The 57,671-nt window shown below is 58.5% G+C and carries 48 protein-coding genes, 1 tRNA gene, 2 rRNA genes, 5 pseudogenes and 3 riboswitches (2 of these 59 running past the window's edge); of the genes and pseudogenes, 32 read left to right on the forward strand and 24 right to left on the reverse strand.

The annotated features are described in order from the left end of the window. The 4 genes from S101446_RS15320 to S101446_RS15335 all read left to right on the forward strand — a co-directional run. A 23S ribosomal RNA gene (locus S101446_RS15320) occupies positions 1-1,433 on the forward strand (it extends 1,306 nt beyond the left edge of the window). A gap of 114 nt (positions 1,434-1,547) precedes the next feature. Beyond that, positions 1,548-1,663: ribosomal RNA gene (rrf, locus tag S101446_RS15325) — 5S ribosomal RNA — on the forward strand. Between the two features lie 21 nt (positions 1,664-1,684). Then, positions 1,685-1,761, forward strand: a tRNA-Met gene (locus S101446_RS15330). A 607-nt stretch (positions 1,762-2,368) separates the two neighbouring features. Continuing rightward, positions 2,369-3,262: an alpha/beta fold hydrolase gene (locus tag S101446_RS15335; protein WP_087608719.1), complete on the forward strand. Its 894-nt coding sequence runs from the start codon at positions 2,369-2,371 to the stop codon at positions 3,260-3,262. A 159-nt stretch (positions 3,263-3,421) separates the two neighbouring features. Here the strand turns inward: S101446_RS15335 and S101446_RS15340 are convergent, their stop codons facing one another. After that, positions 3,422-4,027: a TetR/AcrR family transcriptional regulator gene (locus S101446_RS15340; protein WP_087608720.1), complete on the reverse strand. Its 606-nt coding sequence runs from the start codon at positions 4,025-4,027 to the stop codon at positions 3,422-3,424. 116 nt (positions 4,028-4,143) lie between these two features. Between S101446_RS15340 and S101446_RS15345 the strand changes: the two genes are divergently transcribed. Both S101446_RS15345 and S101446_RS15350 read left to right on the forward strand, forming a co-directional pair. Continuing rightward, a complete protein-coding gene (locus S101446_RS15345; protein WP_087608721.1) occupies positions 4,144-4,713 on the forward strand; it encodes a hydrolase in 570 nt (189 codons plus the stop codon). A gap of 9 nt (positions 4,714-4,722) precedes the next feature. After that, the gene (locus S101446_RS15350) at positions 4,723-5,805 is read left to right on the forward strand and encodes an AbrB family transcriptional regulator (RefSeq protein WP_087608898.1); all 1,083 of its coding nucleotides are present in this window, start codon (positions 4,723-4,725) and stop codon (positions 5,803-5,805) included. A 206-nt stretch (positions 5,806-6,011) separates the two neighbouring features. Here the strand turns inward: S101446_RS15350 and S101446_RS15355 are convergent. Continuing rightward, positions 6,012-6,350, reverse strand: a pseudogene (locus S101446_RS15355) (helix-turn-helix domain-containing protein); the annotation flags it as partial. Positions 6,351-6,490: 140 nt separating this feature from the next. Beyond that, positions 6,491-7,369, reverse strand: coding sequence for an NmrA/HSCARG family protein (locus S101446_RS15360; RefSeq protein WP_087608723.1), 879 nt, complete (start codon positions 7,367-7,369; stop codon positions 6,491-6,493). A 108-nt stretch (positions 7,370-7,477) separates the two neighbouring features. On the opposite strand from S101446_RS15360, the pseudogene S101446_RS18490 reads away from it, so the two are divergent. Beyond that, positions 7,478-7,600 (forward strand): annotated as a pseudogene (locus tag S101446_RS18490) (LysR family transcriptional regulator); the annotation flags it as partial. Between the two features lie 170 nt (positions 7,601-7,770). After that, on the forward strand, positions 7,771-8,373 hold the full coding sequence (locus S101446_RS15365) for a LysR substrate-binding domain-containing protein (RefSeq protein ID WP_244184296.1): 603 nt from the start codon (positions 7,771-7,773) through the stop codon (positions 8,371-8,373). 105 nt (positions 8,374-8,478) lie between these two features. Here the strand turns inward: S101446_RS15365 and S101446_RS15370 are convergent, their stop codons facing one another. Continuing rightward, on the reverse strand, positions 8,479-8,709 hold the full coding sequence (locus S101446_RS15370; protein ID WP_244184298.1) for a DNA -binding domain-containing protein: 231 nt from the start codon (positions 8,707-8,709) through the stop codon (positions 8,479-8,481). Here S101446_RS15370 and S101446_RS17795 point away from each other — a divergent pair. The 5 genes and pseudogenes from S101446_RS17795 to S101446_RS18495 all read left to right on the forward strand — a co-directional run bounded on the left by S101446_RS17795 (position 8,635) and on the right by S101446_RS18495 (position 11,321). Further along, entirely contained in the window at positions 8,635-8,838 is a 204-nt protein-coding gene (locus tag S101446_RS17795; protein WP_053323792.1) for a lysozyme family protein, read from the forward strand. The two genes, S101446_RS15370 and S101446_RS17795, sit on opposite strands and share 75 nt — an antisense overlap. A 134-nt stretch (positions 8,839-8,972) precedes the next feature. After that, positions 8,973-9,508: pseudogene (locus tag S101446_RS15375) on the forward strand (transposase); the annotation flags it as partial. Between the two features lie 170 nt (positions 9,509-9,678). After that, positions 9,679-9,742, forward strand: a riboswitch (Fluoride riboswitch). 29 nt (positions 9,743-9,771) lie between these two features. Then, positions 9,772-10,425: a histidine phosphatase family protein gene (locus tag S101446_RS15380; protein WP_087608724.1), complete on the forward strand. Its 654-nt coding sequence runs from the start codon at positions 9,772-9,774 to the stop codon at positions 10,423-10,425. A 45-nt stretch (positions 10,426-10,470) separates the two neighbouring features. Next, positions 10,471-10,767: a DUF211 domain-containing protein gene (locus tag S101446_RS15385; RefSeq protein ID WP_053323790.1), complete on the forward strand. Its 297-nt coding sequence runs from the start codon at positions 10,471-10,473 to the stop codon at positions 10,765-10,767. A gap of 356 nt (positions 10,768-11,123) precedes the next feature. Next, positions 11,124-11,321 (forward strand): hypothetical protein, encoded by a 198-nt coding sequence (locus S101446_RS18495; protein ID WP_244184301.1) that lies wholly within the window; start codon positions 11,124-11,126, stop codon positions 11,319-11,321. A 49-nt stretch (positions 11,322-11,370) separates the two neighbouring features. Here the strand turns inward: S101446_RS18495 and crcB are convergent, their stop codons facing one another. Together crcB and S101446_RS15400 are read right to left on the reverse strand one after the other, a co-directional pair. Beyond that, entirely contained in the window at positions 11,371-11,820 is a 450-nt protein-coding gene (gene crcB / locus S101446_RS15395; protein ID WP_087608726.1) for a fluoride efflux transporter CrcB, read from the reverse strand. A 60-nt stretch (positions 11,821-11,880) separates the two neighbouring features. Continuing rightward, the gene (locus tag S101446_RS15400) at positions 11,881-12,708 is read right to left on the reverse strand and encodes a universal stress protein (protein ID WP_087608899.1); all 828 of its coding nucleotides are present in this window, start codon (positions 12,706-12,708) and stop codon (positions 11,881-11,883) included. Between the two features lie 81 nt (positions 12,709-12,789). Next, positions 12,790-12,874, reverse strand: a riboswitch (Fluoride riboswitch). An 84-nt stretch (positions 12,875-12,958) separates the two neighbouring features. Next, a riboswitch (Fluoride riboswitch) is annotated at positions 12,959-13,021 on the forward strand. A gap of 65 nt (positions 13,022-13,086) precedes the next feature. Here S101446_RS15400 and eno point away from each other — a divergent pair. Continuing rightward, complete coding sequence (eno, locus tag S101446_RS15405; protein WP_087608900.1) at positions 13,087-14,412, forward strand: phosphopyruvate hydratase; 1,326 nt, start codon at positions 13,087-13,089, stop codon at positions 14,410-14,412. Positions 14,413-14,429: 17 nt separating this feature from the next. Here eno and S101446_RS15410 read toward each other — a convergent pair whose 3' ends face one another. From S101446_RS15410 to S101446_RS15420, 3 genes are all read right to left on the reverse strand, one after another. Beyond that, the gene (locus S101446_RS15410) at positions 14,430-15,248 is read right to left on the reverse strand and encodes an ABC transporter permease (RefSeq protein ID WP_087608727.1); all 819 of its coding nucleotides are present in this window, start codon (positions 15,246-15,248) and stop codon (positions 14,430-14,432) included. Further along, positions 15,245-15,913, reverse strand: coding sequence for an ABC transporter ATP-binding protein (locus S101446_RS15415; RefSeq protein ID WP_408884623.1), 669 nt, complete (start codon positions 15,911-15,913; stop codon positions 15,245-15,247). Before S101446_RS15415 ends, S101446_RS15410 begins: the two co-directional genes overlap by 4 nt. Positions 15,914-16,280: 367 nt before the next feature. Continuing rightward, positions 16,281-17,117, reverse strand: a complete 837-nt coding sequence (locus S101446_RS15420) for an alpha/beta fold hydrolase (protein WP_087608728.1) — start codon at positions 17,115-17,117, stop codon at positions 16,281-16,283. Between the two features lie 101 nt (positions 17,118-17,218). On the opposite strand from S101446_RS15420, the gene S101446_RS15425 reads away from it, so the two are divergent. Continuing rightward, positions 17,219-17,728, forward strand: coding sequence for a MerR family transcriptional regulator (locus tag S101446_RS15425; protein WP_087608729.1), 510 nt, complete (start codon positions 17,219-17,221; stop codon positions 17,726-17,728). On the opposite strand, the gene S101446_RS15430 is transcribed toward S101446_RS15425, so the two are convergent. Further along, the gene (locus S101446_RS15430) at positions 17,725-18,417 is read right to left on the reverse strand and encodes a type 1 glutamine amidotransferase domain-containing protein (RefSeq protein ID WP_087608730.1); all 693 of its coding nucleotides are present in this window, start codon (positions 18,415-18,417) and stop codon (positions 17,725-17,727) included. The two genes, S101446_RS15425 and S101446_RS15430, sit on opposite strands and share 4 nt — an antisense overlap. A 150-nt stretch (positions 18,418-18,567) precedes the next feature. Here S101446_RS15430 and S101446_RS15435 point away from each other — a divergent pair, with 150 nt between their 5' ends. Next, the gene (locus S101446_RS15435) at positions 18,568-19,488 is read left to right on the forward strand and encodes an SDR family oxidoreductase (RefSeq protein WP_087608731.1); all 921 of its coding nucleotides are present in this window, start codon (positions 18,568-18,570) and stop codon (positions 19,486-19,488) included. A 113-nt stretch (positions 19,489-19,601) separates the two neighbouring features. On the opposite strand, the gene S101446_RS15440 is transcribed toward S101446_RS15435, so the two are convergent. Genes S101446_RS15440 through S101446_RS15450 form a run of 3 tightly spaced genes read right to left on the reverse strand, consistent with a single transcriptional unit; the run spans position 19,602 to position 21,708 of the window. Further along, a complete protein-coding gene (locus S101446_RS15440; protein WP_087608732.1) occupies positions 19,602-20,444 on the reverse strand; it encodes a PhzF family phenazine biosynthesis protein in 843 nt (280 codons plus the stop codon). After that, positions 20,441-21,007, reverse strand: coding sequence for a maltose acetyltransferase domain-containing protein (locus S101446_RS15445; RefSeq protein WP_456303532.1), 567 nt, complete (start codon positions 21,005-21,007; stop codon positions 20,441-20,443). Before S101446_RS15445 ends, S101446_RS15440 begins: the two co-directional genes overlap by 4 nt. Next, positions 21,004-21,708: a DUF1349 domain-containing protein gene (locus S101446_RS15450; RefSeq protein WP_208620525.1), complete on the reverse strand. Its 705-nt coding sequence runs from the start codon at positions 21,706-21,708 to the stop codon at positions 21,004-21,006. The genes S101446_RS15445 and S101446_RS15450 overlap by 4 nt, the downstream gene beginning before the upstream one ends. Positions 21,709-21,776: 68 nt before the next feature. On the opposite strand from S101446_RS15450, the gene S101446_RS15455 reads away from it, so the two are divergent. Next, positions 21,777-22,358 (forward strand): TetR/AcrR family transcriptional regulator, encoded by a 582-nt coding sequence (locus tag S101446_RS15455; RefSeq protein ID WP_087608734.1) that lies wholly within the window; start codon positions 21,777-21,779, stop codon positions 22,356-22,358. 96 nt (positions 22,359-22,454) lie between these two features. Here the strand turns inward: S101446_RS15455 and hchA are convergent, their stop codons facing one another. Further along, complete coding sequence (gene hchA, locus S101446_RS15460; RefSeq protein WP_087608735.1) at positions 22,455-23,324, reverse strand: glyoxalase III HchA; 870 nt, start codon at positions 23,322-23,324, stop codon at positions 22,455-22,457. Between the two features lie 207 nt (positions 23,325-23,531). Beyond that, entirely contained in the window at positions 23,532-25,046 is a 1,515-nt protein-coding gene (locus S101446_RS15465) for an FAD-dependent oxidoreductase (RefSeq protein WP_208620526.1), read from the reverse strand. 67 nt (positions 25,047-25,113) lie between these two features. On the opposite strand from S101446_RS15465, the gene S101446_RS15470 reads away from it, so the two are divergent. Then, positions 25,114-25,566, forward strand: coding sequence for a MarR family winged helix-turn-helix transcriptional regulator (locus S101446_RS15470; protein WP_087608737.1), 453 nt, complete (start codon positions 25,114-25,116; stop codon positions 25,564-25,566). Between the two features lie 324 nt (positions 25,567-25,890). Here S101446_RS15470 and S101446_RS18500 read toward each other — a convergent pair. Beyond that, positions 25,891-26,361 (reverse strand): annotated as a pseudogene (locus S101446_RS18500) (IS5 family transposase); the annotation flags it as partial. 250 nt (positions 26,362-26,611) lie between these two features. On the opposite strand from S101446_RS18500, the gene S101446_RS15490 reads away from it, so the two are divergent. Both S101446_RS15490 and S101446_RS15495 read left to right on the forward strand, forming a co-directional pair. Then, positions 26,612-27,073, forward strand: a complete 462-nt coding sequence (locus tag S101446_RS15490; RefSeq protein WP_087608740.1) for a YbaK/EbsC family protein — start codon at positions 26,612-26,614, stop codon at positions 27,071-27,073. 309 nt (positions 27,074-27,382) lie between these two features. Further along, the gene (locus tag S101446_RS15495; RefSeq protein WP_053323774.1) at positions 27,383-28,189 is read left to right on the forward strand and encodes an IclR family transcriptional regulator domain-containing protein; all 807 of its coding nucleotides are present in this window, start codon (positions 27,383-27,385) and stop codon (positions 28,187-28,189) included. Between the two features lie 16 nt (positions 28,190-28,205). Here S101446_RS15495 and S101446_RS15500 read toward each other — a convergent pair whose 3' ends face one another. Both S101446_RS15500 and S101446_RS15505 read right to left on the reverse strand, forming a co-directional pair. After that, positions 28,206-29,435, reverse strand: coding sequence for an NAD(P)/FAD-dependent oxidoreductase (locus S101446_RS15500; protein WP_087608741.1), 1,230 nt, complete (start codon positions 29,433-29,435; stop codon positions 28,206-28,208). After that, positions 29,435-29,758: a 2Fe-2S iron-sulfur cluster-binding protein gene (locus S101446_RS15505; RefSeq protein ID WP_053323772.1), complete on the reverse strand. Its 324-nt coding sequence runs from the start codon at positions 29,756-29,758 to the stop codon at positions 29,435-29,437. The genes S101446_RS15500 and S101446_RS15505 overlap by 1 nt, the downstream gene beginning before the upstream one ends. Before the next feature lie 152 nt (positions 29,759-29,910). On the opposite strand from S101446_RS15505, the gene S101446_RS15510 reads away from it, so the two are divergent. The 3 genes from S101446_RS15510 (at position 29,911) to S101446_RS15520 (ending at position 35,288) form a co-directional block, all read left to right on the forward strand. Beyond that, positions 29,911-31,239, forward strand: coding sequence for an aromatic ring-hydroxylating dioxygenase subunit alpha (locus S101446_RS15510; RefSeq protein ID WP_087608742.1), 1,329 nt, complete (start codon positions 29,911-29,913; stop codon positions 31,237-31,239). Between the two features lie 4 nt (positions 31,240-31,243). Next, complete coding sequence (locus tag S101446_RS15515; protein ID WP_087608743.1) at positions 31,244-32,680, forward strand: glutamine synthetase family protein; 1,437 nt, start codon at positions 31,244-31,246, stop codon at positions 32,678-32,680. Positions 32,681-32,924: 244 nt separating this feature from the next. Beyond that, positions 32,925-35,288, forward strand: coding sequence for a TonB-dependent receptor (locus S101446_RS15520; RefSeq protein WP_157684857.1), 2,364 nt, complete (start codon positions 32,925-32,927; stop codon positions 35,286-35,288). Positions 35,289-35,854: 566 nt separating this feature from the next. Here S101446_RS15520 and S101446_RS15525 read toward each other — a convergent pair. Together S101446_RS15525 and S101446_RS18785 are read right to left on the reverse strand one after the other, a co-directional pair. Beyond that, a complete protein-coding gene (locus S101446_RS15525; RefSeq protein ID WP_087608745.1) occupies positions 35,855-36,781 on the reverse strand; it encodes a DMT family transporter in 927 nt (308 codons plus the stop codon). Between the two features lie 180 nt (positions 36,782-36,961). Further along, positions 36,962-37,267 (reverse strand): annotated as a pseudogene (locus S101446_RS18785) (alpha/beta hydrolase); the annotation flags it as partial. A 794-nt stretch (positions 37,268-38,061) separates the two neighbouring features. Between S101446_RS18785 and S101446_RS15535 the strand changes: the two are divergent. Continuing rightward, complete coding sequence (locus S101446_RS15535; RefSeq protein ID WP_244184304.1) at positions 38,062-40,035, forward strand: putative bifunctional diguanylate cyclase/phosphodiesterase; 1,974 nt, start codon at positions 38,062-38,064, stop codon at positions 40,033-40,035. 73 nt (positions 40,036-40,108) lie between these two features. Next, positions 40,109-42,358 (forward strand): EAL domain-containing protein, encoded by a 2,250-nt coding sequence (locus tag S101446_RS15540; protein ID WP_087608903.1) that lies wholly within the window; start codon positions 40,109-40,111, stop codon positions 42,356-42,358. A 189-nt stretch (positions 42,359-42,547) separates the two neighbouring features. On the opposite strand, the gene S101446_RS15545 is transcribed toward S101446_RS15540, so the two are convergent. Next, on the reverse strand, positions 42,548-44,341 hold the full coding sequence (locus tag S101446_RS15545; protein ID WP_087608747.1) for a Hint domain-containing protein: 1,794 nt from the start codon (positions 44,339-44,341) through the stop codon (positions 42,548-42,550). A gap of 290 nt (positions 44,342-44,631) precedes the next feature. Further along, entirely contained in the window at positions 44,632-45,597 is a 966-nt protein-coding gene (locus tag S101446_RS15550; protein ID WP_087608748.1) for a helix-turn-helix domain-containing protein, read from the reverse strand. Between the two features lie 217 nt (positions 45,598-45,814). On the opposite strand from S101446_RS15550, the gene S101446_RS15555 reads away from it, so the two are divergent. From S101446_RS15555 to S101446_RS15580, 6 genes are all read left to right on the forward strand, one after another. Then, positions 45,815-46,780: a thiamine pyrophosphate-dependent dehydrogenase E1 component subunit alpha gene (locus tag S101446_RS15555; protein WP_026018804.1), complete on the forward strand. Its 966-nt coding sequence runs from the start codon at positions 45,815-45,817 to the stop codon at positions 46,778-46,780. 166 nt (positions 46,781-46,946) lie between these two features. Continuing rightward, positions 46,947-47,975, forward strand: a complete 1,029-nt coding sequence (locus S101446_RS15560) for an alpha-ketoacid dehydrogenase subunit beta (RefSeq protein WP_048852191.1) — start codon at positions 46,947-46,949, stop codon at positions 47,973-47,975. A 1-nt stretch (position 47,976) separates the two neighbouring features. After that, the gene (locus tag S101446_RS15565) at positions 47,977-49,119 is read left to right on the forward strand and encodes an acetoin dehydrogenase dihydrolipoyllysine-residue acetyltransferase subunit (RefSeq protein WP_087608749.1); all 1,143 of its coding nucleotides are present in this window, start codon (positions 47,977-47,979) and stop codon (positions 49,117-49,119) included. Between the two features lie 407 nt (positions 49,120-49,526). Further along, complete coding sequence (gene xylB / locus S101446_RS15570; RefSeq protein ID WP_087608750.1) at positions 49,527-50,996, forward strand: xylulokinase; 1,470 nt, start codon at positions 49,527-49,529, stop codon at positions 50,994-50,996. Between the two features lie 108 nt (positions 50,997-51,104). Continuing rightward, positions 51,105-52,232, forward strand: coding sequence for an L-dopachrome tautomerase-related protein (locus S101446_RS15575; RefSeq protein WP_087608904.1), 1,128 nt, complete (start codon positions 51,105-51,107; stop codon positions 52,230-52,232). A 33-nt stretch (positions 52,233-52,265) separates the two neighbouring features. Next, a complete protein-coding gene (locus S101446_RS15580) occupies positions 52,266-53,633 on the forward strand; it encodes a sugar porter family MFS transporter (RefSeq protein ID WP_019086888.1) in 1,368 nt (455 codons plus the stop codon). Between the two features lie 324 nt (positions 53,634-53,957). Here S101446_RS15580 and S101446_RS15585 read toward each other — a convergent pair whose 3' ends face one another. Beyond that, positions 53,958-55,346, reverse strand: a complete 1,389-nt coding sequence (locus S101446_RS15585) for an aminotransferase DegT (protein ID WP_087608751.1) — start codon at positions 55,344-55,346, stop codon at positions 53,958-53,960. A 43-nt stretch (positions 55,347-55,389) separates the two neighbouring features. After that, a complete protein-coding gene (locus tag S101446_RS15590; RefSeq protein WP_244184307.1) occupies positions 55,390-56,463 on the reverse strand; it encodes a DegT/DnrJ/EryC1/StrS family aminotransferase in 1,074 nt (357 codons plus the stop codon). Between the two features lie 583 nt (positions 56,464-57,046). On the opposite strand from S101446_RS15590, the gene S101446_RS15595 reads away from it, so the two are divergent. Continuing rightward, on the forward strand, positions 57,047-57,671 hold the 5' portion of the coding sequence (locus S101446_RS15595) for a hypothetical protein (protein WP_087608905.1). The gene runs 101 nt beyond the window's last position; 625 of the gene's 726 nt are visible here — the first part of the coding sequence; the start codon lies at positions 57,047-57,049; its stop codon lies off the right edge, out of view.

Genomic DNA, 57,671 nt, shown 5'->3' on the forward strand with positions numbered 1-57,671 from the left:
GTTAATCCGCGCAGGGTGAGCCGGCCCCTAAGGCGAGGGCGAAAGCCGTAGTCGATGGAAACCGGGCAAATATTCCCGGGCCTGCCAGAAGTGACGAATGCAATATGTTGTCGGGTCTTATCGGATTGATCCGGCTTTTGGCGCATTCCAGGAAATAGCTCTGGCATATAGACCGTACCCGAAACCGACACAGGTGGACTGGTAGAGAATACCAAGGCGCTTGAGAGAACGATGCTGAAGGAACTAGGCAAATTACTTGCGTAACTTCGGGATAAGCAAGACCCGTCAGTGGGCAACCATTGGCGGGTGGCACAGACCAGGGGGTAGCGACTGTTTAGTAAAAACACAGGGCTGTGCGAAGTCGAGAGACGACGTATACGGCCTGACGCCTGCCCGGTGCCGGAAGGTTAAGAGGAGGTGTGCAAGCACCGAATTGAAGCCCCGGTAAACGGCGGCCGTAACTATAACGGTCCTAAGGTAGCGAAATTCCTTGTCGGGTAAGTTCCGACCTGCACGAATGGCGTAACGACTTCCCCGCTGTCTCCAGCATCGGCTCAGCGAAATTGAATTCCCCGTGAAGATGCGGGGTACCCGCGGTCAGACGGAAAGACCCTATGAACCTTTACTGCAGCTTTGCAGTGGCATCAGAGACATTCTGTGTAGGATAGGTGGGAGGCTTTGAAACCGGGGCGCCAGTTCCGGTGGAGCCATCCTTGAAATACCACCCTGACTGTTTCTGATGTCTAACCGAGGCCTGTTAGCCAGGTCCGGGACCCTGCATGGTGGGCAGTTTGACTGGGGCGGTCGCCTCCCAAAGTGTAACGGAGGCGCGCGATGGTGGGCTCAGGTCGGTCGGAAACCGACTGTCGAGTGCAATGGCATAAGCCCGCCTGACTGTGAGAGTGACAGCTCGATCAGAGACGAAAGTCGGCCATAGTGATCCGGTGGTCCCGCGTGGAAGGGCCATCGCTCAACGGATAAAAGGTACTCTAGGGATAACAGGCTGATCTCCCCCAAGAGTCCACATCGACGGGGAGGTTTGGCACCTCGATGTCGGCTCATCACATCCTGGGGCTGGAGCAGGTCCCAAGGGTTCGGCTGTTCGCCGATTAAAGTGGTACGTGAGCTGGGTTTAGAACGTCGTGAGACAGTTCGGTCCCTATCTGCCGTGGGTGTTGGAGACTTGAGAGGATTTGTCCCTAGTACGAGAGGACCGGGATGAACATACCTCTGGTGCACCGGTTGTCGCGCCAGCGGCACAGCCGGGTAGCTAAGTGTGGACGGGATAACCGCTGAAAGCATCTAAGCGGGAAACCCACCTCAAAACAAGGTCTCCCCGAGGGCCGTGATAGACCATCACGTCAATAGGCCAGGTGTGGAAGCGCAGCAATGCGTGCAGCTAACTGGTCCTAATCGCCCAACAGGCTCATTCCATCGCCACATGACGTGGCAACATACATGCACAGCAGTCATCCACTCTTCAACACACCATAACAGCACCAACCCATCACATCCTCTCAGCCCCTCCCAAAGGGATGACTGGATGACCTGGTGGCCATGGCGGGGAATGATCCACCCGATCCCATCCCGAACTCGGCCGTGAAACACCCCAGCGCCCATGATACTGTGCCTCAAGGCACGGGAAAGTCGGTCGCCGCCAGGTCTTCCAGTCACCCCTCACCACCGCGGGGTGGAGCAGCCCGGTAGCTCGTCAGGCTCATAACCTGAAGGCCGCAGGTTCAAATCCTGCCCCCGCAACCAGACGACATATAGAAAACCCTACGAAACCAATAGGTTCGTGGGGTTTTCTGTTTTGGGTATGTCTCGGGTTAAAAATAAATCTAAACAAAATCAATGGTATAGTTTCGCAGGTTCAAATACAGAACCGCGTGCTTCACTCCGCGATAGTTTCCATTTGGCGATGAATGTCAAAATGTTGGCGTCGATAGCGGAACAAGAAAACCCATGTCTTTCGGAGAATTAACGGGCATTTTTCGGTCGTTTTATGGCTTTTTATGTCGGTATGGATCAGATCTAATCGTAGCGCTTATACGGTGCTACATCCGTGAGCACGATCCATCAGCCGTGTGATGATAGTCACCTTCGTGATCAAGGGTTATGTCAACAAAAGCGTAAATGCCATTATTGCGGCGGTAGATATGACTTATTTACCCCTGCGCTCTGTATCTGGCAGGACGGCTTGATGATATCAGCCACGCTCTTGAGGTGCGGCGAACGACACTCAAGGCGCCGAAAGTCATTGCGTCGTCTGGGGATCGGTCATCAACAGGTCTTCATCAGGGGAAACACTGGTTTCCTGATATTCTGCTTTTTTGCTGTGTGCCACTGGACGAATGCAGGTGAAAGCATGACCGCAATCAGGAAATTTCCCGATTTATTGCCAGGCTTTAGCTGGCGGGATATCGAGGTAAATGGCGTGCGGATCCGCACGGCTACCGGCGGAAACGGACCGCCGCTGTTCATGCTGCATGGTCATCCGCAGATGCATCTGACCTGGCACAAGGTTGCGCCCGCACTGGCGAAACGTTTTACCATCGTGGCCCCAGATCTGCGGGGTTATGGTGATAGCGCCAAGCCTGAAGGTGGGATGGATCATGCCAACTATTCCAAGCGGGCCATGGCGGATGATCAGGTTGGCGTTATGCACCAGCTTGGATTTGAACGGTTCATGGTTGTCGGGCATGACCGGGGCGGACGGGTGGCGCACCGCATGGCGCTGGATGCACCGCAGTCGGTGGAAAAACTGGTGCTGATCGATATCGCACCGACAGCAACGATGTATGCTCGAACCAATATGGAATTCGCCCGACGCTATTTCTGGTGGTTTTTTCTGATCCAGCCTGCCCCCTTGCCTGAAAGGCTGATCAGCGGGGATCCGGACTTTTTTCTCGAAAGCCACATTGCAGGACAGATCAAGATACCAGGATCGGTCGATCCGCGTGTCATGGCCGAATATCGTCGATGCTACGCCGACCCGGCAATGCGTCATGCAGCATGCGAAGACTACCGCGCTGCAGCAGGCATCGATCTCGTCCATGATGCAGCTGATGCAGACAGGCGGATTGAGGCTCCATTACTGGCTCTGTGGGGCGCACGCGGCACCGTGGGCGCGCTATATGATGTTGTCGAGACATGGCGCGAAAAAGCCGTGGACGTGCGGGGATACGCGATCGACTGTGGTCATAGTCCGCAGGAAGAAGCACCGGCAGAGTTGTTATATCGGCTTGATGCGTTTCTCTGACCTTCGCGAAGCAGTTGGAGAGTCAAAGTTCGATTTTCACCGCATTACAGTCAGTTATGCTGTGAAAAGCAGACCCGTTCAATCCAGATGACGCGATTGCTGAAGATATCGATCGGCTGTGTGCGGATTCAGAAGTTACGGAGCGACCTCTGACCCGGATCAGCGGGAGGCGACCGCATGTTCCAGATAGAGCCGCAGCATCGTAACGGCTTCCTTGTCCTGTGCCGGGCGGGGGACCGAATGATCCTGTGGCAGGGCAAAGATCGCCTTGACCAGATGCAGCAGCATCACGGCCCGTTCGTCATGTGGACCCGGAGAGCCACCCAGCCGTGACAACAGCTGGCTCATGCGCGCGATCAGTGCCTTGCGGAGCGTTCCTGTCCCATCTGGCAGGGTAATCCCGCTGTCGAGCAGGGAAAGGACGACTGAGCGTTCCGTCCGTAGACGCTGGATGATGTCCAGCAGTCCTTCTGCTGCATCACGTGGCGACAGCGGCGGATCGCGGTCGACCAACTCATCCAGGGCATGCAGGAGCCGCGCGCCGTAGCGCTCGAGCACTGCGGCGGCCAGCACGTCCTTGGTCGGGAAAAAACGGTAGAGCGAACCGATTGCCGTGCTGGCGCGGGCAGCGATCTCGGTCATTGTCGCCGCCTCGTAAGATTTCTCGCCAAAGACCGTTGTTGCGGCCGTAAGGATCGCTTCAACGCGGTCGCGTCCGCGCTGCCGCTTGGGCGCGAGTGGTGATGAACGGGGCGGGCTTGACATAATGCGAGGGTACCCTCAACTTTCTTTTATGCGAGACAGTCCTCGCATAACCGATTTTCCAATGCCGGTCGATGTTTGACCCGACCATGTATCCAGACCCCGGAAGGCGCCGATCCGTGAACAGATTTGACCCGCGAACCACAGCCCTTGTCCTCATTGACCTGCAGAATGGCATACTTGCCCTGCCAACCGCCCCGCGGCCATCGTCGCAGGTGCTGGAGAGCGGTAAATCGCTTGCTGCCCGCTTCCGGGATGAAGGTGCTACGGTCGTACTGGTTCGGGTCGCGTTTGCACCTGACTTTGCCGACGCGCCACCCGGTCTGGCCGACCAGCCCTTAAGCCCGCCGGAAGGCGGCCTGCCAACGGACTGGGCGCACCTGGCCGATGGGCTGGCAGCACCCGGCGATATCGTCATCACCAAACATCAGTGGGGGGCATTTACCGGCACGGAACTTGACCTGCAGCTCCGCAGGCGGGGCATCCGGACGGTCGTGCTGGGCGGTATTGCTACGAATTTCGGGGTTGAATCCACCGCACGGCATGGCTGGGAGCTTGGCTATCATATCGTCATCGCCGAGGATCTCTGCACCAGCCTGTCAGCAGACCTTCACGATGTCTCCATCCGCTCGATCCTCCCGCGGATTGCACGCGTGCTGCCTTCCGATACAATCGTGTTTGGCGGTTAAGCGGTGAGGGTGCGGCCATCAGCGTGGCTGCTGACCGGGCGATGGGGCATACTGGCACTGCTTTCGCTGGTTTTCGGTATGCTTCTGGCCGCCTTGCGCCTGCCGGCCGCGCCGCTGCTGGGGCCACTGGGGGCGGCGGTCGTACTGGCCACACGGGGTAGTGCGGTCCGTATTCCCCGCTGGGCCTTTCTCGGCGCACAGGGCGTGGTCGGGGTCATGATCGCCAGCTATCTTTCAGCCTCGATCTTTCACGAAATGGCAGCCAGTTGGCCGGTCTTTGTTGCCGGTACGTTTTCTACCCTGTCTGCGGCAGCCCTTCTCGGCTGGTTGCTGACACGTTCGCGCCTGCTACCCGGCAATACCGCGATCTGGGGTTCGTCACCCGGTGCGGCCACGGTCATGACCCTGATGGCGGAATCATACGGGGCGGATATGCGGCTCGTCGCCTTCATGCAATATCTGCGCGTGGCGTGCTGCGCCGTCATTGCGGCTGTTGTTGCGCGCGTAGCCGGCACGCCGTCCGCCCCGCTGGTCGTGGCACAGACCCTCTCATGGCAGGGTGCTTTACTTGCGCTTGTGATCGCGCTGGCAGGCAGCGCCCTGGGCACCCGTCTGCGCGTGCCGGCCGGGGGACTGCTTGTGCCCATGGGGATCGGGATGGCCGCAAGGCTTGGCGCCCATCTGCCGATCGAACAGCCGCGTCTTCTGCTGGTCGCGGCCTATGCCCTGGTCGGGTGGGGCATCGGCATGCGGTTTACGCCAGATGTGCTGGCTTATGCCGGACGTGTCTTTCCACGTGTGCTGGGTTCCATCCTCGCGCTGATTGCGGTGTGTGGCGGCTTTGCATTGGTGCTGGCCCGGCTAGCGCATGTGGATCTGCTGACGGCTTATCTTGCAACCAGCCCTGGTGGAGCTGATTCCGTCTCCATTATCGCCTCGACCACAAAAGTGGACATGCCTTTCGTCATTGCCATGCAGGTCGCCCGGTTTTTCTGTGTTCTGGTCACCGGGCCAGCTTTGGCGCGTTTTCTGTCCCGCAGATCGTCGGGAAAAGGGCAGCGCGATGTGTCGCAAGAAATACACGGGAAATAGGCGAAAAGGAGGAGGGGCTTGCTGAAGACCAATGCGACAGATCCCGCCCTTGCAAACCCGCTCGCGCTGAGGCGTGACGACAATTTTGGTTGATGGCGGGAGCAGCGATTTGGCCATCAGGGTGTAGTCTTTTACCCCGCTTGTCTGGCGCGCGGCATCTTCTTTTGCCGTATCCCCGTTTGACGGTCATATCCATTCCGATGATGTCATAGCTTCCTGTAGTCGCGTGGGCTGATGCCGGTTTCCCTGCGAAACATCTGTGCAAAATGGCTCGCACTCTCATAGCCGCTGGTCAGGGCGATCTCGATGATGGACCTGTTGGTCTGTGATAAAAGGCCCTTCGCATGTTCCACACGGCGTCGGATAAACCAGCGTGACGGGCTTTGCCCCATGGTGTTGTGAAATGACCGGCTGAAATGAAATCGGCTCATCCCGCACAACCCGGCCAGAAAATCGAGATCGAACGGTTCGGCGAGATGGGCCTCCATATGATCCAGCGCCTTGCGCAGCTTCCACGCTGGCAGTTATGCGGGTCTGGACGAAGGCTGTGTCTCAGGGCCGAGTGTCTCGCCTTTGTGGGCCGAGGTGGCCTGTCGCATCGCGGCGACGGCGGCAACGTCCTGGGGCAGAAGGGGCTGGATGATCGTCATGAACCGTCTCCCTGACTGGTGCGTGGGGTCGGCGTTCAGCCGTTCGCCCACTGGGTGGCGGCGTCCTTTGCGAACGCGGCATAAGGGCGCGGGGCACGACCGAGCAACTTTGTCAGGTGCGCGATGTCGCCTGCCGTCGCGACCGCCCCATCGGTCTGGTAGCGGGCGAACATCAGGCGCAGATCGAGGGCGTGCCAAGCCGGCAGCATGGTCTTCATGCGTTGTTCCATCACACCGAGATCATCGCCGCCGTAGCGGATGGAGCGGCCGAGAGCCGCACTCCAGATGGCGGCGATGCCTTCGCCGGTCAGGCCATCCGGACCGACCAGCGCATAGGTCTCGCGGCTGAGCGGTGCCCCGGCCTGCTCCCGGCGAACCAGTTCGATCGCGGCGGCCTCGCCGATGTCGCGGATATCGACCATCGAAACGCCCTTGGCGCCGATCGGCGCGCCGTACGCACCGAATTTCAGCAGAGGATCCTTCTGGCGCAGGTCATTCTGGATGAAATAGGCCGGGCGCAGGATAGTCGTAGGCAGGTCGAGCGCTTCGATCATCCGCTCGACCGTGAATTTGCCGGCGAAATGCGGCACGTCGGCGTAGGCCTCGCCCATGAATACCGACAGATAGACGATGCCCTTGACGCCGGCCTCGCGCGCGACCGTCAGGGCCAGCATGGCCTGGGTCAGTTCGTCGGCGACGTTCGGGGCCAACAGGAACAACGTGCTGACGTCTTTGAGCGCCGCGCGCATCGCATCCACATCCGCAAGATCGCCGCGAACCGGTGTCACGCCGGAGGGAAGCTGAGCTTTCTCGGGCGAGCGGGTCAGGGCGCGGACTTCGACATTCCGTCCCTGTAGATGGGCCAGGACCTGGGACCCGATGGTCCCCGTGCTGCCAGTCACCAGAATAGTCATTGTGAACACTCCTGAAAATATTGTGTCTCGAAGAGAAAGATATCCGTTCCAATCGAGAATAGGAGGCGCCATGTTTGAGACGGCGCGTCTCAATATCGGAACAGCACGATGAACCTCGAAGCCCTCTCCGACTTCAATCTGGTCGCTGCCCATGGCGGCTTCGGCCGCGCCAGCCGTGTAACCGGTCGGCCGAAGGCGACGCTGTCGCGCCGGGTCGCCGAACTCGAACTGAGCCTCGGCGTCAGACTGATCGAGCGAGGATCCAAAAGCCTGCGATTGACCGACGAAGGCGCGCTCTCCACGAGCGCACGGACGGGCTTCTGTCGGAAATCGTGGAAGCCGGCGAGGCTGTCGTCCTGGGTGCGTCGACCCCGAGGGGCAGATTGCGGGTCAGTGCGCCGGTGGTCTTCGCCCATGTCGCACTTCCCCAGATCGCCGCCCGTTTTGCTCTCGCCTATCCCGAGGTCCAGCTTGAGATTATCGCCGAGGATCGCAAGGTCGATCCGATCGAAGACGGCTACGACCTGGTGATCCGCATCGACCCTTCGCCAGATGAAATGCTTGTCGGCCGCCGTTTCCTCACCGATGAACGTTTGATCGTGGCGCCAACAGACATGAAGCGGCCCATCCCGACGACAGAGGGCGCGGTGTGTCCCGTCAAGGCCGTACTGCTGAGCGCTGCTCCCTCAACCGTCATCTGGCGCATGAGTTCCGGAACGGCCCCCGAGAGCATCCTCGCGCCGGAACCGGTCATACGCCTCTCGTCACTCCTGATGGTGCGCGATGCCGTGCTGGCGGGCGCGGGCGCGGCTCTGCTGCCGAAGCTTCTCGTCGCGGACGATGTCGAAGCTGGCCGACTAGCCTGCTGGGGAACCCACACCGGTCCATCGGTTGAAATCTGGGCGCTCCAAAGCTCGCGCCGTCTCATCGGCGCCAAGGTCCGTGCTTTCCTGGATGTGGTCGAAAAGGCGTTCCCGGAGAAGGTTTTCGTCCCACCGGTCTGAGTGGCTGCTGGATGGTTGCGTAAGCTATATCGCCTACCTCGGAACGCTGTCAGTCGTCGTCTGGGTGCCACCGAAGACCCGGCTCCACGGCAATAGCCCCTCTCGCTATCGTCCCCGGAACGGATGAAGCAGCAGCCGACGGTATCCCCCATCGGTCAGCCCCCGCGCAAAACGCATCAGCCTTTTCATGCGGAAATGCAGATCGTGTGAAAGCCAGTCCCATGCGGAAACCTCTCGACCGAACAGGACGAGCGCGATCTCATGCTGCGAAAGGCGGCGCTCCGCCTGATCGGCGTCGTGCTTCCGGTTGTCGTTGCCATGACGATATCGGGGCATGTCGCGGTCGCCGATCCACACGCTGACATAATCGTGGAAGCGGCCAGCCGCGCGCAGATTCCGGCCTCATGGATCGCCGCTGTGCTGCACGCGGAGAGCGGGTCACGGCGACGTGCGATGACAGCCTGACTGTCCGGCCCGGACGCATCCAGCATGACAATCAGGACACACAACCGAAATCCTTCAGTGGTGAGGTCATGCGCGCCGCGAAGAAGGCCGGTCATACCGGCACCCGGTTCGGCGCGAAGGGCAGGGGAGGAGGCGGCGGTTCCCGCATGCATCCGGTATCGGACCAGCAATCTGTTCCTGCCCATAAGATACTGGAAATTGCAACATGGCGCAGGGGCAGCTGGCGTCGTGGGACCAAAGGTGGACTGGCGGCCCGCTTTGCAGCCATGCGGATACGCGTTGCAGATGGTCCAGCCCAGCGTATCGGTGGTCGGACGGCCCAGCATATATGCCCGGGGATGAAGCCTGGCTGATTGGCGGGCACCGTTCCACCGGAGAACGGAAATACTACCTGTCCAACCTGTCTGCCGACACTTCCCTCAGGCTACTGGCCGCTGCGATCAAGGTCCGCTGGGTCTGCGAACGGGCGCATCGACAAATCAAGGAGGAACTGGGCCTCGATCACTTCGAGGGGCGATCATGGACAGGCCCGCACCGACACGCCCTGATGTCCATGATGGCCTACGCCTTTCTCCAGTCTCGGCGCCTCAAGGCGGTCGGGCGGAAAAAAAAGAGACACCGGGCCACCTCCACAGCCCGGTCTGCCAGCAATACGACAGGCCATTCTTGATCGCATCCTGCGACCACCCACCGGGCAATGCCCGCACTGTGGAAACCTTCTACTCCAGACCCCAAAACGTATTCTGCCAAAGTAGTGCTAGGAAACACATTAAGTTGCGAGGGGTGTTTCAATACCCTATGCGTATTGTCTTGACGGAAGAAACAGACGTTCACTATTACTGGATACAAGGAGATGGGGTTCCTTCTTATAACCGCCATTTTGGCTGATGACTCCTGGCACGACGCGTGAAGCGCAAGCCGGAGGTATATCCAATGACAGCCCTTGTTTTTCCGCCAGTATTATCACCGCACGGTACATCACGTCTGATTCTGGTCCGCCATGGCGAGGTACCGGGCATCAAACCGCCCAGCTTCCGGGGGACGCAGGATCTTCCCCTGACGGACCGCGGTCGGGAGCAGGCCGCCTCGACAGCGCATTATCTGGCTGCGACGTCTGATATCAAAGTCGTTGCGTCCAGTCCCCTGTCACGCTGTGTCGAGACTGCCAGGGCCATTGCCAACCATCATGGTGGGACAGTCTCCCCCATGACTGGCTTGATGGATTTCAATTATGGCGACTGGCAGGGGCATTTCCACAAGGATGTCGCTGCGGCGTATTCTCAGGATTACGGCGCATGGATGCGGACGCCTGATCTCGCGCGCATCCCGAATGGCGACACGCTTGAAACTGTTGCCCAACGTGCCGTAGGGGCTGCGAATGAAGCCCTTGCGCAGGCAGAAAACGGAACGGCCGTCATCGTAACACATGACAGTGTCATCAGGACATTGATACTCGCAATTCTATGCCTTCCCCTGCGCAATTACTGGAAATTTACGTCAGACCCCTGCGGTGTCAGCATCTTTAAGCCACGCTACGGCGAATGGTCCGTGGAGCGTATCAACGAAAGTATCCATACCCATAAGTAATTCCCCGGTTTTCCTGAATATCCCTGGACACGGAAAGGGTCTGCCATGGACGGGCAACTGAATGTGCGGCGGGTTCTCCTTGACGTTGATCTGTCCATGCGCGGTCCAACGTTGACTGCCGTCGCCGCGGCGATCCAGTCATCCCCCGGTGTGGCGGCATGCAGTATTACCGTGACCGAAATCGACACGGAAACCATCGGAACGGATGTTACGATCGAGGGGGAGAACATGGATTACGAAAGTATTGTGGAGGCAATCGAAAAAACAGGGGCCGTGGTCCACAGTCTTGATCACCTTGCCACGGGCGACAGGCTTATCGAAAGCGTGCTACGACGCCGATGAGATCCGGTCAGCCCCTGCGATGGTTCCATGAAGTTGAGAACCGGCTTGATATTGTAGCGGGAACCGTGGACGGGATCCTGAATGCACTGACGCTGGCATCACGCAGTTTCCTCGGTCATGGGCACGTCATAACGTACACGCTGGCGTTTCGGGTGGGGATGGCCGCAGGGCTGACGACGCTGTTCGTATTTTTTGTTGCCCACTATGCACAGGAACGAACCGCACTTGTCGGTATTGAAAGGGAACTGAACCTGCGTCCGAGCAGTCATATGTCTGCCACGGCCCTGGGGCGGAAAGCGCTCGTCAATTCCGCGCTGGGTGCGGTGCTTGCGGCCGTTTGCGGATTGGCGGGATCAATGACGCCGCTTCTTCTGGCCATGATACTTCCCGGTCCTTCATGGCTGGGCCTTCTGGCGACGCTCGTGCTGCTGGCGCTTATGGGCGTCGCCCTGGCCGGAACGGTTCACGGGTCCCGTGTTGCGTGGGGCATGGCCCTGTTCGTGGGGGGCGGCGTGCTGGCCTATATCGGCCTTGAACTTGGTCTTGTTCAGTAAAACCGCCCCGGACTGCCGTTATGGATATCCGGGCAGAAGGGGGACGTTTTTATTTCCGCGGAAGATCTGAATCATGCATGGGAGAGGCGTGGATGCTGGCAGAATGTCCGTTGACAGCCTCGGCGGATACATAGCCGAGGGCCGTGGCGCCAAGACACAGCACTACAGACAGGGCGACATTGAGCAGGGCACGAACCAGGGCGCCATCCCGGGCGAGGTCGATGGTCTGGAGGCTGAAAGACGAAAATGTCGTGTAACCGCCGCAGAGTCCTGCCATGACGATCAACCGGGTTTCGTTTGATGCCGGGAAGCGGGCATGGGCGGCCGTCAGGGCGCTGAAAAAGGCTATGGCGAAAGAACCGGTTATGTTGATCAGGATTGTACCCCAGGGTAACCGCTGGCTCCATGAGAGGGTCAGGATACCTGCGTAATAACGGAGCAATGTTCCCATCGCGCCTGCGACAGCGATCCACAGCGGGGTAAGGACGCCAGACATCATAGAAACCTATCCTTCATGCCTGCATGCATGTGCGCTCGCCGCAGGCATTGTGTTCAATATTCAGTGGTGGGTCAGGATGGGAAGGGTGGCGTGGGCGAAAAGATCCTGTGTCGGGCCACCGAACAGCCATTCAAGGAAATGCGGTCGGGTATAGGCCCCCATGATGAGGAGATCGGCATTCGCGGCCAGTGCATGGGCGCGGATCTGTTCCCCGACATCACCGTCGATCCTGAACCGGTCGATAATGATCTGTACGCCCCGCCTGCCAAGGGTGCTGGCGAAAGCCGGCAGCGGGGTTTCGTTGCCATCGTGTTCACCGATAATGAGCGTCACGCGCTCGGCGGTTTCCAGCAGCGGCATGGCGGCCGATATGGCGTTGTCGAGCGCGTGTGAGGGATGCCATCCGATCACCGGCCTGTGCCCGACGGAGGCATAGTCCTGCAATGGTGCGACAATCAGGGTGGCCTCGGCGTCATAGAGGATGCCCGCAAAGGCATCCACCACATAGGCCGGATCACCTGCCCGGGGGCGGCCATGGATGACAAAATCGGCGCTTCGTGCTTCCTGTGCCGCGATCTTGCGGACATCTCCCGCGATTTCGACCCATTGCCTGTCGGGTCGGTGCTGTGCATCGGGTGATGCCGAGCCTATCCAGGCAGAAGCGATTTCACGCAGCCTGTCAGCACGTGCCGCCACATCACGCGCAAAGCGCTGCTGCTCCTCGGTGGTGGGCATCCCTTCGTCGGGCGTCTGGAATGCGGGATTGTCCGCAAGACGCGGATGCAGGATGCGAATCTGATCCGCACATAGCCGCTCGGCCAGCGCTCCGGCGATCCCGAGTGTGAAAAGCGCGGTATCAGGCCGATCCAGAACAACCAGAAGGCGCATGACGTCATTCTCCCCAACGGTCAATAGCGGAGCCGTATGATAGAAGGGGGAAAAGTCGGACGGATTCCCCCCATGCTGGCCCGCAGGGTAGGAATCATCAGCCTCCACCAGGGAAGCGGTTCGATCGCCATGAAGCGATCAGGCAGAATCCATTGCCATAACCAGTATCACCCGTGAACGATGGCGCCTGTCAAGTGTTGGAAACGATATCGTCGCGGGAACCGGCATAGTCATCATGACATATGCATTGACCGCGTAGGGAGATGGAGTTCCTCCCGTAACCGCCCTCAGGGCTGATGACTCCTGACCATGCGACATATGTTGTCGCGGCAGGAGATCCATGTCCTTCCGCGACCATCGGAATGGAAGGATATGATGATGGTTTCCGATAATGATTTCCGCATCCGCAGCATCGACGCGCTTGAAATCCTTGATTCCCGGGGCAATCCAACCATTCGTGTGATGCTGGTGCTCAATAGCGGAACAGTGGCGGTTGCATCCGTTCCGTCCGGCGCGTCCACCGGGCAGTTCGAAGCCCACGAGCTGCGTGATGGACCGCAACCGGATTCTGCGCCATCAACACAGGGCCACACCCGCTATGGCGGCAGGGGTGTATGCCGGGCAGTTGCCAATGTCCGCGATGTGATTGCGCCTTTGCTGATCGGTCAGGATGTGCGACGGCAGGCTGCCATCGACCGGATCGTGCTGGAACGCGACGGAACCGGAAACAAGGCAGGGCTGGGCGCGAACGCGATCCTCGGCGTATCGATGGCCGTGGCGCGGGCGGCGGCGGCCGCTGCGGGCATTTCCTTATATGCCAGCCTCGGTGGAAGCAGCGCCCGCAGGCTGCCGGTCCCCATGATGAACGTGCTGAATGGCGGTCTGCACGCTGCCAACGGGCTGGAGTTCCAGGAATTCATGATCGTGCCGCATGGTGCCCCGACCTTTTCGGAAGCCCTGCGCTATGGGAGCGAGACTTTTCATGCGCTTCGTTCCCTTCTTCATGAACAGGGTCATGTCACATCGGTCGGTGACGAAGGTGGCTTTGCACCGAAACTTGCGGATAACGAAACCGCCTGCGCCCTGATTGTGGAAGCAATCGAAAGGGCCGGGTATCGTCCCGGTTCCGATATCGTCATTGCGCTGGATCCGGCGGCTTCATCTTTTGGCCATGAGGGCGCTTATCGCCTGAAGGTAAACGGCACGCCCGTTACGCGCACTTCCAACGAGATGACCGCGCTTTATGCGCAATGGACCGACCGCTATCCCATTGTTTCACTTGAAGACGGGCTTGCCGAGGATGACTGGGCTGGCTTCGCGGCGCAGACTGCAGAACTCGGCGGGCGTTTACAGATTGTTGGTGACGACATCTTCGTCACCAATCCCGCGTTCATTGAACGTGGCATCCGTGAAAAGACGGCCAACGCCGTGCTGATCAAGCTGAACCAGATCGGCACGGTGACAGAGACCATTGCTGCTGTTGACGCAGCAAGGCGCGCGGGATGGTCCTATATCGTGTCTCACCGTTCTGGAGAGACGGAAGATACCTTCATCGCAGACTTTGCTGTCGCAATGTGCGGGGGACAGATCAAGACCGGTTCGCTTTGCCGAAGCGAGCGGATCGCGAAATATAACCGTCTGCTTGAAATCGAGCATGAACTTGGCAGCGAAGCGGAATTCATTTCCCCCTTTCTGCACGCCTGAAGCAGGAAGAGAGGGCGTCAGGACAGTTTGATTTTTGAAATGGATGACTGCAGGCGCTCAAGGCGCAGCCGTGCCCGACTGTCTGTCAATCGCCAGGCCGTCAGGCCGGCCGCGAGTGTAGCTCCCGTCATGTTTCCGCTGACAATCAGGGACATCAGCAGGATCTGGTATTTTGAAGCATCCAGCGGGCTCATTCCTGCCAGGATCTGTCCGGTCATGATGCCGGGCATGGTGATGATTCCGGCCGCCGCCATCTGGTTGAGTGTGGGCAGTAAGGCAGACCGGATTGCCTGACGGATCAGCCCGTTCATGGCCCGTGCGCGGGTTGCCCCCAGAATAAGCCGGGCCTCAATCGCCTGACGTTCCCGCGTGATGGTGGACAGGAGCGTATTCATCGACAGGCTCGTCGCGTTCATGACATTACCCAGCAACAGTCCGGTCAGCGGAATGGCCGTCCGGGCGACATACCAGGGGTGGGGCTGCAATGCGGTCAGCAGTCCGATCAGCGCCGCCATGACGGTACCTGTAACCGTCGCAATGCCTCCAATAGCGAAATGCCAGCCGGGCGTAAGCCGGGTCTGCTGGCGTGCCCCGGCTTCATACGCCGCAGCCATGAACATCACGCCAAGCACACCCAGTGTCGGCCACACCGATGTCTGACGGAACACAGACAGCAGGATGCTGCCTACCAGCGCAAGCTGCGTCGCCATGCGCGCGGCCGAGACCAGAAGCAGTCTTTGCAGGTCCAGCGCAAGCAGGCGCGACAGGACAGCGCCCGCAACGATCAGCAGCGCGGCAACCAGCAGGTCATGTGTGGTCAGGATAATCGGACTCACGGCGTGATGCCTGCCAGTCGGCCAGCGTGCATGCGAAAATGTCTGTCCCCCATACGCCCGGCCTGTCGCATGTCATGGGAGACAAGAACGATGGCGGTTCCCTGTGCCTGCAAGGCCTGAAGGACACGCTCGACCCGGCCGGTTGAGGTTTCATCCAGCGCGGAACAGGGTTCGTCGAGCAACAGCACCCCGGGATGCAGTAAAATCGCCCGGAGCAGCGCCAGCCGCTGGCGCTCCCCCGTTGACAGGCGCGAAAGCGGTGTCTGAAGACAGTGCCCCGCAAGTCCAAAATCCACCATGAGGCCCCGCACGTCATCGCTGTCCGGCATATGATCGAGAACATGATCGGACCACCATCCCGGTTCGGCCGGAACATATTGCACCAGGCGACGCCATGCCGCTACGGGCATTCCGGAACATGCCACACCGTCAAGCAGGCAGTCCCCTTCATGGGGATCAAGATCCGCGATCATACGCAGCAGAACGGACTTTCCACTACCGGATGGTCCACTGATCGTCACACATTCACCAGCCGCCACATCAAAGGTGAAAGGGCCGCCTTGGGCCGAGAACAGGCTTGCAACCGTCAGTCGCGCGCGTCGAGTAGACTGGCTGGGGGGAGTGGCAAAAGCATCAGGGGCAAAGACTGTTGTAGAGGACCTCACAAGCGATCATTCCCGGAATGACCCGAAGAACACGGGCATGCATTGATATCAGTACAATGTGGTCGGAACCGAGGCCGGCACTGCAGACAGATTAGCCTTATTGTACACGGTATATCCGGACCGTCCTGCCCTCGCGACATTCACCTTGCGATGCTCATCATCCGATCTCGCGCATGGCCAACAGATTTTTCGATTGACCAAATCGTTGATCAGGAACCATGGCAGCTTTCGCCCTCATTCAAGACATTCCGTCCGTCAGCGACGTTACCGTAAGCCGACATCGCGGGAACTGAACGCGCAACAGGGCAGGTGGAGAGTCCAGACGCCACCTGCTGACGCTAAACGTCACATCGTTATGATGCGATCATCATCCGGTAATGAACGCCAGGATATCTGCATTGATGACATCTGCATGTGTCGTGTGCATGCCGTGCGGATAACCGGGATAGATTTTCAGCGTGCTGTCCTGAAGCAGCCTGTCCTGAAGGACCGCCGCGTTCTGGTATGGCACGACCTGATCATCATCGCCCTGCAGCACAAGCACCGGCACGGTGATGGCCTTCAGATCCTCGGTCTGATCCGTTTCAGAGAATGCTTTGATGCCCTCGTAATGCGCCTTGGCGCTGCCCATCATGCCCTGACGCCACCAGTTGCGGATCGTGCCTTCCGAAACTTCTGCGCCCGGGCGGTTGAAGCCGTAGAACGGTCCGCTGGCTACATCGACAAAGAACTGCGCGCGATTGGCCGCAAGCCCTGCACGCAGTCCGTTCAGGACTGCGATCGGTGCGCCGTCAGGGCTGCGGTCCGTCTGAACCATCAGGGGCGGCACGGAACTGATGAGCACGGCCTTGGCAACACGCCCCTGAGGCTGACCATATTTCGCGACATAGCGGGCAACCTGGCCCCCGCCGGTCGAATGTCCGACATGAATGGCGTTTTCCAGGTCGAGATGTTCCACAACAGCTGATGTATCCGCCGCATAATGATCCATGTCGTGCCCGTCGCTCACCTGTGCCGAGCGACCATGACCACGACGGTCATGCGCGATCACGCGAAATCCCTTGCTCAGGAAAAACAGCATCTGCGTGTCCCAGTCATCGGTGCTGAGCGGCCAGCCGTGATGGAAGACGATCGGCTGGGCATCCTTCGGTCCCCAGTCCTTGTAGAAAATCTCTACGCCATCAGATGTCGTGACGAATGACATGATACGCCTCCTTGCCGATCAATAACGGGATACTGGTCAGAGCCTAACGTTGAAGATAACTTCAAGGTCAAGCATGCGTTCATGACCGGGAAGGAGAAATCATGAAGATTGGAGAACTGGCACGGCTAAGTGGCCTGACACCGTCGAGAATCCGGTTCTATGAGCGCATTGGACTGCTGAAAACGGTTGACCGTCGGCCCAACGGATACCGGACCTATCCGCAGCAGGCGGTGATGATCCTGGGCCTTATCACAACGGCGCAGCGGGCCGGGTTTACACTGGATGAAATCCGCACCCTGCTGCCCCCTGATCTGGAACACTGGGACCATGCCATATTGATGGATGCCCTGACACGCAAGATTGCGGATATCGAAGCGCTGCAGGCACGCCTGGCCCAGAGCAGGGTGCATCTGCTTCGTCTTGTTGAGGATATTCAGGCGCGCCCCGACGACATGGACTGTGCGGCCAATGCGCATCGTGTCCTGACGAACATGCTTGCGGAACACCCCGAAGCCCTCGATGTCACGTCGGACGATATCCGCCTTCTGGATACGACGGACCGCCGTCAGTCGGTAAGCCCTGGTCGCCGTAAAAAGATGGCCTCCCGTTAAGTCCTATCCAGAAGCGCCACCACTTTTCTTGCCGTCGCCCTGGCGGAAAAGGGGTTCTGTCCCGTCACCAGCCGTCCATCCGTCACGACATGGGACATGAACGGAAGCAGCGCCTTTTTATAAAACGCGCCCCGTGCCTTCATCTGCGCTTCTGCATTGTAGGGGATTTCGCGTGCGACACCCGCCAGCCTCTCCTCGGTCCATGAAAATCCGGTGATTTTCCGACCGCGGACCAGAAAGGAACCGTCTGCAAGCCGGGTGTTCAGCAGTCCGCAATATCCATGACAGACAGCGGAAACAACGCCGCCCTTTTCCCATAGCGCGCGGGTGATGGCCTGAAGGCCCTCATTGCCGGGAAAATCCCACATCGCGCCATGCCCGCCAGTAAAGTAGATTGCGTCATAATCGCCCGGATTGATGTCTGCGGGGCAATATGTTGAAGACAGCAGGGCCATTTTTGCCGGATCGGCCAGCCAGGCTTTGGTGGAGGCATCGCGCATCGGCCATTTCAATGCGCGCGGATCAAGCGGAACCCTGCCGCCTTTTGGGCTGACAATGCGTTGTTCATGACCGCTGGCGGCAAATACGTCCCACGCATGTGTCAGCTCCGACAGCCATAATCCGGTCGGATGCGCGGAATTGCCGAAATGAGCGGTGTTGGTGACAACGTGAAGGATATGACGGTTCATGGCTGGCCCTTTTCATGCGGCAGCGTTTCTGACCACTATCCTGTAACGTTCAAGCCCGGTTGAAGGTCAATCTGTGGTTTGACATTAAATCTGACTTCAAGGTTAACGGTGTAAGGGCAAACCTACCTGACATCATGGAGGCAGCCTCACATGCAGACAATATTGGGCGCAAATGGTCAGATCGCCACGGAACTGGCGCGGACATTGCATCAGCATCATACGGGGGCGTTGCGGCTTGTGAGCCGCAATCCCCGCAAGGTCAACGAAGACGATACGCTCATCGCGGCGAACCTGCTGGATGCAGGGCAGACGATACAGGCAGTGAAAGGCAGCCGGATCGTCTACTTCACGGCCGGCCTGCCCCCTGACAGCAAACTCTGGGAAGAACAGTTTCCCGTCATGCTGAGGAATGCCCTGCAAGCCTGCCGGATGGCGGGGGCCAGCTTTGCCTATTTCGACAATACCTACATGTATCCGCAGAACAGCCAGATCCAGACAGAGGAAACGCGCTTTGCCCCGGTTGGCCGGAAAGGACGGGTGCGCGCGGCAATGGCCACCATGGTGCTGCAGGAAATGGCACGCGGAGACATTCCGGTGCTTATCGCCCGCGCACCAGAATTCTATGGCCCGGGAAAAACCCAGAGCTTCACCAACGCCCTGATCATTGACAGGCTGAAAGCAGGCAGAAGGCCCCTGGTGCCTGTCCGTGACGACACCCGCCGGACCCTCATCTGGACGCCGGATGCGAGCCGCGCGCTGGCAACGCTGGGCAATACACCGGAAGCTTTCGGCCAGACCTGGCATCTGCCGTGCTGTGACGATCGGCCGACCTACAAGACATTTGTCACCATGGCGAGCAGGATTTTCGATCGATCCCTCGGTTATTCGGTCATCGGTAAATGGCCACTGATCATCGCAGGCATTTTTTCAAAAAAGGTGCGGGAGATCAGGGAATTGCTGCCCCGTTACGAGCAGGACAATCTTTTTGCCTCAAGCACATTCAAACACCATTTTCCCGAGTTTTCCGTGACGACATATGAAGAGGGTCTGGAATTGATCAGGAAGGAATAGAGAGGCGGATACCGCTCATGTCAGACAATGCGTGCGCATGTTACGTATCTCAAAAACAGACACTCCTCCCGTATTGAAGCCTGCAAAGGTCCATTGATTTCCAGCAGGAAGGGTCATAACCGCAGCACGCCTGCAATCAGGGTCGTTGTCACCCCGCCAACCCAGATTTTTCCATCTTCCAGATCAACATGCACGCGTCCGGCCCGGCCAAGGCAGGTGCCCTGGCTGGCAATGTAATGATCGGGCGCAAGCCCGCTGCCGATGAGCCACTGCGCCAGCCCGGCGTTCAGACTACCGGTGACGGGATCTTCGTTCACCCCACAGGCCATGGCGAAGGCACGCACCTCGAACTGCGCCTGTTGCCCATCGTGGATGGGATCCCAAGGTCCTGTTACGCCGATACACAGGTCCGACAGGACCGCGTAATCGGGTTCAAGCGCCAGCACTTCCCTGCGCGACCCCAGCATGACGGACAGCCATCCCGGCCCGTTATCAGTCCATGCCGCGGCCCGGATGGATGAGGCAGGAATCTTCAGCCCATTCGCAACCCGGTGCAGCAGGCCGGGCTCCACCGCCCCCGATCGCTGCAATGGGGGCGCTGCAAAAGCAAGGCAGCCATTATGCGCGCGCACCGGCACAAGACCCAGACCACATTCCTGCACGATCGTATTCCCGCGCGGCTGGCCGCCCGCAGCCAGCCAGGCATGACAGCTACCCAGGGTAGGGTGGCCCGCAAACGGCAGTTCAGTCCGGGGCGTAAAGATACGCACCCTGTAATCTGCTTCCGGCGTTGTTGGACGGAGCAGGAACGTGGTTTCACTCAGGTTGGTCCAGTTGGCAAAGGCGGTCATCTGCTCCGTGGTCAGGTCGTCGGCTCCGATCACCACGGCCACCGGATTGCCCCTGGTCGGCTCAGTGGAGAATACATCGATCTGTTGAAACTGGAATTCAGTCATGGGTGTATCTGTTTGCCGAGGTTATGATCACAGATGCAGAGGCCGCCCCGGATTGCCGGCCACGGTTGCGCCAGCGGCCACATCATGGGTGACGACACTGCCCGCCCCGATAATGGCATCATCCCCGACCGTGATCCCCGGCAGGATGATGGCGCCGCCACCGTCCAGACATTGCGGCCAATGGTAACAGGGCGGCCAAATTCCAGCATTTTCTGGCGCAAAGCCGGATCGCGCGGGTGATCGGCTGCCAGGATCTGCACGCCCGGACCGATCTGCGTGCCATCGCCAATCCTGATCGGAACCACATCAAGCACGATGCAGTTGAAATTGAAGAATACGTTGTTCCCCAGAAAGAGATTATAGCCGTAATCACAACGAAAGGGTGGGCGGATGCAGGTATTCTCTCCAACCGCGCCCAGCCGTTCAGGCAGGGTAGCGTTGGCGTTGTTGTACCGGGCAAGCCACCGGGCACACTGCGCCATATCGTGCTGCAATTCGGGGTCGCTGGCCACATACAGTTCGCCCGCCAGCATTTTCTGTTTTTCGCTGCGGTGGGGCATCATGTCAGGTCATGCAGCGCCTTGCCCAGCGGTGGGGTCAGGTGCCAGTCAGAAAAACGCACCTTCAGCCCTTCGCGCTCTGGCGTACAGCACATCGGCCCGACCAGATAGGACTCAGCCGTGGGGAAGGGGGCCAGACGCACAAGCGGCCAGGTTTTGCCATCGCCCGAGACCTGAAGCCGCAGCACGCCATCAGCTACGCTTGCACGCATCCAGAAATCTTTCGCGTCGCCCTCATAGGGGGCCGTGGCCCAGTCCGAGCGGCCATCGGTGAGCACGCTGCTGAGCATGGCGCGCCCGTCCGAGAGTTCGATCCCGGCCTTGACCCAACGCGTCTCGTCAATGCGCACCATGAGACCGGCCTGATCGTACAGCTTCTCATACTCAGCGCGGATGCGAAGCTGCGCGGTAAAGCGGGCAGGGGCATGCAGGCCGTAGAAATGGCCGCTATCGCGCGTAAAACCGTAGAAAGTCTCGCGCCAGAAATCGGAGCCCTTGTCGGTCGTCATCTCAAGCGTATCGGCCCTGATTGCGCTGTGGCGTGGTTTGTTGAGCCAGACCCCGCCACGCCACGGGCCGCGCGCGCTGCCATGCGCTCCGCCGCCCAGGGCCATGCCACCGGCTACTGCGCCTGCTGCGATGACCGTGCGCCGTGTCATGCCGGGGGAGCCGTTCTTTCCGGTATTCTCGCTCACTGCTACCATCCCGCATCGTTGAGATATCCATCTTGTGTACAAATGTACACATAGCGCAAGGCTAAACCTGATCCTTCATGTCAAGCAACCCTTCAGCCATCCGTCGCCCCGACCCTGACCGCAAGCAGCGCATCATCAATGCTGCCGTGGATGTGATCGTGGAATATGGCGTGCAGGGCACGACGCACCGCCGCGTGGCCAAGGCGGCGGGCGTGCCGCTTGGCTCGATGACGTATCATTTCAATGGTATGGACGATCTGCTTCATCTGGCTTTCACGCAGGTGGCCCATGCCAGTTCCGCAGCCTTTGTCGGGCGGCTGGCCGAGGCCGGAAACCGGGAGGAAGCGATACAGGCACTTGTCGATATCATTGCCGGAAACATCTGGTCCACGCCGCGCACGCTGCTGCTGAGTTATGAATTATACGCCTTTGCCGCCCGCAAGCCGGAACTTGCAGCCATCATGCGCGACTGGATGCAGGCCAGCCGGGAGGCGCTGGGGCGTTTCTTCGATCCCCTGACCTGCCGCGCACTCGATGCCCTGGTCGAGGGCATGGGCATTCACGGCTCGGTGGACCCCGCCAAGCTGGACCGTGGGCAAATAGAGGACATTATCCGTCGTCTCTGCACGCCGCAGTTAAATGGCCCAGCCGTCATATAGTCTTCAGAATAAATTATCAGAGCGTTCTACAGTAGATACACCGGAAGCATGCTGGAGTGTCGGCGGGGAGACTTCCCTGCGGCCGTATGGTCGGTTTTATCTGCTGGCAGCCTCAAGCAGGACTTCAGCCGCCAGCTTGCCAAGTTTGTTTGACGCCAGCGGGCTATCGCCCGTCAGCAGATGACGATCACGGTGCACCTGGCCGGTAATCCCCGTGTTGACGATCTTTACGTTGTATTCCCGGAGTTTTTCACCGACCAGCCACGCCATCGGCCCCGGGATGTAGCCGATTTCGATATTGGCCCCGGTATCCAGACTGTCTGGAAAGACGCACATCTCATAGCCTTCATATGCGAACCTGCCACCACCGACCGCTGTAGCGAGCAGACTGGCGGGCCCATGACAGAGCGAGATCGTGAAGCGTCCGTTGGTCTGTGCCCAGCGCAGGATATCGCCAACCTGTCTGCTGAATGGCACACCATTGAGGACGCCGTGACCGCCCGGAATGAACACGCCAAGATACGGTGCGTCAGCGGTGAGACCCTCGCCTGTCACGTCAGCAAGTTTCTTCGGCGCTTTGAACTGCTTTTCGTATTTCTTGTAGATCGACCTGACGGCCTCGTCTTCATGCGGGAAGGCCCACCACTCGAACTTCACCGGGTCGCCGGAGATGGTCGCGATATCGATCTCAAATCCCGCCGCATCCAGATGATACATGGGCAGAAGCATTTCGACCGGATGATTGCCCGTCGAGAAAAACTCACCGTCCTTCATCATCAGATACCGCTCCTGAGTGCCGATCATCAGGATCTTCCACTTTCCGCCGGTGTAAGGTGCAGGATAGGTGGTGCCGTCAAAATCGGTCTTTGAGGACGTGTATTGGGTCAGGGAATATTCCGACGGGAAGAAAGCGTTGTCCTCTGCCCGGTCGGGCACTGGCGCGCGGCTTAGTTGTTTATCGCTCATGAGTATTCTCCTGTTGTCAGTCAGTCGCGAGCGACCCGCTTACGGTCAGACCTCGCGGCGTCTCCTCAATCAGAAAGCGCGGCAAGGTATACAGGGAACCATACGTTGCTTCGCGGAAGAGATGAAAGAGGGGCATCCCTCAACACGAGACCATCATGAGGGGTGTTCATGTGACTTTTCGATAGCCGACATCTGGCTTTCCCCCCATCATGACCCTGCGAGTGTATCGGTCGGGCCGGACGGCAGCACATGCGCGAGGTAGCGCGAAAGTTGCGGCTCCAGTCCGTCAGAGGGAAAGATCCCGGCGATGTAACCGTCCGGACGTACGAGCACCCACTGACCGGGTTCGATCCCGTAAGCTTCGGCGATATTGCCATCTTCGTCGACGAGTTCATGCTCCGCACCAACGGCGACGATACGGACGCCCGCGATGGCCGACGGCCGGTCGTGCGGCTGGTAGCCGAGCAGGGTCCAGTGAGACCCTTGAAAAATCATGAACAGCCGTGTCCGTTGCCCCGCCTGCCCGCGACAGGGCGCATCGGGTGCGCGATCGCCCGCCTGCACCCTGCCGCCCACCGAACCGGGCGCGCTCAATGATGAGCCGCGATAGCCGAGGTCAAGCTGACGCGCTTCGCGATCGCGCCGCATGGTGCCCTGCTTTGCTTCACCAAGCAGCCGCGTCGAGAGATGAAGCATGTTCGACGCGATAGGTCGGCGCTCCGCCTCGTAGCTATCAAGCAGCGCTTCCGGCGCACCCGCGAGCGCGGAGGCCAGCTTCCAGCCGAGATTATAAGTGTCCTGAACGCTGGTATTGAGACCCTGACCACCGGTTGGCGGGTGAACATGGGCGGCATCCCCCGCAATGAAGATGCGTCCGACCCGGTAGCGATCAGCCAGACGCGCATTCATCGTATAAACCGAGGACCAGGACACCGAACGGACGACGATGTCCCCTCTGCCGGTCCGGGCCCTGATGAGCGTGGTCAGTCCGGCCGAAGACAGGTCGATCTCCCCGTCCAGTGCCACGGGCGCCTGAACCTGGAACAGATCGGTTCCCGCCAGTGGACAGATCATCACCTGTGTCGCCGGTGAACCGAGCTGGAAACGATGCCAGACGGACCGATCAAGACCCTCCAGCCGTACATCGGCAACGATCGCACGCACGCCCAGTGCTTCTCCCGGAAAATCAATAGCCAGGGCATGGCGCACGAAGCTGCGGCCGCCGTCGGTTCCGACGAGGAACCGGGCGCGGATCATATGCTCGCCGGTTTCTCCTCCCATCCTTGCCGTTACGCCATGTGCGTCCTGTTCAAATCCGGTCAGCCGTGTGCCGAAGCGAGGATGATGCCCAAGCTCGGCAAGCCGCTCCCGCATGACGGCTTCGGTTGCGAACTGCGGCAGCATCAGCGGCGCGGCATAAGGTTCGGCGGGAGTGGGGAAGACTTCCGCCTCCGTCAGAAGCGACACCTTATGGGTTCCATCAGGACGATACTGGCACAGCGGCGGATAGGGTCCGCCTGCCGCCGCCACGCGGTCGACGAAGCCGAGATCCTCGAAGATCTCCATTGTCCGGGGCTGGATGCCTTTCCCGCGCGATCCGCTGAACGGCTGCGTGTTCTGTTCGATCAGTCGGAACGAAACTCCGCGTCGGGCGAGGTCGATCGCAAGCGTCAGGCCTGCGGCCCCGGCACCCGAGATCAGGACGTCTGTATCGAAGGGCACTGGCAACTCCGCGAATCAATGTGTAATATTCACGTATCTCAGAGCGGCGTCCAGGGCAACAAAAAGCGTGAATAATACACATGATCCCGATATCCTGCGCGGACTGCATGCCGCGATCATCGATCTGGTCGATGAAATCAACCGGCCACGTCGGGATGATCGACTGATCGAAGAAGCGGGCATTCCACTGGATCGCGCCCTGTTTCCGCTTCTGGCGCGCGTATGGCGTTACGGTCCTGTCGGTGTTGTCGAACTCGCGGACCGTACAGGGCGTGATCATACGACGATCAGCCGACAGATGACCAGGCTGGAAGAACTGGGCCTTATCGAGCGCCACCCGTCTGCCGCGGACAGGCGTATTCGCGAAGCGACAGTGACTGGAAAGGGACAGGAAATGGTCGACCTGCTGAATGCGGCCCGCCAGAGGCTGGCGAACCGCATTCTCGTCGACTGGACGGATGCCGACCTCGATCAGTTACGGACGCTTTTGCGACGCTTCGCTGACGACCTGATGCGATGATAAATCCAGTGAAAATCTGTCACCAGAACCAAACCGGTTGCTTCCCTCGTAAAGCCGTATGTCGTCTTCAAGAATGGAGTAGACAGGCGACAAATGTCTTCTTGGCGGACACCGGTGCGCCGATCATGGCGTAGGCCTATGGCTCTTTGAACGTAACTGCGACTTCCGGATTGAACTGCGTGTTCAGCACATAGGAGGGCCGTGTCATCTGCTCAGGAAAAGTCCTGACTGGTTCAGGCACACCCGATGCAACCAGCGGCCGTGAGGCATCGGGGTATACCAAGTTGTCATGATGCCGCAGAACTGGGCTGCTACGGCGTATCGTCAGTTAAGCATGATAGTAATTGATGCGAACTGGACGGCGGCGAGGAATGTGGATTTGAGCTTGTCGTAGCGTGTTGCGATGGCTCGAAACTGTTTGAGTTTGTTGAAGAAACGCTCGACAGGATTACGTTCCCGGTAGAAAGCGAAGTCCGTTTCCCGTTGTGTTGTCCTGTTGCTTTTTGGTGGGATGACTGGGGGTGATTCCATGCTGCATCAGCCGGTCGATTAGGCTGTCCGCGTCATAAGCCCTGTCGACAAGGAAAGCATCCGGGTCGATCCTTTCCAGAAATTGTTCTGCCAGAGTGATATCGGCATCCTGACCCGGTGTGATATCGAGTTCCACCGCGTTGCCCAGAGCATCGCAGGACGGATCGTGCTGTCGACCATCATGTATTCATTGTCATGATCTGCAGTTAGGTGACGGAAAACCCTTTCGATTACACCGCTTTCGCACCAGCGCCGTAGACGGCGGAGAGACCGGCTGGATGGCACGGACGAAAACACCATCTGAACGTGGCGTAGCCATCCGTTCCGTGCAACAAGGCCGCGCCGGGCGATGTCGTGTGCGATTTCGGGATTGAGGCCGATGGCTGTGTCATGATCGGCAATAGCAGTTTTCAGGTGACGCCGCTGTGACCGGAACTGCAATTGTCGCAGGGAAATGCTTGATGTGTAATCAACCGGTTTACAGACAGTCGTTCCGTATCAGGAGGAAAAAGACATGAGCCGGGAGTCCGTACGGGTATTTTTCGAAACGAAGGCGCCAGACATCAGACCCGTGGTGCTGATGGACAGCACGGCGACGGTAGCGGAAGCCGCTCAGGCGCTCGGGGTACAGGAAGGCCAGATTGCCAAGACGCTGGCGCTGAAGGTCGGGGACGAACGGATCCTTATTGTGATGGCGGGCACGGGACGGCTGGATAACCGCAAGACGAAGGATACGTTTGGAAACCGGCCCCGCATGCTGCCTGCGGAAGAAGTGCTGGAACTGACCAGCCATCCGGTTGGTGGCGTGTGTCCTTTCGGACTGCCGCAGCCGGTTCGGGTTTTCTGTGATGCTTCACTGCGTGCGTTTGATGTGGTCTGGCCAGCCGCTGGGGATCGGAACAGTTCCGTGTGTCTGGCACCTGACCGGCTGGCGGAACTTGTCGGTGCGAAGTGGGTGGATGTCAGTCAGTGCTGATTTCGGCTTCCACCTCATCTCCGTTATTCGTTTAAAAGTTTTCATATCCAGAAAGCGCACGTAGCCTGACGTTTCATGGGTGCCAACAGGCCCTGATCTGTCGTCAGGCGACTGCAGTCATCTTCTGGTATTATCAATGGTTTCTACAATCGCGGTATCAACCCTCCGGCTTTGCGAAGCAGGAGTGGCATAATCACTTCCTGACCGGCATAAAACCGTCGCAGGTCCAATGCACATGGGCCGGGTTGCCGCCCGGCTATATGCTGGTAGCGTGCGCAGACCGACAGACCAGAGCAGGAGAAAAGACCGGTGGCCAAATTACGTGAGCGTGACGCGGCAACACGTGCACAGAACGCCGTAGGACGCGATTTTTCAGAAGCGCTTGCGCGGGGCCTGAAAGTCATATCCGTGTTCAACGCAACACGTCCGGCCCTATCCCTGGCCGATATCGCCCGTATTGTGGACCTGCCCCGCGCGACCGTAAGGCGCACGCTGCTGACACTGGTCCATTTGGGCTACATGTCCGAAAATGGCCGGCTGTTCAGCCTGCGCCCGACCATCCTGCAACTGGCGTCGGCCTATCTGGGTGCTGATCCTGTCGCCATGATCCTGCAGCCGATCTGCGAGGAACTGGCGGCCAGGCTGGAAGTAACCTGTTCCGTCGCCATTCTGGATGGGCATGATGCCGTCATGGTGGCCTATGCCTCACCACGCAAGGTGCAGGCCTATGGCATGCTGGAAGGGATAGGCCTGCGGCTGCCTGCCTTCTGCAGCGCGGTTGGCGGCGTATTGCTGGCCAGCCAGCCGGAACCGGCACGGGAGGAATTCCTCAAAAATCTTGAACCCGAAAAGGTGACCACCCTGACGGTAACCGACAAGGCAACGCTGCGTGCCCGATGGAAGGCCATACATGATGAAGGCTATGCCCTGATCGATCAGGAAGCGGAGATCGGGTATCGCGCGCTGGCCGTGCCCGTCTTCCGCCATGATGGCAGGCCGGTTGCCGCGCTGAATGTGGGCATGCGGATTGAACAGGCCACGCCTGAGCAAATGAAACAGCAATATCTGCCCTGCCTGCGCGAGGTCACGGACAGCCTGCGCACGCAGTTGCTGTAACGGCACAGGCAGCCTGCTAAAGCATCTGGCGGATATTGAAGGCAGGATCAGCCACCCTGTCTGCCGGGACGGACAGGCCTGCCGCCAGCAACCTGCGGCCGAGCATATGTTCGGCCGGCATGTTGATCGTTTCGATTGCCGCGAGCTTTCCCGCCATGTCGTAGTGATAATACGCCCCCTTTCCCGCCATGGGGGTGCCGCGTGTCACGCATAGTGAACGGGCCTCGGGCAGCAGGCCCACCGTCTGGAATTTCGTGTCAAACTGGTCGGACCAGAACCAGGGCACCTGATGATAACGGGCATCGTGCCCGCAGATGACCGCAGCCGCAACGCGTGCCTGGTCATGTGCATTCTGTACACATTCCAGCCGCAGCGTCCGCCCGGCATACCCGTTGACATGACGCGTGCAGTCACCCGCCGCGAAGATGGCTTCATCCGCAGTCCTGCACTGTTCATCCACTACGATACCATCATCGCACGCCAGGCCCGCAATCTGCGCCAGTTCCTGATTGGGCACGATCCCCGTACCCAGCACCACAAGCGATGCTGGTACCTGCGTGCCATCCGACAGCACGACACCGCAGACATTGCCGCTGGCATCAGCCATGAACTGCCGTGCGTACACCCCCAGGCGCATGCCAACACCATGCGCGCAGAACTGCGCCTGCGCCACGGCAGCCAGTTCTGGCGACGCGGAGCGCGCCAGAAGCCGTGATGCGCTGTTGATGATGAGTATGTCGCGCCCTGTCATCACGCTCCATGTCGCGGCAAGCTCAAGGCCGACATACCCCCCGCCCACCACCACGATTGGCCCGGTCGTGGTGGTGATCGCATCGTGCAGTCTGCGGGCATCATGCAGGGAGCGCAGGGCAAACACATTACGGGGCAGCACTTCACCCGGCCATGTGCGCACGCGCGCGCCGGTGGCCAGCATGAGCACGTCATAGGCCACCGTACTGCCATCACTGAGCGTGACCCGCCGGGCATCGCGGTCCAACCCGGCAGCCCGGAGACCGGGCCGGAAATCGATGCCGGCCGAATGGAAGAACTGCGGCCCGCGCAGGTTCAGGTTTGCGACACTGGCCGTTCCCTGCATGAACGCCTTTGAAAGTGGCGGCTTGTGATAAGGGAAATCGGGTTCATCACTGATCAGGGTAATGGGGCCGGTATGGCCCAGTTCACGCAGGCTCGCTACAAACTGGACACCGGCATGTGATGCCCCGATGGTCAGGATCGCGCGCTCCATCAGAACTGGCGATCCGGAATGCGCACCCGCAACCCGTCAAGCGCATCGGTCATCGGGATCTGGCAGGACAGGCGGCTGTTTGGCAGGCGTTCAGCCGCGACACCTTCCAGCATTTCCTGCTCGTCTTCCTGCATGGGGGGCAGGCGGTCGACAAACGCCTCGTCAACATAGACATGGCACGTGGCACAGGCGCATGCGCCGCCGCATTCGGCATCGATCCCGCGGATGTCGCCCTGGATGGCCGCCTGCATGACCGTAATGGAACCACTTACATCAACTTCGGTGGTTCTGTTGTCTGGCGTAATAAAAAATATTCTGGGCATGGGAAGTTCCGATCACAAAAAAATATCGATCCGAAATCAAAACGACATTGCATCCTTTCCGGATTTCTTGCAACAATTTGTTCGTATAACAAAACATAGTTCGGTAGTCGAACCGATCTCTGGCCATAAACCGCGAAAGGCATGTTCCTGCAATGCTGAGTGCCGCCCAAAATGACCTGATCACACGCATCACATCCGACAGGCCGGCAGGCAAGCTGCTGCGCTGTTACTGGCAGCCTGCCGCGCTTGCCATTGAAGTGGAGGGAGAGCGCGCCATCCGTCCGGTCCGGCTTCTGGGGCAGGACTTCGTGCTGTTCCGTGACGAGAGCGGAAAGCTTGGTTTCCTGGATCGGGACTGCCCCCACCGCAATGCCGACCTGGCATTCGGGAGGCTTGAGGACGGGGGACTGAGATGCCCGTTCCATGGCTGGCTTTTTGATACGGATGGCAACTGCCTGCAGACCCCGGCCGAACCCAGGGGCAGCAGGCTGTGCAAGCATATCCATCAGAAATCCTATCCCGTTGTGGAAAGAAGCGGGATCATTTTTGTCTATCTGGGTGAAGGCCAGCCGCCCGCCTTTCCTGACATGGACTGTTTCCTGGCGCCGGGCCCCTATGTTTTCGCCTTCAAGGGGCTGATCGACTGCAACTGGCTGCAGGCGCTCGAAGTGGGCATGGACCCTGCCCATGCCAGCTTCCTGCATCGTTTTTTCAAGGACGAGGAACAGGACACTGCCTATGGCCGCCAGTTCCGGGCCACATCGGCTGACAGCGATATTCCCATGACCCGTGTATTACGGGAATTTCCCTGCCCTGATATTGAAGTGGAACCCACCGATTACGGCCTGCGTATCATTGCCTTGCGTGAAATCAGTGAAAGCAGCACCCATGTCCGTGTAACCAACGTAATGTTCCCGCAGGCTTTTGTCATTCCACTGTCCAGTGACATGACCATAACGCAGTGGCATGTGCCCATTGATGACACCAGTTGTTACTGGTACGCCATCTTTACCAGTTTCGACCAGCCGGTTGACAAGGAAACGATGCGCGCCCAGCGCCTCAAGCTCTATACACTGCCCGACTACCGTCCCCGTGTTGGCCGGTTCAATGATTACGGATTCGATCCGTATGAGCAGGCCCACCATACCTATACCGGCATGGGCGAGGACATTAACGTGCATGACCAGTGGGCCATTGAGTCACAGGGGAAAATCCAGGACCGCACCCGCGAGCACCTGGGCCAGACCGACAAGGGCATCATCGCGTTCCGCCGCATGCTGGTCCGTGCGATCGAACAGGCGGCCAACGGGCAGACACCCATGATGGTCCTCGATCCCGAACAGGCCACACATATACGCGGTCCTGCGACAATGGATGGCGTAGGCCCGACCAGCGGGTGGGAGGCATACTGGCGCGCGGTCGACCTGCGCCGCCGCAACGGTGCGCCCTGGCATGCTGCCGAGACTGAAAAAGAGGAATAGCGCCATGGGATTCATTGAAAAGAATGGCCTGTGGAACACATCACAGTCCCGGCAGGCATCCGAGATCGTGCAGCGTATCGAACTGGATGGCATCCAGGTTGTCCGTTTCTCCTTTCCCGACCAGCACGGTATCCTGCGTGGTAAGGCGGTGGTTGCCGATGAAGTAAAAAGCGCCTTTTCTTCAGGTATTTCGATTTCTTCATCCCTGTTGATGAAAGATACATCCCACCGGACCGTCATTCCCATATTTGAATCGGGGGACCAGTCGGACATGCCCGAAATGCGGGGTTCGGCCGACATGATCATGGTGCCTGATCCCTCGACATTCAGGATACTGCCCTGGGCGGAGCATACGGGCTGGATACTGTGCGACCTGTATTTTCGTGACGGTCGCCGGGTGCCACTTTCCACGCGCCATGTTTTCCAGAACATGCTGGAAAAGCTCGATACGGCTGGCTACAGCTTCATGAGCGGGCTGGAGGTGGAATTCCACCTCATGAAACTGACCGACCCCCGCGTGGCGCTGACAGATGCGGGACAGCCGGGCACCCCGCCTGATGTCGAACTGCTGCATAAGGGCTACAATTACCTGACGGAACTGTATTACGACCAATTGGATCCGTTTTTTGAAATACTAAGGAAACACATCCAGGCACTTGGCCTCGGGCTCCGTGGCATGGAAGTGGAATTCGGGCCCAGCCAGGTTGAATTCGTCTTCAATGCCGCCTGTGGCCTCAAACCGGCGGATGACATGATCCTGTTCCGCAGCGCGGTAAAACAGATCGCGCGGCGGCATGGCTATCATGCCAGTTTCATGTGCCGTCCACGCCTTCCCCATGTCATGTCCAGTGGCTGGCATCTGCACCAGTCGCTATGTGATGCCACGGGCCAGAACAACCTGTTCATGGCACAGTGTGAAGATGCGCCCCTGTCGGACATTGGCATGCACTGGCTGGGCGGACTTCTGGACAATGCTGTTCCTGCCACGGTTTTTTCCACGCCCACCATCAACGGCTACAAACGCTACCGCCCATTTTCCCTTGCACCGGACCGCGCCATATGGGGAGCCGACAACAGAGGCGTGATGCTGCGCGTACTGGGTGAGTATGGTGACAGGGCAACACGGATTGAAAACCGTGTGGGGGAACCGGCCGCCAACCCCTATCTGTATCTTGCCGCACAGGTTGCATGCGGCATGGATGGCATGGACAGGCGCAGCAACCCCGGGCCATCGGCGGATACGCCGTATTCGACAGATGCCCCCTTCCTGCCTGCTACGCTTGAAGAGGCCGTTGGCGCACTGGAGCAGTGTGAACTGTTCAGCAGGGAGTTCGGAACGGATTTCGTGAAGTATTTCATAAAAATAAAGAAGGCGGAGATCAGGCGCTACAATCTGGAGGTTTCGGAATGGGAACACAGGGAATATTTCGACATGTTCTGATTTTCGCAACTGATATCCCGAATTATTCCAATCCGGAAATTGTTCCTTATTTTCAATAAAATACATATCATTTTTATACTTTTGATCAGGAATATAATTCATGGGAATTGGCGATATTCATTGACTCGTTACGTTTTATAAACGATCATATTTATTGGAAAAATGTTCGTTAATTGAACACAATCCCTATCAAATCAGATGCACTTTTCTATCGCAGCACACCCGGATGTGCCGAAGGAGAGATATGGATATGGATTACGCTGGCACGACTAGACGATGGCTCTGTGTCTCGACGTCTTCTCTCTTGATTGCGTGGGGAGCAGACAGCCGCACGGCCCATGCAAACAATGCGCCTGCCCACAATTCCCGCACGCGTTCGGCGCACGGCGATCTCCGGCCCCGCGCCGCCCACACGGCCGCCACGCCAAAGACCGCCACCCCAGGCGGGGCCGCGCCGGAAAAGCTGAGTGTGTCGGTCGCACGCATGCGCCATAACGGGCAGGACGTTGCCGCCTCCACTACTTATGTCTCGCAACAGGAGCTACGTGAACGCAATATAACCAATACCGCCGAACTGGGCCGCATTGCCCCCGGGGTCATGATTTCCCAGATGGGGCAGGCCTCCACCTCAACGATCATTACCATTCGTGGTATTGCCAATCTCGACTTTTCAGATCATCAGGAATCACCCAATACAGTGTATTCCGACGGGGCCTATATCAGTTTTCCCGGCGCGATCGGCGGGGCTATGTTCGATCTTGACCGCGTGGAAATCGAGCGTGGCCCGCAGGGGACGACCGGTGGGCGCAATACCACCGGCGGTTCGGTCAGGCTTATTTCAGCCAAACCGACCGACAAGCTGTCAGGTTATGCCCAGGCATCCTATGGCAGCTACAGCACTTTCCGCGAGGAAGCCGCCGTGGGTGGCCCCCTTACGTCTACGCTCATGGCCCGTCTTTCATTCCAGACAACGCGGGGCAACGGCTATATTCACAATACACTTGGCGGGGATTTCGGGAATGTGCGCGAATACAATGCGCGCCTGCAGTTCCTGTGGCGCCCGAGCAGCCACTTCGAGGATCTGATCAATTTCCATGGCGGGTATGTACCCAATGTAACCGCCGGTATTTACGCCGTAACCCCCACATATCTTGACAGTTCCAACTACGGGCTCAGCACCCCTGCCAATAACCAGCAGTTTGCATCGTTCTGTGCTGGCGCAGGCTTTGGTGCGCCGGCGGCCGGATCGCTTACATGTTATGGCGGCCAGCGCCCCAAGGGCTATCCGTATACCGTATCGTCCAGCACGCCCGGTTTTTTCCAGCGCCAGCTTTACGGTGCCACCAACACGGCAACCTGGCGTAGCGGCCACTTCGTGCTGACATCCATTTCCGATGTCTTTGCCATGCGCAAACGTTACCAGGAAGATACGGATGGAACCGAACTGTCCATACTGAACTACAATACCAGCGCCAATACATGGCAGGCGTCGCAGGAACTGAACCTGACGGGCCATGCAGGGAGGTGGTCATGGCTGGCAGGAATGTATTACCTTCACATCAACGGGGATTACCGACAGGGGATGTTCGGCGGTTACCCCGCCGCATGGTCAACCGATACGTTTTACCACCAGAACGTCAATACCGGGGCGGTCTTTGCACAGACGGACTATAAGATCACCCGCACCCTTACCGCAACGGTCGGCGCGCGCTTTACCGTTGACAGCAAGTCAATCCATAGCCTTGCCTATTGCAGCATGACCCCGGCCCTGTGTGCGGCAGGCCCCCATTCCGCACCGACCGGTTACCAGTTGGGTGGCAGTTTTACCAACGAGGACTGGAGCGGCAAGGTCGGGCTGTCGTGGAAACCGATCAGGCCGGTCATGGTTTACGGCACGATCAGTCGGGGCACGCGCGGCGTCCTGCTGGAGGCACAGACAGCCATCGCACCGGGTGCCACCTTCAGGAATATTGTCGTCAAGCCTGAAGACCTGTGGGATTTCGAGACAGGGATCAAGACCAGCTGGTTCCATCACAAGCTGGATGTGGATGTAGGCGCATTCTACTATGATTACCACAATTACCAGGCCTATCGTCTGGATGTCCTGTCTGAAGCACTGTTCAATGCCTCGGCCTATTCCTATGGCGGGGAACTGTCACTGACCGCCCATCCCATTAGGAACCTCAGTTTCTCCGTCGGGACCAGCATGATGCACGGCATTGTAAAGAACGTCTCCATGCCCGATGGTGTCCTGCGTGACCAGAACATGGCCTTTGCCCCTCACTGGATGGTCAATAGTAGTCTGCGCTATGAAATGCCGGTCAGTTTCGGCAGCCTGTTCGTGCAGGGTGACATGAGTTTTGTTGATTCACGGTACGCCAGCACGGTCAATTCGCCATCCCTGCAGATGCCTTCTTACGTCCTGGCCAATGCCAGCACCGGATGGAACAGCCTGAACCGGCGATGGAGTGTCACCTTCTATGTCAAGAATATCGCCAATGCTTTTTACTATACGGACAATGTCGATATTACCGGGGCTGATGGTTCCGCAACGCCGTCGTTTTCAACCCCACGGTGGTTCAGCGGCCAGATCAGGTACGAGTTCTGACTGTCAGGCTGCGGGTCGTCATTGGCATAACCCAGAATTTCATCAACCCGCCTAATGCTTGTGTCTTGCGATGGAACATTGGATACGCGCGGGATGCGAACGGAGGAAGCGCCGGCATCAGGGGCCGTCAGGCCAGGTCTGTGTTCGAGGAAGTCCGTTCGAAGGGCAAGGCCCCGCAGAAGAACCTTCGGCGGACGAGATCCGAGATTTTCTGGCGCCATCAGACGCGGTGCGAAATGGCGTGCCCAGTCACCTGAGTTTGGTTTGTGGTAGATTGCGGCACAACTGTTTATCTGATGGTCAAAGTCCGGTCTGTGGCAGTGCCGCCTGCAGGTACCTTCCGGGCGGCATGTTCTGCATAGCCGCAAATTCCCAGCGTCATGGTTCGCCGACCCCGGGATGAAAATAGGTATGCCTTTTTGCCGCGATCCCAGGTCGCTTGCCAATCGGAACGCCACGTTTCTCATGACGGACAGGAAAAAACGACCCGGTTCCCATGCCCGGTTCTCAGGAGGAAGGAGCGAGCCATATCTGCTTTATCCCCAACCAACCGTGCCGGACAGCCGTCAGGCCAGCGGGTATGGACCGCATGGTGGGACAAGCCTCTGCCGCCTTACGGCCGCCAGTTTGGTCACCGCGCGTGGATAGCCCCATTTGAACAGGCCGGACGCGATGATCACCGCAATGCCTGCAAAGGTCCAGTTGTCCAGCAGTTCATGGAATACATAATAGCTGAACGCCACGGCCCACAGCATCTGGCTGTATTGCGGCAGGGCAATCGCGCTGGCGGTTGCACGGGTGGCGGCCATCATCATGAGCAGTTGCCCGAGTGCAGCCAGGAAGCCATAGCCGAACAGGAACAGCCAGATCGTGGCGCCGTGCGGCCAGCTTGCATGCGCCAGCATTAGCGCGCCATTACCCAGCAGGGGGCCGCACAGGCTGGAACTGAATATGGACAGGCGGGGCGTATTTTTTCCCGCCAGCCGATAGGCAATGACACCCACCGCATTCGCCATGGCCGCGATCAGCGCGCACAGATGCCCGAACTGTAACGCACGCAGGCCGGGCCGTAGCACCATCAGCACCCCGACAAAGCCCACGATGACGGATAGCCAGTCCAGTGTGGAGACCTTTTCACGCAGCAGCACGACGGAAAGAACGGTTACGAAAAGCGGCATCAGGAAAATAAGTGAAAAAGCCTCCGGCATGGGGAGTAGCATGAACGCCTCGACGCTCGCCGCCGTGGCGACAAACGTCGCTGCCGCCCGCAGTCCCCACATGACCGGCTGCCGGATCACGAACAGGTCACGGTATGATTCGTTTTTTCCACGTATGAAGGGGATGAGCAGCAGGCCGAAGATACCACCGGAAAACGCGACTTCAAACGGGTCGATCTGCCCCGCCAGCAGCTTGGAATAGGCATCACTGATCGAAAATGCGGCGTATGCTGCAAACGCCAGCATCATGCCCGCCGAAAGACCGGTATTCTTCATCCTGACTGCTCACGAAAAAATTGTTCAGGCGCAGATATGGATCCCGGTGGGGAAAGACCAGCGCTTGTCGGTAAATCCAGTCATGCATTTTTTCACGTCGGATTTCATATGACGTGCCGATCTTTTTCAGGTAGCAGACTTGCCCCTGAAATCAGGGCCTGCCCATATAACAGGCAGTGTCCACTGGCCGCGCGTGCGCACCATAAAATTGTCTCCATGCCGGATGCGCCCGTTCTGTTCCAGGCCGATATCCCCCGTTCCACCGGGCAACATGACGATAATTCCCCGTCGGACGGCCGGGGTGGAAAAAAGTAATCTCAACCGTTCACCGTCATTCAGGGGCAGGTCGGAGATCCGCGCATTCTGACCCCGGGCAGGCGTGATGGCTGGCATATCCGGATGGGGACGATCATGTGCAAACATCCTGGATGGCAGGCTTGTGAGCAAAGAGAGTGTTACGAGCAGGTTCCGCGGGTATTTCCACATCGTATAACCACGTTGCGTCGGTCGGGATGACTGATGCTCATTGTTGAAAATTGCTGCGGGCTAACCAATGCACATGCTCAGGCTGGTCTTTGTGCGCCAATATGGCGGCATGGCACCGGGGGCATCAAGCATGTCTGGCGCAATGAACCACCCTGATCTCCGCCGCGGCAGGGCATTGTGCCCATCATGCCGTTGGGTTGGTTTACATGAATGGCGATGGGTATTGACCTGGTTTCTTCTGCCTGTGCGGGTGGCGGGACCATGCAGAAGGTATTTTTATTCATATAAATAGTTACATATATTTTTTAAATATTTTAAGAAGCAATGTTTCTGTAATATTTAGTGATAGCAACGTTCCATACCTTCATGATTGCCGTGAGCCGGTATGCAGGTGATACGGGCGGACATCGTCCGATGTGACGGGGAAATAAGGGAAAAATCACTTATTTTCTTTTTGTGCAGCAATATGGACCAGAAAGAAAAATATATTCATGAAAGTGCGCCGAATAATTATACTATACTGAATAAATAATATATCACGTTTTCTTTATTTGTGTTCATATCCCTCTGTCTGCGATCGAGAGGGGGTGGATATCTGACATAAAAAGTAATAATTAAACTTACGTATAAAATCCGCATAATAAAAACATGTGAAATATAAATTACCATAAAAAATAATGCTGCATTTATGAGTATATATATTATCAATAAAAGTATTAATTAATACTGCGACCTATGCTTCATCATGGAATAATGCCGTGCTTCAATTGCTTGAAACGATAGTGGATTCCAACATGCCCCTTCTGATTTCTGCCCTGATCGTCTGTATTGCAGGGTCATGGATCACTATGCGCATCATGGCGCGTATTGCTGCAACACCAGGGCGGCAAAATCATTCATGGTATCTGCAATGTGCGGCAGCCGGTGCGACCACCATATGGTGTACCCATTTTCTGGCTCTGCTGGCCTATATGCCCGGCGTGGCCGGACTGCTGAACATTCCGATCACGCTGTTTTCGTTCGTGATTGCGGCCGGGGGCGTGCTGGCGGCAACCGTCATCGCGACCACCAGCAAAAGCCGGATGGGACCGGCCATGGGGGGCGCCGTGCTGGGGCTGGCGATTGCTGGCATGCATTATTCAGGCATGTATGCAGTGGATTTTGGCGAACATATGGCATGGAGCGCGCCAACAATCATGCTGTCCCTGCTGTTGGGCATGGCTTTTGGCACCCTGTCGCTTCAGTGCCTGTTGCGCAGCGGGAACCGGCATTGTGAACTTCTGGCGACGGTCCTGTTCGTCGCGGCCATTGCCGGTCTGCATTTTGTCGGCGTGTCGGCCATGCGTACGACCATGCTGCCCGCTGACCTGACGGCAGGGGGCAATACACCGGTTGTCCTTGGGGTTGCGCTGGCCATTACGACCCTGCTGCTTGTCGCCACGGGTGGTAACAGCTTTTCGATTGATGATGCGACCCGTGCGGAATCTTATGAACGCATGCGGCAGATGGCCCTGCACGACGCCCTGACGTCGCTGCCCAACCGTGTCAGCTTCAATGATCATCTGGACCAGGTGATCGATGCGGCCAGAAAGGACGCAACGCAGTTCGCCCTGATTGGCATCGACCTTAATAAATTCAAGGAAATCAATGATGTCAGGGGGCATGCCGCAGGGGATGCCGTTCTGGTCACCATTGCCAACCGTTTTACCGAGATGCTGGGGGCGGGGGAATTCGTGGCCCGGCTGGGGGGTGATGAATTCGCGGCGGTTCACCTGACCAGTGATCCTGACGAACTGAATGCTTTTGTCGCCCGGATCGAGGAGGCCATCAACCTGCCCATCCCGATCGATGATTACGAAGTCACAACGGGCGGAAGCGTGGGGCTGGCGTTATTCCCGAAGGATGCGACCGACAAGGAAACACTTGTGACACGCGCGGACCTTGCGATGTATCGTGCCAAGGCGGACCCGGTACGGACGGTCGCCTATTACGAACCATCCATGGATGAAACCGTGCGTGAGGCGCGCGCGCTGGCGGCGGATCTCAGGACCGCACTGGAAAAGGGTGAACTGTCCCTGCATTACCAGGTGCAGACGGCCATCGCGACGGGTGAGATCTTTGGCTACGAAGCCCTGCTGCGCTGGAACCACCCCGAACGCGGCGAGGTTCCCCCGGCACAGTTCATTCCCGTGGCGGAAGAAAATGGTCTGATCATTCCCCTGGGGGAATGGGTGTTGCAGACCGCGTGTGCACAGGCGGCGCACTGGGATCCTTCCTGCAAACTGGCGGTCAACCTGTCACCGGTGCAGTTCTTTCATCCCGACCTGTCGCGGCTGGTTCAGGAAACACTGGAAAATACAGGCCTGCCCCCCGCGCGGCTGGAACTGGAATTAACGGAAACTTCAATTATTGATGACAAGCAACGTGCATTGGAAATCGTGCGCAGGATCAAGGAACTGGGGGTTTCGATCGCACTGGATGACTTCGGGACGGGTTATTCATCCATTGATACGTTGCGGTCTTTTCCGTTCGACCGGATCAAGCTGGATGGCAGTTTCATGAAGGGGATCGAAACCAATTCGGATGCGGCGGCCATCGTCCGTTCCGTCCTGGCCCTTGGCCGCACCATGAATATTTCCGTGCTGGCGGAGGGGATTGAAACACCACGACAGCTTGAAGTCCTGCGGGGCGAAGGCTGTGTTGCGGGGCAGGGCTTTCTGCTGGGGCGTCCCGCGCGGCCCGAAGCACTGGGACTGCAGCCCGCCTGATCCATGATCCCGTTCTGCCGCCCCATGCAGACCAACGCACCGTGCCTGCCCAATTGTGAACTGGTCCATCATCATGAATGAACTTCTTCTTTCCCCACCGTCCCGCAAACCCGCCCTGTCGGGGGCTGCTGCGCTGAGCCTGCTCCATGACGCGACCGAGGCCATTGTTGTGATCAATGAAAAAAATGATGTCATTTTTTTCAACACCGGCGCGGAAAAGCTGTGGGGTTATACGCAGGACGAGGTTCTTGGCCATAACGTCAGGATGCTGGTGCCGGATTTCGCCCGGCAGGGACATGATGGCTACATCACCCGTAACCGCGAGACGGATATCAACGTCATTGTCGGCACGTCGCGGGAAATCATATTCGAAAACAGGCATGGCGATTACATCACGGGCGAACTGACGCTGTCATCAAGCCCGATCGGACCGAAGGGTGAAAAATACTACCTGGCGTCCATCAAGGCCGTAACGGAAGAAAATCACCGCAAGAAACTGCTGGACCTGCAGAATACGGTCTTCCAGTCCCTTTCGACCGAAATGCAGATCCAGGATGTGGCTGATCTTGTCTGTCGCGAGGTTGAAAATTTTGTTCCCGATACCGTCGCCATCCTGGTCCTGATTGATGAAGAGCATCGCCTGCGCGTCCTGTCCGGTCCCGGCCTGCCCCGACGTTACGCCGCGGCGCTGGAGAACGTGACCCTGTCCGATGCGGACATCATGGCCCTGTCCAATGACCTGGACGAGGCCGCGACAGTCGTGTGGGACAGTTACAAATCCCTTGGGGTGTCGCTTGGCCTTCATAATTGCTGGGCATCCGCCATCAAGGCAGGCAGTGGGAAGATATCGGGAATATTCGCCCTGTTTTCACGCAACCTGAATAAAGTCAGCGACTGGCCCCGGAAAATCGTGGCAGGCTGCGTGCCGTTCTGCAGCGTGCTGATCGAACAGTATGATGCCCGGCATCATATTTCCCAACTGGCGAATTATGATCCCCTGACGGGTTTCCTCAACCGGACCGCCATCCACAAGGTCCTGAAAACCCAGGTGGGCAAGCCGGGCGATAACCATTTCGCGGTGCTGATGCTCAATCTGGACCGTTTTCGCGATATTAACGATGCGCTGGGACATGCGAACGGGGACGATTTCCTGAAGGCCGTGGCCATACGGATCAAAAGCCTGTGTCGTAGCCATTATATCCTCAGCCGGGCAGGCGGGGATGAATTCGTCATCATCCTGCCTGACACCAGGGCCGCCAATGCAACGGCATTTGCCGAAACGCTGATCGCGGGGATGGAGGAACCCATCGAAATCGGGGGCAATTTCCTTGCGGCCTCGGTTAGTGTGGGGATCAGCATGTTTCCTGAAAACGGGCCGGACAGTGAATCCCTGATCGGCCATGCCGAAGCCGCGATGCGTCTTGCCAAGAAGGAAGCGCGGGGCACATTCCGCGTCGCAACACCGGAAGACCATGCCGCGGCGCAGGATCGTCTTGTCCTTGGGTCCGCCCTGCGTGAATCCCTGGCCAAGGGATTGCTGAACCTGCATTACCAGCCGCAGATCGAGGCAAAGACAGGGGGCCTGTACGGGGTGGAAGCCCTGTCACGGTGGCATCATCCACATCTGGGTAATATTTTCCCGTCGCGCTTCATCGCGGTGGCGGAAGATACCGGGCAGATCGAGGCGATCGGTGCCTGGTGCCTGGAAGAAGCCTGTCGCCAGATTGTCGCATGGGACCATGATGGCGTCGTGATTCCGGCTGTATCGGTCAATCTGTCCGCGGGACATTTCCGCAAGCGTCAGTTGCCTGAAATGATTTCCAACCTGCTGACGCGCTTCGGTATCGCACCGACGCGGTTGACGGTAGAAATAACCGAAAGCGTCATGATGGATGAAAACAAGGATACGATGGACGTGCTGCATGCCATCCGGAACCTGAATGTCGGTCTGTCCATGGATGATTTCGGCACGGGTTATTCATCCCTGTCGCGCCTGACCCGTCTGCCGCTGACGGAAATCAAGATTGACCGCAGCTTCATCATGAATCTGGAACATGATGCAAATGCGCAGGCCGTGACCACCGCCGTCATTGGTATCGGTAACCGTCTGGGCATGACAGTTGTTACTGAAGGGGTTGAAACTGAAGCGCAGTACGAACTTCTGGAAAGCCTGCATTGTGATGTCATGCAGGGCTACCTGTTCGCGAAGCCCATGGCGCCCAGGGATCTTGAAACGTGGTTCAGGCAGCCACGCAAAATCATGCCAGCGATGCGCAAGGCATTGGGTAAAAAGCAGAATTCAGGTCAGGCCAAATCAAAGTAATCAAAGTTTCTGGCTGCCGTATCTTTTCAAAAAGGCAGCGTTCGCTGAAGCCTTCTGAAAAAAGCCTTACCAACAATTTTTACGACAGGGCAGTCTTCAGGAGGTAACTGGTGCAGATAGGGAAGCAGATATTTCATCTGCTTCCCTGATTGGCTTACATTATCATGTATCCGCAGAAAACGTGCCTGTTCAGGCTGTAAGGCGCGGCATATCGGTTACGGCCGTATTGTTCTTTTCAACGGCATAGGGACCACCTGCCAGAATTTCGATGCCGAGCAGGCGCATGGCGGTAGCGCGATGCACGCCCAGATGCAGGGATGACTGCCCATCCGTCCATCGGCAGGGAACGTTGCGTGGCGCGTACCAGCCATCGTACCATCCCGCCGGTGCATTTTGTGCAAGATGGGCTGTGATGGCACGCGTGGTATTGCCCTCGAACAGTTTGATGTCCTTGACCAGCACACCCAGTTGCCGGCGATCATCCACATACGGGCCGATTGTATCCGATGGGCGGGCGGTACGGGACATGATGCGCACGTCCTGCACGCCGGGCGGAATCATGAAAAAGACAAATCCGTTGGCCGCGCGTATCTGGTGGATGACGGTATTCGTTTCCGTCAGCAGGTAAAGTGCGGGATCGTCAGTCAGGACAGGGGCTTCGGATACGTTTTCGCGGCCTGCCGCAATCGCCCGTGCCTCGATCTGGCGAAAAAGGGGTTCGGCAAAATCAGGGCTGACATCAAGGGGGGCCGCGGCATCATGTGCCCAGTCACGGACCTTCTCGCCAATGCGGATGACATTGCCATCCTGCTGGAAGGCACGGCGGTTGCCGGTATCAAGATAGCTTTCCGTCAGCATGCCATCGGCCATGATGACAGAATGCTCTTCCGTCTCGATGTGATGGTAGTCATAGGACGTGATGGAACGGTCATGGAAGATCGACCGCCCGTTGACCAGCATGCGGGCAGGGATGAACCGGCCATCAAAAAACAGGCAATGTTCGGCCGTTATCAACATGTCCTTGCAGGGCACGCCGTCGGCAATGGCGTTCTGCAGGATACGCACGGGGTATCCCGCTTCATCATCAGGCACGCCTGCACGGACATGTGCCCGCGCCTTGCCTGCCCATGTCACCCTGCGCGGGACCAGTTGACCATCCACCAGCGCCAGGACTTCATCATTTTCCCGGATATCCTCTACCGCAACTGCGCCAGACGGGATGGAGATCATCGAACCCGGCAGGAAACAGACCAGCACGCCAGTATCCCCCGTGCTGTTGACGGGGGTGGTGCTGATATACAGATTTCCATCCTTGGTTGTCTGAAAGAGGTTATGCTGTGTCGCGTAATCGTAAAAATCACCCTGAACCTGAATGGTCTGGCCGGTAGTCGTGACGATATTGGTGCTGTCGCCGGACTGCGATACGGAAGCAATGGCCGTAGCATCAGGAATTTCTATGGTTGCGCCCGACTGGTCAAAGCCGGTGATGCTGGGGAATTCCAGAATGGATACATTGGACCCGGGCGTGATGACCAGCGTTCCGCCACCCGTCCCGAAATTGACCGTTGATCCCCCCAGGGCTGCGATGGCATCGGCCCCCTGGACCTGATTGATCATCAGTGTACCACCATTCTCGATATTGTAGGTGGTGCCGGACAGGGCGGAAATGGCATCTTCACCCGCCAGGGTAACCGTTCCCCCGTTCGCGGTAATCGTGGTGCCGGTCAGGGCGGATACAAGGGACCCGTCGGTTCCGGTCAGTGTTACATGCGCCCCGTCTTCCGACGTGACGGAATAGGGGCTCAGCAGACCGATGACGGTCGGGGCGAAGGAAAGGGTCGCATTGACATTGCTTCCTTCAAATGTGGCGCTGCCGCCGCCTACTCCCGCGACCCCCGCTACCCACAATGCCGGAGCGAGAACATAATCACCGCTGCTATCGACATTGTTTCCGTATGCATAAAGAATTTTCGTATCAGCCATTTTTATTTATCCTTATTGTGTTCAAATATTCATTTTAAAATTGCGATAACGGATTTTTATTTTGATAAATAACATGACTGGCGCCTTTTTTCTGGAACGGTTCAAGCCGGGAAGTCCATAAAATCTGAATTCGCAGTCTATTTTATAAAAATGATCAATCCGTAAACGAACGGTCAGCGTCTGGTGCCGTGGACCTGAAAAAATACGCGCCCGCCTTGGGAAAGGCGGGTGGTCCTGCGTCATGTTTCATATGTGTTTGTGCCGCCGGATGGATGGAAGGGGCTGATCGATCAGGAGCGCGCCCCGGCCTGCTCCTGTTCCGCAATGATACGGATCCTGCGGTGCAGGGTGGACCGGCTGACACCCAGCATGCGGGCGGCGACCGCCACCTTGCCGCGTGCGCTGGCCAGTGCCGTATGGATGGCCATGGTCTGGGCTTCGCGCAGTGGCGCAGTCGGGGCGGGGATGGCCGTGTCATCAAGCAGGCACAGGCTGACATCCGCCAGGGGGGGCATGCCCATCTGCGCACGCGCGGCATGGGTCGCCCCCACCACGTGCCGGTCGCGGTCCAGCGCGACCAGCGGAACGGACGTCCCCACCGCATTGCCCAGCAGCATGATGGCGTGGCCGCGATATCGGTCCATGAAACAGGCCTGTTCGATCTGCTGCGCGGCCTGCAGCAGGTTCGATGCGATCAGTATGCCCAGGCTGCCATCAGGCGATGGATGGAACGAACTGGCATTGAGCGCGCCCGCCATCCGGCCCGATGCGTCATAAACCGGCGTCGCAATCCCCGCCAGCCCATGCAGGCCGCTGCGCCAGTGCTGGTTGCGATGCACGCTTATGCTGCGCCGTTCGGCCAGGCAGGTGCCGATGCCGTTTGTCCCGGCATGGCGTTCGTCCCACACCGCGCCGGGCCAGAAATGCCACCGGCGGCAACCGCGCCGGAGGGGGCTGGTCGCCTGATGTGTCAGCACGATGCCATCCATATCCGACAGCATGACAGTATAACCGACCGGGGCAAGGGCCGTATGCAGCCGTTCCATTTCCGGCCCCGCAAAATACAGCAGCCTGCCCATGCGCAGGCATGCCTGCCGCAGTTCCGCGCCCGACAATACATCCGGCAGGGTGGCGGTCGTGGGGTCGAGGCCGTACTCATGCCGGCAGCGCTGCCATGAGGCCTCAAGCCCCGTCTGGACCGTATCCATGGCGGGAAAGGCGGAAGCAGGACGCAAAAAGCTGGGGCCATGCAGCATGCTGTTTCTTTGCGTTCAGTGTTTCAGGGATGCTGGCGGATAAACACCTGCCTGAGTGTCGCGGTTTCGCGACACTTCGTACGCGCCGCGTCACATGGACGTGAAGGGGGCGCGGTGCATCCTTGTCCACAATGGCGCAATGCGTGTGTGCTGCACACAGCCCGGCGGCATGCACAGGCGCAGTGCTGCGGGACCAGAAAAAACAGGGGAAATAACCATGCAAATAGCGCGTGAAACGCTGCTGCGCTCCTACCGGGCCATGCGGACCATCCGCATGTTCGAAGAGCGCCTGCATGTTGAATTCGCCACGGGGGAAATCCCCGGTTTCGTTCATCTGTATTGTGGCGAGGAAGCATCCGCCGTGGGCGTGTGCGCCAACTTGACGGATAACGACACCATAGCCAGCACCCATCGCGGCCACGGCCACTGCATTGCCAAGGGTGTGGGTGTCGCGGGCATGATGGCCGAAATCTATGGCCGCAGCACCGGGGTATGCCGTGGCAAGGGCGGTTCGATGCATATTGCCGACCTGGCATGCGGCATGCTGGGGGCGAACGGGATCGTGGGCGGCGGGCCGCCGCTGATCTGTGGCGCGGCGCTGTCGCACAAGACCCTGCGCGACGGTGGGGTGGCCGTGGCGTTCTATGGCGATGGCGCGTCGAACGAGGGATCGACGCTGGAAAGTCTCAACCTGGCGTCCGTATGGAACCTGCCCGCCGTGTTCGTGGTGGAAGATAACGGCTATGGCGAGGCCACCGGCGCGTCCTATGCCTGCGCTGGCACGCAGGGGGCGCGGGCGGCGGGATTTGGCATGCCCTATATCGAATGTGACGGGTCGGACTACTTCGCTGTCCATCAGGCGGCGGGTGAGGCGATTGCCCATGCGCGCGAAGGCAAGGGGCCGGTCATGCTGCATGTCCACCTGGCGCGCTGGTACGGACATTTTGAAGGTGACGCCATGACCTACCGCGCGGCGGATGAAGTGGCGATCGCCAAACGCGACCATGACTGTCTCAAGCTGTTCCGCACGCGCGTGACGGAGGCCGGTCTGTTTGAAGGCAGCGAACTCGATGAAGTCGACGCCGCCGTCGCGGATGAAATCGAGGCCGCCGTGGTGCAGGCCAAGGACGACCCGCTGCCGCAATCCGCCGACCTGCTTGCGGATGTGTACGTCCGTTACTGACCCCTATCCCCAACGAGGCTGCCTGAAAAACCGGACCGGGAAACATCCTGCAATCATAAGGGAGTTTCTGGTGAAGCTTTTTTGGGAAACGGCGATATCCGGAAACTTTCATTTTTTATCGGCAAGCCGTTTTCAAGCGGCCTCCAGTGCATGGAAGAAATGAATCATGAGCAAGAAAAGCTTTCGACAGGCGATCAATGAAGCCCTGCGGCAGGAAATGCGCCGGGATCCCACCGTCATCCTGATGGGTGAAGATGTCGCGGGCGGGCGTGGTGGATCGGCTGGCGTAAAGGACGCATGGGGCGGCGTGCTGGGCGTGACCAAGGGATTGCTGGAGGAATTTGGCGACACCCGTGTTCTGGACACCCCCATTACCGAGGCATCATATATCGGGGCCGCCGCAGGCGCCGCCGTGACCGGACTGCGGCCGGTGGCGGAACTGATGTTTGTCGATTTCGTCGGCTGCTGCCTTGACCAGATCATGAATCAGGCGGCCAAGTTCCGGTACATGTTTGGTGGCAAGGCCCGCACGCCGCTGGTGATCCGCGCCATGTTCGGCGCGGGCTTCAATGCCGCCGCCCAGCACAGTCAGGCGCTGTATCCGCTGTTTACCCATATTCCCGGCCTGAAGGTCGTGATCCCGTCCTCACCCTATGAAGCCAAGGGGCTGCTGATTTCAGCCATCCGCGATGATGATCCCGTCATCTTCCTTGAAAACAAGGTGATGTATGATGAGGAGGAAGACGTGCCGGATGAACCCTATGCCATCCCGTTTGGCGAAGCCAACCTGACGCGGGAAGGGCGGGATGTCACCATCGTCGCCTTTGGCCGCATGGTCGGGCTGGCCAACCAGGCGGCCGACCGGCTGGAAAGGAAGGGGATCAGTTGCACGGTCATTGACCCGCGCACGACCTCCCCGCTGGATCGCGACACCATTTTGGAATGCGTGGCCGATACCGGGCGACTGGTGATCGTTGATGAATCCAGCCCACGGTGCAACATGGCCACCGATATCGCGGCCATTGTGGCGGAGGAAGCGTTCGATACCCTGCGCGCGCCGATCCGTCGGGTGGTGCCGCCGCATACGCCGGTTCCCTTCGCCACCGTTCTGGAAACGCTGTACCTGCCCAGCGTGGACAGGATCGAGGCCGCCGTGAACGCCACCATGGCCCACCGCGTAGTGGAGAAAGTCTGACATGACCCATGACATAACCCCCATCACCATGCCCAAATTCGGGCTGGCCATGACCGAAGGCAAGATTGCCGGGTGGATGGTCGAACCGGATACGGCCATAAAAACCGGCGACGAACTGGTTGATATCGAAACCAGCAAGATCACCAATGCCTTTGAAAGTCCCGTTACCGGCACGCTGCGGCGGCAGGTCGCAGGCAACGGGGAAATGCTGCCCGTGGGCGCATTGATTGGCGTGGTGGCCGACCCGGCGGTGCCAGATACGGATATTGATGCCTTCATTACCCGCTTCCAGGCTGAATTTGCCGCATCAGCCGATGCGCAGTCGGACAGCGCGCCGGCTGATGAACCGGTCATGATGACGGTGGGTGGTCATACCCTGCGCGTGCATGAACGTGGGGAAGGCGACGGCACGCCCCTGCTGCTGATCCACGGGTTTGGCGGTGACCTGAAAAACTGGATGCTCAACCACGCGGCCCTTGCGCACGGGCGGCGCGTCATTGCCTTTGACCTGCCGGGACATGGCGAATCATCAAAGGATGTCGGGCCCGGCACGCTGGCATTCTTCGCTGATGTTACGGCGCAGCTTCTGGCGCAGCTTAAAATCGAACAGGCGCATGTCATGGGGCATTCGCTGGGCGGTGGCATTGCGCTGACACTGGCGCAGGCCGCGCCGCAGAGCGTGGCCTCGCTCGTGCTGGTGGCGCCCGCCGGGCTTGGGCCGCAGATCAACATGACCTTCATCAACGGCTTTATCGAGGCCGATCGCGTGCGCGCGGTGCAGGATGTGCTGAAATACCTCGTGCATGACAAATCGCTGATCGGGCGGCGCATGTCTGATGACGTGCTGCGCTACAAACGGCTGGATGGGGTGCAGGCTGCCCTGCGTACGGTTGCGGATGCCTGTTTCCCGGGCGGCCATCAGGGCGATGACCTGCGCCCCGTGCTGGCGGCGGTGGATGTTCCGGTAACGGTGATATGGGGCCGGGAGGATGAAATCCTGCCCGTGACACAGGCCGATGGCCTGTCCACTGCCGTTGAACGGCACATCCTGCCCGATATCGGGCACATGCCCCAGCTTGAAAGCGCAGGCAAGGTCAATGAAATGGTGGAGGAATTCATGAAGTCGAAAGTCGTCGCCACGTAAGGACAAAAACCTGCATACAGGCTGCAGTCAGCGTCATATAATCAAATAAAGAGAATAAAAGTTTTTGGGTGCCGCCTTTTTTCAAAAAAGGCGGCATTCCTGTATGTTCCATTTTGGAAATGATGCTGCAGGCATTCTCATGAATTGCCGGATATTCCACGCATCAGATCCGGAAATATTCCTTCAGGCAGGAAACTGTTACGCATAAAAAACCATAGTGGATATGGTTCCCTTTCCACCTGTAATGTTTCGTATTACGAAAAATTTTCCGTGATTGCAGGTCACCAGAAGGTGTGCCGCCCGGACTTGCCACGCCACCCCCAATGTGTATTCACTTGGAGCATAACAAAGCGGCAAAGCAAGAACAGCCAGACTGGAAAACCAGTTACGGCGCGGGAATAATAATAATGTTTGTCGGAATTGATCTGGGCACGTCCGCCCTGAAGGCCGTTCTGGTTGACGGCAACCAGCATGTAATAGGCAGCCATTCATATCCGTTGCGTGTCAGTTCCCCCAGGCCGGGCTGGAATGAACAGGCGCCGCAGGACTGGTGGACGGCGCTGCTGGGCGCCATGGACGCGCTGGCGGCAGCGCACCCGGCCGAAATGGCGCAGGTTACGGGCATGGGCCTGTCCGGTCAGCAGCATGGCGCGGTCCTGCTGGGGCGGGATGGTGACGTGCTGCGTCCATGCATCCTGTGGAATGACGTGCGCGCGGTGGCGCAGTGCGCGGAATTTGAACGCAGGTTTCCCCATAGCCGTGAAATATGCGGCAACATCGCCATGCCGGGCTTTACCGCGCCCAAGCTGTTATGGGTGGCGGAGCATGAACCGGCGGTCTTCGCCGCCACCCGCCATGTCCTGCTGCCCAAGGCATGGCTGCGTTACCGCATGACCGGCGACATGATCGAGGACATGTCGGATGCAGCGGGTTCGCTGTGGCTGGATGTGGGACGTCGCTGCTGGTCCGATGATGCGCTGGCGGCGACCGGGTTGCGGCGTGATGACATGCCAGCCCTGGTGGAAGGCACGGCACCGGCTGGCGTGCTGGATGCGGCGCTGGCCCGCCGGTGGGGGATGAAAGCGCGCCCCGTCATGGCGGGGGGCGCGGGCGATAATGCCGCGGGCGCCGTGGGGCTGGGGGCGGTCAGGGCAGGGTCGTCTTTCCTGTCGCTGGGGACATCGGGTGTGCTGTGGGTGACAACCGACCGGTTCCGGCCGCATCCACAGGGCGGGATCCATGCTTTCTGCCATGCCGTGCCCGATACGTGGCACCAGATGGGGGTGACGCTGTCGGCTGCGTCTTCGCTGGCGTGGTGGGCGCGCACGACCGGCATGGCGGAGCCCGACCTGCTGGCGGAACTGCCCACGCGTGTGACGCGGCCGTCGCCTGTTGTATTCCTGCCTTATCTGTCGGGTGAGCGGACACCTTATAATGACGGGCGGGTCCGTGGCATGTTTGCCGGCCTGTCCCACAATACCACCCGTGCGGACATGACGCAGGCCGTGCTGGAAGGTGTCGCCTTTTCCTTCCGCGACGTGGTGGATGCGCTGGCGGATGCCGGTTCTATCGTGACGCAGGCGGACGTGATCGGTGGCGGATCCAACAGCCGCACATGGGTTTCCATCCTGTCCAGTGTCACGGGGCTGTCGCTGCACCGGCTGGCGCATGGGGAACAGGGGGGTGCATTTGGCGCCGCCCGCCTGGCCCGCATCGCCGTCACGGGGGAAGCGGTGGACGCCGTGTGCCTGCCACAGCAGCGCGAGGAAACACTGGATCCCGATCCTGAACTGGCCCACGCCTATGCCGCGCCACTGGCGTTTTACCGCAGGCTTTATCCTGCCCTTCGTTCCGCAATGGATGCACAGGCCACCTGAATGGGTGCCGTGTCATGCCTGTGGCATGTCCCGACCGGGGAAAAGGCTGTTATAGCCTGTAACGACCATGTCGCCCATATCGGCATGAACAGGGGAACGGAGAGCATTATGAAAACAGGCCTATTCAACAGGACATTATACAGCGCATGTGCAGCCGCCGTGCTGGGGCTTCTGCCCCCCGTGGCGGCGGTTGCGCGCGATAGCGTGGACCATGGCGCGGCCCCGTCGGGCAATATCAGCGTTGTCGCGCGCTTTTACGACATGCAGCCATCGGGCATCGCAACCCTGCCTGATGGGCGTATTGTACTGGCTTTCCCGCGCAGCGCCGCCGACCATAAGGGACCGCGTCTGGGCGTGCTGAACAAAGGCAAGGCCATCGCCTTTCCCGATGAGGCGACGCAGGCGCGCTTTGTCTCCCCCCTTGGCATGACGGTGGATACAACCGGTCGGCTGTGGATCGTGGATGAAGGGATCGTTGCCGGACAGAAGACACCGGCCGCCCCGTCGCTGATCGGGCTGGATGGACATACCGGGCAGATCGTGGCGACCATACCGCTGGGCGCTGGTGCGACACGGTCTGACAGCCATGTCAATGACGTGCGTGTGGACATGACGCATGGCGCGCAGGGCACCGCCTATGTCAGTGACACCTCGCTTATGGATCATCCGGCGATCATCGTGGTCGACATCGCAACCGGACATGCGCGGCGGGTGCTGGAAAACGCCCCATCGACCCGTGCGGAGCCGGGCTTCGCCATGGAACTGGACGGTCAGATGCTGCGTTATGACATGGCGCACCCGGCCATGGGACAGGGGGGCATTGATGGCGTGACGCTCAGCACGGATTCAAGCCGCCTGTACTGGCAGCCCCTGTCCAGCCGCAGGCTTTACAGCGCGCCCACGGCCCTTCTGGCCGACCCTGCCGTCAAGCCTGCGCAACTGGAACGCGTCGTGCGTGACGAAGGGGAGGATTCCGTGGTCGATGGCATGGCCACTGGCCCGGACAATACCCTGTACCTGACGGATATCGAACGCCACGCGGTGCTGCGCCGGACGGCGGACGGCCATCTGTCCGTTGTCGCGCATGATCCGCGCCTGATCGCCCCCGATGGACTGACCCTGAAGGACGACGCCCTGTGGCTGACGGTCGGCCAGTGGGGACGGTTGCCTGTGTTCCATGACGGTCACGACATGGAAGAGCGGCCATGGCTGGTGGTGCGCATTCCCCTGAAATAAGCCTGAAGGGCAAGCTGGAAAGAACGCATAATAATGGCGCATGACAGGCAGACCGCCCATGGATCCGGTATCGTGAACCTGATTGCGGGGGTCGCCGCCACGGGCGGCCTCCTGTTCGGGTATGATACCGGCATCATTTCCGCAGCCCTGCTGCAGATCACCGCCGATTTCACCCTGGGCACACTGGGACAGCAGATCGTGACATCCGCCATCGTGGCCGGGGCGCTGGGGGGCTGCCTTGTGGCGGCCCCGCTGTCGGACCGGCTGGGGCGGCGCTACATGATCATGTTCGCGGCCCTTGTGTTCATTGTCGGCACGCTGGTCGCGTCCCTGTCGCCCGGGGTAGTGGTGCTGGTCTGCGCGCGGTTCATACTCGGGCTGGCGGTGGGCATGTGTTCGCAGATCGTGCCGGTCTATATCGCGGAAATCGCCCCACGTGAAAAACGCGGGCAGATGGTGGTCCTGTTCCAGCTTGCGGTTGTGTCTGGCATCCTTGTGTCCTTTATCGCGGGGTACCTGTGTCGGAATCAGTCATGGCGGCTGATGTTCGGGCTTGGCATCGTGCCTGCCATCATCCTGTTTGTCGGCATGTCGGTCCTGCCACGCAGTCCGCGCTGGCTGGCCATGAAGGGAAACCTTGAAGGTGCGTTCGAGGTGCTGCAGCGCCTGCGCAGTGACCCGCAGGCGGCGCGGACGGAACTGGATTCCATTGTCGCCATGCACGATGAACAGGCCCCGTGGTCCGCGCTGCTGCAGCCATGGGTGCGCCCGGCGGTGATTGCATCGGTCGGGGTGGCGTTGTTCTGCCAGATTACGGGTATCAATGCGGTGCTGTATTATGCACCGACCATTTTCGCAGGTGTCGGCTTCGGGCAGGCTTCGGCCCTGCTGACCTCGATTGCCATCGGGGTCGCCATGGTGCTGTCCACCGCGTTTGGCAGTTGGGCAGTAGATGCATGGGGACGGCGCAGGCTGCTGCTGCGGCTTATTCCCGGTGCTGTTGTCTCCCTTATGGTGCTGGCAACAATGTTTGCCATCGGGTCAACCCACGGCATCAATACATGGATAACGGCGGCAGCCGTGGTCTGTTACGCCATATTCAATGTGGGCAGCCTGTCTGTCGCCATATGGCTGGTGGGGGCGGAGGTCTATCCCCTGTCGTGCCGCAGCAAGGGCATGAGCCTAGTGGCGGCGACGCACTGGACGGCGGACCTGCTGATTTCCCTGACCACGCTGTCGCTGGTGCAGGCGCTGGGGGCAGCAGGTACGTTCTGGATGTATGCCGCAATCAACCTGATCGCGTTTGCATTTGTATGGCGTTATGTGCCCGAAACGCGCGGACGGTCACTGGAAGAAATCGAAGCGGCGCTTAAGGCGGGCACGTTCAACAGCCTGACCTGATACGCTGTTTGAAGATGAATAATAGACAGATAGAGGTTTCCGGTTGTCGTCTTTTTAGAGAGTGTTTGAAAAGTTAGCCCGGAAAACATTCAGCAATCATAAAGAAGTTTTTGGTGAAGCTTTTTTCAAAAAGCTTCGAAGAACGCCACCTTCTTGAAAAAAGGTGGCACCCAAAAACTTTTATTATTTTTTATAAATTACTTGTTTTCAAACAGTCTCTTAGAAAAAGGCGGTGTTCTTTCGAAGCGTTTTGAAAAAAGCTTCACCAGAAAACTTCCTTATGATCAGCAGGCTGTTTCAAGCAGTCCCTGACAACATGGATGTTCAGGGATGGAGATGCCCGCGCGCGGGTTCCAGCACTGGCGCGCGCAGGCGTGGCGTGGGGACAAGCAGTGGCGTTTCGGGCGGCAGGAGGTGATGGAGGATCTTCTCCCCAATGGCGGTCTGCCATAGCCACAGGCTGTTGACCTGCCCGCGGAAACTGGCTTCGCCCCCCATCGCCCCGGTAGGGCGGAAACCCGATGCCAGTCCCAGGCCAAACAGGCCCGGAATTTCCTGTCCCGCTGCATTCAGGATACCGCATTCCGGACCGGTCAGGCAGCCATCGGCGGCATCAGCGGACAGGGCGATCGGATGGTCATGCGCGTCGATTATGGTGATACGGCGGGGGCGGTAGCCAAAACAGGCGATAATGGCGTCGGCATTATCTATAATGGCCTGTGCTTCCGCATGATTGTCATCCGTTATCTGCACGTCGCGCAGACGGGGTTCGGGCGGGGCGCCGGCAATGCCCATCAACTGCATGGCCAGATCGCGCGAATCATAACGTAGGCCGCCAAAGCGGTACACAAACTGGCTGACCGGGCAGATATCATCGGCATGGAATTCGGTATATCCGTCCGACACGGCTTCTTCCGCCGTACGGTAAAACAGCTTCAGGCGGGATTTGTGCAGCAGCGTCAGGTTGCCTGGCATGATGCGGTCCGCCATGTCGCGCATTATGACGCGTGCGACCGACAACGCACTGCTGGCACCGCCGATAATGGCAATCCTGGGATTGTCCTGTCCTGCCGTCATGGCGCGTAATCTGGTAATGCCATCGGGGGAAAGCAGGTCGTCGGATTGCATGACCCTGCCTGCATGGCGGGGCAGCAGGGGGGCTTCTCCCACCATTTCATCATGAAGCCGTTGTTCCGGCTGGTGCGCGCCCATTGCCAGCACGATCTTGTTGGCGATGATGTGTTGCGTATGTGTCCCATCGCTGGAGATGAGATAGCCCCGCCACCTGCCATCCACGTTCTGGTGCAGGCTTTTAAGCTGCCACCCGGTCAGGACCCGTGACGCGGGATGGGCGGTGATGAGGGTTGTCAGCACCTGTCCCACGATATCCAGAAAATCCGCAACAACACGTAGCGGCAGCGGAAGCCGCCCATGGTTGCGTATCATTTCCACCAGCGGGTGATGGGTCAGGCGCGCCAGTTCGGGTACCGGATTGTCGGTTATCGCATCGACAAATGTTTCGGCCGCGCTGTCGGAATTGATGACATATCGCCCCAGCATGCCCGAACCGATATGCGGCCCCTGTTCAACCAGGACAAGGCCTTCATCCAGCAGGCGTGGCAGTTCGCCTATGCGTGATGCGGCAAGCAGGACGGCAATGGCGGCCGGGCCGCCACCGGCAATAAGGACTGGGGTTGTTGTATCTGTGGACATGACTGCATGTATCCGTTTTCCATGGGTGGCAAGGAACGGGGGCTTACATATCTGTGGCGTGGCAGGCAGCCAGGAATTCCTGACACACGTAACGTACCATTTCCGGCGTCATTTCATGCCATAACGGCAGGGACACAATGGAAGAGGCAAGCGCGTCGGTCGCCTGCAGGTCGCCTGCCTTGCAGTGGGCGACAAAATAGCTCTGTTCATACAGGTGGGGGGAAAAATAGGTCGATGTGCCGATCCGCTTTTCTTTCATGCGGGCAAGTATCGCATGGCGGTGTGGCGCATATCGTGGTGGCAGGCGCACCGGCAGGAATTGATAGGACATGCGCGCGCCGCGCTGTCGCTGGAAGCCGAAACCAGGCAGGAGATCATAGTACATCTGTTCTATGCGGCACTTCTTTTCAACCACGCTTTCCAGATGGTCCAGCCCCGACAGGGCAAGCAGCGCCCCGATTTCGGGTAGCTTGGAATTAAGTCCGGGCATCGTGGCGTGGCGGATCTTGCCAAAGCCGAAATTGCCCATAGCACGCAGGGCTTCGATCATATCGGGGTTGTTGGCGTAGATGAAACCGCCTTCCCCGATTCCCATTGTTTTTGTTGCATGCAGGGAACATACGATGGCATGCGGCGAACCGGTCCCGAATCCCTGTCCCGATGCGTCATGGGCGCCAAGGGATGCCGCCGCGTCTATGACAACGGGAATGCCTGTCTGTTTTTCCAGTCTTGTATAATGGTTGATATCGGTTGCATTCCCGAACGTGGCATAGGGGAATATTGCTGCGATCTGTTCACCGTATTCCTGCAGTAATTCATTTTCCGCCGCATGGGACGCCATCCAGTCCGCAGGGTCGATGTCGCAGAACAGTGGCGTGAAACCTGCCCACAACACGGCATGCGCCGCCGCTGCGAAAGTAAAGGATGGCATGAGAACATAACGCGCGACACGGGTGTCCTTGTGGCGTGTCGCGTATTTCAGTGCCATCATCAATCCGATCGTGGCGTTGCATACCGTGACGCACTGGCCCACGCCACTGAACATCTGTTCGACCAGACGTTTTTCGAATTTCTGGTTGATCGGACCGTAATTGGTATAGATGCCGGAATTTTCCATTGCGATAATGCCATCGGCCAACTGGCTTATTTTCGGAATATTTGAACGAATGAATGATATTTCCGTATAGGACATTTCTGTATTCCGGTTTCATGAAACAGGCGACCTGAACATGATGTCTGGCGGATGAAGGAAAATGGCGCATCGCAACGACCGTATTAAGTTAAAAGCAGATAATTTGTGTACATTCAATGCAAATATAAATATATTATTTACCACACGTTTATGTGATTACTATGCGGGACCGAAACATACGATATTTTAAAATAACGTGGAAAATTCATGCAATTTCATGATTTGTGAATCGTTCCCGTTTACACGATATATTCATGGAATAAGTAAAACGGCCTGGTGTTATTTTGTTTGTGATGTAACCCAGTGATACGGGATGAACGGCGTGATTGCGAAAAAAAAATGTGCGATTGTATTGAAGACCTACGCATGGGACAGCTTCGTGCAACTACAGTTGCAACGGTTGCAATCAACATTTCCTGAAAACGATATTTTTATCTCTATTGATGAAACAAATGGTTTTACGGGAACCATTCCATATGAACGTGTACTGCGCACATGTAATGCAGACATGCTGGCGTTAGGATTTGCCAACCGGTTTGAAAAAGGCAGCCTGTTATGGTGGAACGCCGATTACACCCATTATCAGGTGCAGTCCCGAATTCCGGATTATGATTATTATCTGTTCGTGGAATATGATGCCTGTATTGCTGGCGATGGTACCCGCCTGCTGGCTGACATGATCGCGGATGAGGCGGATTTCGTATCCCATCCCCTGGATGCGGGGCCGACATGGTACTGGCACCGCTTCCATACGGGTATTTATCCCGCGGGGCAGTTGCGGGCATCGCTGAACTGTATTTCGTTTTTTTCCCGCCGTGCCCTGACCCATCTGGCACAACGGCGACGGGCGATGTCAGCCAATATGGATGAAACGGGTTTCTGGCCGTTGGGGGAGGCCTTTGTCGCATCCGAAGTGGCGGCGGCGGACCTGACCTTCATTCCCCTGGCGCGGTATGGTGACGTTTCGCGCTATTCCTGGTTCCCGCCAATACTGTCAACGGACCTTGTGCTGCCACAGAGCGGGCATACTTTCCTTCACCCTGTCCTCGACCAGAAAAGGTATATTGCAAGCCTGCTGCGGCAGACGCATTTCGTGCGTCATTATTTTATGCGTGGCAGCATGTTGCGGCGTG

It is taken from the genome of Komagataeibacter europaeus, from assembly GCF_002173515.1.
In the GTDB taxonomy this organism is placed as follows: Bacteria; Pseudomonadota; Alphaproteobacteria; order Acetobacterales; family Acetobacteraceae; genus Komagataeibacter; species Komagataeibacter europaeus.

What these genes read in the sequence shown, in the direction of transcription:
- S101446_RS15335 (WP_087608719.1), top strand. Translation starts at nt 2,369, where the DNA reads ATGACCGCAATCAGGAAATTTCCCGATTTATTGCCAGGCTTTAGCTGG.
- S101446_RS15340 (WP_087608720.1), bottom strand. Translation starts at nt 4,027, where the DNA reads ATGTCAAGCCCGCCCCGTTCATCACCACTCGCGCCCAAGCGGCAGCGC.
- S101446_RS15360 (WP_087608723.1), bottom strand. Translation starts at nt 7,369, where the DNA reads ATGACTATTCTGGTGACTGGCAGCACGGGGACCATCGGGTCCCAGGTC.
- S101446_RS17795 (WP_053323792.1), top strand. Translation starts at nt 8,635, where the DNA reads ATGCTGCGAAAGGCGGCGCTCCGCCTGATCGGCGTCGTGCTTCCGGTT.
- S101446_RS15370 (WP_244184298.1), bottom strand. Translation starts at nt 8,709, where the DNA reads ATGCCCCGATATCGTCATGGCAACGACAACCGGAAGCACGACGCCGAT.
- S101446_RS15380 (WP_087608724.1), top strand. Translation starts at nt 9,772, where the DNA reads ATGACAGCCCTTGTTTTTCCGCCAGTATTATCACCGCACGGTACATCA.
- S101446_RS15385 (WP_053323790.1), top strand. Translation starts at nt 10,471, where the DNA reads ATGGACGGGCAACTGAATGTGCGGCGGGTTCTCCTTGACGTTGATCTG.
- S101446_RS18495 (WP_244184301.1), top strand. Translation starts at nt 11,124, where the DNA reads ATGACGCCGCTTCTTCTGGCCATGATACTTCCCGGTCCTTCATGGCTG.
- crcB (WP_087608726.1), bottom strand. Translation starts at nt 11,820, where the DNA reads ATGATGTCTGGCGTCCTTACCCCGCTGTGGATCGCTGTCGCAGGCGCG.
- S101446_RS15400 (WP_087608899.1), bottom strand. Translation starts at nt 12,708, where the DNA reads ATGCGCCTTCTGGTTGTTCTGGATCGGCCTGATACCGCGCTTTTCACA.
- eno (WP_087608900.1), top strand. Translation starts at nt 13,087, where the DNA reads ATGGTTTCCGATAATGATTTCCGCATCCGCAGCATCGACGCGCTTGAA.
- S101446_RS15420 (WP_087608728.1), bottom strand. Translation starts at nt 17,117, where the DNA reads ATGTCATTCGTCACGACATCTGATGGCGTAGAGATTTTCTACAAGGAC.
- S101446_RS15425 (WP_087608729.1), top strand. Translation starts at nt 17,219, where the DNA reads ATGAAGATTGGAGAACTGGCACGGCTAAGTGGCCTGACACCGTCGAGA.
- S101446_RS15430 (WP_087608730.1), bottom strand. Translation starts at nt 18,417, where the DNA reads ATGAACCGTCATATCCTTCACGTTGTCACCAACACCGCTCATTTCGGC.
- S101446_RS15435 (WP_087608731.1), top strand. Translation starts at nt 18,568, where the DNA reads ATGCAGACAATATTGGGCGCAAATGGTCAGATCGCCACGGAACTGGCG.
- S101446_RS15440 (WP_087608732.1), bottom strand. Translation starts at nt 20,444, where the DNA reads ATGACTGAATTCCAGTTTCAACAGATCGATGTATTCTCCACTGAGCCG.
- S101446_RS15445 (WP_456303532.1), bottom strand. Translation starts at nt 21,007, where the DNA reads ATGATGCCCCACCGCAGCGAAAAACAGAAAATGCTGGCGGGCGAACTG.
- S101446_RS15450 (WP_208620525.1), bottom strand. Translation starts at nt 21,708, where the DNA reads ATGGTAGCAGTGAGCGAGAATACCGGAAAGAACGGCTCCCCCGGCATG.
- S101446_RS15455 (WP_087608734.1), top strand. Translation starts at nt 21,777, where the DNA reads ATGTCAAGCAACCCTTCAGCCATCCGTCGCCCCGACCCTGACCGCAAG.
- hchA (WP_087608735.1), bottom strand. Translation starts at nt 23,324, where the DNA reads ATGAGCGATAAACAACTAAGCCGCGCGCCAGTGCCCGACCGGGCAGAG.
- S101446_RS15490 (WP_087608740.1), top strand. Translation starts at nt 26,612, where the DNA reads ATGAGCCGGGAGTCCGTACGGGTATTTTTCGAAACGAAGGCGCCAGAC.
- S101446_RS15500 (WP_087608741.1), bottom strand. Translation starts at nt 29,435, where the DNA reads ATGGAGCGCGCGATCCTGACCATCGGGGCATCACATGCCGGTGTCCAG.
- S101446_RS15505 (WP_053323772.1), bottom strand. Translation starts at nt 29,758, where the DNA reads ATGCCCAGAATATTTTTTATTACGCCAGACAACAGAACCACCGAAGTT.
- S101446_RS15510 (WP_087608742.1), top strand. Translation starts at nt 29,911, where the DNA reads ATGCTGAGTGCCGCCCAAAATGACCTGATCACACGCATCACATCCGAC.
- S101446_RS15515 (WP_087608743.1), top strand. Translation starts at nt 31,244, where the DNA reads ATGGGATTCATTGAAAAGAATGGCCTGTGGAACACATCACAGTCCCGG.
- S101446_RS15520 (WP_157684857.1), top strand. Translation starts at nt 32,925, where the DNA reads ATGGATATGGATTACGCTGGCACGACTAGACGATGGCTCTGTGTCTCG.
- S101446_RS15525 (WP_087608745.1), bottom strand. Translation starts at nt 36,781, where the DNA reads ATGAAGAATACCGGTCTTTCGGCGGGCATGATGCTGGCGTTTGCAGCA.
- S101446_RS15535 (WP_244184304.1), top strand. Translation starts at nt 38,062, where the DNA reads ATGCCCCTTCTGATTTCTGCCCTGATCGTCTGTATTGCAGGGTCATGG.
- S101446_RS15540 (WP_087608903.1), top strand. Translation starts at nt 40,109, where the DNA reads ATGAATGAACTTCTTCTTTCCCCACCGTCCCGCAAACCCGCCCTGTCG.
- S101446_RS15545 (WP_087608747.1), bottom strand. Translation starts at nt 44,341, where the DNA reads ATGGCTGATACGAAAATTCTTTATGCATACGGAAACAATGTCGATAGC.
- S101446_RS15550 (WP_087608748.1), bottom strand. Translation starts at nt 45,597, where the DNA reads ATGCTGCATGGCCCCAGCTTTTTGCGTCCTGCTTCCGCCTTTCCCGCC.
- S101446_RS15555 (WP_026018804.1), top strand. Translation starts at nt 45,815, where the DNA reads ATGCAAATAGCGCGTGAAACGCTGCTGCGCTCCTACCGGGCCATGCGG.
- S101446_RS15560 (WP_048852191.1), top strand. Translation starts at nt 46,947, where the DNA reads ATGAGCAAGAAAAGCTTTCGACAGGCGATCAATGAAGCCCTGCGGCAG.
- S101446_RS15565 (WP_087608749.1), top strand. Translation starts at nt 47,977, where the DNA reads ATGACCCATGACATAACCCCCATCACCATGCCCAAATTCGGGCTGGCC.
- xylB (WP_087608750.1), top strand. Translation starts at nt 49,527, where the DNA reads ATGTTTGTCGGAATTGATCTGGGCACGTCCGCCCTGAAGGCCGTTCTG.
- S101446_RS15575 (WP_087608904.1), top strand. Translation starts at nt 51,105, where the DNA reads ATGAAAACAGGCCTATTCAACAGGACATTATACAGCGCATGTGCAGCC.
- S101446_RS15580 (WP_019086888.1), top strand. Translation starts at nt 52,266, where the DNA reads ATGGCGCATGACAGGCAGACCGCCCATGGATCCGGTATCGTGAACCTG.
- S101446_RS15585 (WP_087608751.1), bottom strand. Translation starts at nt 55,346, where the DNA reads ATGTCCACAGATACAACAACCCCAGTCCTTATTGCCGGTGGCGGCCCG.
- S101446_RS15590 (WP_244184307.1), bottom strand. Translation starts at nt 56,463, where the DNA reads ATGGAAAATTCCGGCATCTATACCAATTACGGTCCGATCAACCAGAAA.